Source organism: Streptomyces sp. NPDC050703 (assembly GCF_040654435.1).
Lineage (GTDB): Bacteria > Actinomycetota > Actinomycetes > Streptomycetales > Streptomycetaceae > Streptomyces.
Window position 1 is genome coordinate 56676 of sequence record NZ_JBFAHX010000006.1, and the last position, 57281, is coordinate 113956.

Below are 57281 nucleotides of genomic sequence, written 5' to 3' on the forward strand. Positions count from 1 at the left end.
GACGTCGTACGGGGCGAACTGGCGGACGGCGGGCTGCCGTTCGCGGGCGGCGCCGCCGACGCCGTCCTGTTCAGCGAGGTCATCGAGCACCTGGTGGACCCGGACAGCGCGCTCGACGAACTGCGCAGGGTCCTCAGGCCGGGCGGCCATCTGATGCTGTCCACCCCCAACCTCGCCGCCTGGTACAACCGCGGCCTGCTCCTCGCGGGCGTACAGCCGGTCTTCTCCGAGGTGAGCCTGCGCGGCATCCACGGCCGCCCGGGCACCGAGGTCGTGGGCCACCTGCGGCTCTACACCGCCCGCGCGCTGCGGGAGTTCGTCTCCGCGAGCGGCTTCGAGGTGGTCCGCCTCACCGGCGCGCCCTTCCACGGGGTGCCGCGCCCGCTGCGCGCCCTGGACCGGCTCGCCTGCGCGGTGCCGAGCGCCTCGTCCATCCTGCTGCTGCACGCCCGAAGGACCTGAGTCCCATGTGGTGGGGTGTGGCCGCGGCGCTGCTCGCGAACGTGCTCTACAGCACCGGATTCGTGCTGGAGAAGCGGGCGTTGACGGCCATGCCGTCCGTCAGCGTCCGCAACCCCCTCCGGCTGCTCGGCCAGGTGCTCGGCAGCCCGCTGTGGATCGGCGGCTCGCTGGCGCTCGCGGCCGGGTTCGGCGCCCAGCTCGCCGTCTACCGGACGCTGCCGATCGCCGCCGCCCAGGGCATCTTCGTCTCCGGGCTCGTCCTGCTGCTGCTCCTGTCCTCCGTGCTGCTCGGCGAGGAGACCTCCGGCCGCGAGCGGTACGCGGTCGGCGCGATCCTCCTCGCGCTGCTCATGGTCGTCCTGTCGCTGAGCGAGAACAGCGACACGGTCGGCCGCGGGGCGCCCGCGCCCCTGGTCCTGACCGTCTGCCTGCCCTCGCTCGCCGCGGGCCTGTGGCTCTACAGCTCGGCGGAGCGCCGTGCGAGGCACCGGCACCGCATGCCGACGACGGGCGTGGAGTACGGCGTCGCGGTCGGGCTGCTCTACGGCGTGAGCTCGCTGGCCATCAAGGGCGTCTCCAGCCATCTGACCACGCAGGGGATCGGCGGCGCCCTCGTCGACCTGCTGCGCTCGCCGTACCCGTACCTGCTCCTGTTCACCGGGGCGTTCGGCCTGATCATGTCGCAGGCCGCGCTCCAGCGCTGCCGGGCCTCGCTGATCGTCCCCGTGTGCACGACGGTGACGGCGCTGTTCACGGCGGTGCTCGGGACGCTGGCGTTCGGCGAGGCGCTGCCGCACGAGCCGGTGCGGCTCGCCCTGCGGATCGCGGGCACGGTGCTCGCGGTGACCGTCCTGCTCGCCATGCCGAAGCACGACGGCACCCCTTCCCACCCCTCACCCCCCAAGGAGCTGACGAGCGGATGAACCCCGACGACCCGCTGCTGAGAATCCTCGCCTGCCCGCTGGACAAGGGCCCGCTGCACCTGCTGGCTCCGGAGGAGCCGCTCGTGCCGCAGGAGGCGCTGTACAACCCGCGCCTGCGCCGCAGGTACCCGGTCATCGACGGCATCCCGCAGCTCCTGCCCTCCTCCGGCGAACAGGTCACCGAGGACGAGCACGAGCGGCTCGTCGAGCGGATGTCCCGCTCATGACCCTGGCCGCCCGGCTGGCGCCCTTCGTGCCCGACCGGGTCATCGCCGCCCTGGCCCGGCTCGTCTACCCCCGCTTCGAGCCCGAGCTGGCCCGGCTCGGCGACCTCTGCCCGCCGGACTGCGCCACGGCCGTGGACGTCGGCGGCTGGTACGGGCCCTGGTCGCGCCGTCTCGCCACGCGGGCGCGGCAGGTGGTGACCGTGGAGCCGGTGCCGCGCCTCGCCCGGCTGCTCGCCGCCAGCACCCCGCCCAACGTCCGCGTCGTCCGGGGCGCCGCCACGGACCGGCCGGGCACCGCCAGGCTCTGGCTGCCGGCCGGCGACCGGGGCGAGCGGGGCGTGTCGTCGCTGATCCGGCGGGACATCCACGCCCGCGCCCTCGACGTGCCGTGCGTGACGCTCGACGGGCTCGGCCTCCGGGACGTGCACTTCGTCAAGATCGACGTGGACGGCAACGAGCTGCCGGTGCTCCGGGGCGCGCGCGAGCTGATCGCCAGGGACCGCCCCGCGCTCTTCATCGAGCTGGAGGCCCGCATCCAGCCGATCGGGCCGATCGTGGAGCTGCTCACCCGCGAGCACGGCTACCGGGGCTGGGTCCTGCCGCACGACACGTGGCTGCCGCTGGCCGCCTTCGACCTGGAGGCCCACCAGTCCGACACGTCGTACGTGGTGACGCAGGGACTGCTGCGCCGGGTGCTCACGCCGCGCCGCCCCCGGTACGTCAACTCGGTCCTGTTCCTCCCCGAGGGCCGCCGCCCGGGAGCCTTCGCGGTGCGCGACGATGGGGCACATGCCCGCTAGGTCCACGCCGCCGCCCGCCCCGTTCACGCCGCTGGACTTCCAGCTCGTCCTGCTGCGCCGCATGGCCGACCACAACCCCGGCCTCGTGGAGCGCGCCCGGCACGGCCTCGGCGTCTCCGCCGCGGAGATGCGGGAGGCCAACCGCCGCTGGCAGGCGATGGCCCGGGGCCGCGGCGGCGCGCGCGGCGCCCGCTCCCGCTACCGCTCAATCCTCGGCGCCCCCGAGTCGACGGCGCGCCGCGCGATCGGCGACCTGGAGTGCGAGGCCCTGCTCTGGCCGGTGCCGCTCTGGCCCGACCTGCGCTTCGAGGTGCTGCTCGCGCCCGGCGGAGGCGTGTGGAACGAGTGGTTGGTGCGCGCGCCGGGGGTGCCGGGCCCCGCACTCCGTACGCTCGCCGACCTCACGCCGTGGTCCTGCACGGTCGACGAGGCCGCCCGCGCCTTCGCCCCCGCCCGGCCCATGGAGGGGACGGCGCCGACGCGGTGGCGGCTCGCCTTCACCGCGCCGGAGGCGGAGGGCCCGGACGGCGCGCGGCGGCGCTGCGTGGCGGAGTTCACCTGGGGCCTGCTCCAGCGGGTGGAGTTCCCCGACGGGGGCCCGCCGCTCACACCGCGGCCTTGAGAATCCCCTCCACGACGCGGTCGAGCGAGCCGGGGTGGACGCCGAGGAAGAGGTTGGGCTCGACGAGTTCCAGCTCCATCACGCGCGGCCCGTCACCGGGTCCTTCGCCGTCGACGACGTCCACGCGCGCGTAGAGCAGCTCGGGCGAGCCGGGGACGGCCGCGAGCGCCCGCGCGGCGACGTCGAGCTCGGCGGCCGACGGCTCCCAGGGGCGCAGGTCCGGGTGGGGCGTCTTGTCGGCGTCGTAGGCCGTGCCGGGCGCGAGGACCGCGCCCTTCCGTATCGCGTGCAGGAACTGCCCGCCGATGAAGACGAGGGCGCGCTCCCCGGTGACGTCGATCCGCCGCACGTAGGGCTGCACCATGGCGGTGAAGCCCTCGGCGTGCATGCGGGCGATGTGGGCGAGGGCGGCCTCGTGCTCGTCGGCGCGGTAGCGGCCGGCGTAGCGCGCCCCGGCCCCGGAGGCCGGCTTGACCACGAACTCCGTGTCCGCGGCGGGCAGTTCGATACTTTCGCCGGGTGCGGAGTAGGACGTCGGCACGGTGGGGACGCCCGCCGCCGCCAGCTCGCCCAGGTAGCGCTTGTCGGTGTTCCAGCGCACGACCTCCGCGGGGTTGGCGAGCCGCGTGAGCCTCGCGCAGCGCTCGGCCCACGCCACGTACTCCCCGGTGCGCCAGCTGTAGTCCCAGGTCGACCTGATCACCGCGAGGTCGAAGCCGGCCCAGTCGACGTCCGGGTCGTCCCAGCCCACGACGTGGGTCTCGGCGTCCGCGTCGGCGAGGGCCCGGGCGAGGACCGGCAGGTCGTGGTCGTGATCCGGCTGCGGGCTTCGGGTCACGAGCGCGATGCGGGGGCTTGCCACGGGGACTCCTCTAGCTCGGCCAGGCGCTCCCGTACGTCTGTTCACTCGTACGGGGCTTCGACCCCGCAGGCTAACAAGCGTCCCTCGCGCCGCTGCCCCTCGCGCCGCCCCGCCTCACGTCAGCAGGACGCCCGCGTACGAGATCCCCGCGATGACGCCCCACGAGACGAGGCCGAGCGCCGCGACACGGCCGCCCGTCCGGGTCAGGGACGGCAGGTCGACCGCGCTGCCCAGACCGAAGAGCGCGGCGGCGAGGAGGAGTTCCTGCGCGGTGTGGGCCGCGTCGAGCGCGCCGCCCGGCAGCAGCCCCGTGGTGCGCAGCAGCACCATGGCGAGGAAGCCGGCGACGAACAGCGGCACGACGGGCGGGCGCCTGGTGCTCCCGCCGCCGCCGTCGGGCCGCGCCCCCGACCGCGCACGCGCCCGCACCGACAGGGCGACCGCGGCGACGAGCGGCGCGAGCAGCGCCACCCGCATCAGCTTGACCAGGACGGCGTCACCGAGCGCCCCGGAGCCCGCGGTCTGCGCGGTCGCCACGACCTGCCCCACGTCGTGCACGCTCGCCCCGACCCAGCGCCCGAACTCCGCGTCGCTGAGGCCGAGGGGGTGCTGGAGCAGCGGCAGTACGGCGATGGCGAGCGTTCCGCAGAGCGTCACCAGGGCCACCGAGGTGGCGGTGTCCCGCTCGTCGCTCTCGGAGACCTCGCTGACGGCTCCGATCGCCGACGCGCCGCAGATCGAGTAGCCGGTGGCGATCAGCAGCGGCTGGTCGCCGCGCAGGCCCATGCGGCGCCCCAGCCACCAGGTGCCGCCGAAGGTGACGGCGACCACGCACAGCACCATCGCGACGGAGGCCCAGCCGAGGCCGAGCACGTCGTCGAGGCTCAGCTTCAGGCCGAGCAGCACGATGCCGACCCGCATCAGCCGCTTCCCGGCGAACGTGAGTCCCGCCTTGCCGGGGCCGCGCACCCAGGAGCGCGCGACGCCGGGCAGATGGGCGGCCACGATGCCGAGGACCACGGCGGCGGTGAGCATCGGGACGCCGGGCACGAGCCGGTGCACGCCCCAGGCGAGGGCCACCCCGAGGGCGGCGAGACCGAGTCCCGGCAGCTTGCCGTGCGGACGGCCGCCGGAGGCGGGAGCCGCGGGGCGGGACGTGGCGCGTTCTCCGAGCAGCGCCATTACCGGTCGGCCGGCAGCTCGTACACGCGGCGGACGCTGCTGCCGAGGCGGGCGATGTCGGCGCCGTAGATGTGGATCGATATCGCGCGGGTGCCGCAGGCGTTCCACACGCGGTGGATGTCGCCGGGCGGCGCGAAGCCGCAGACGGAGCCCCGCGGGTTGACGACGTCCTCCGTGGCGACGAGCCGGGCCGCGCCGCCGTCCTCGGCGGCGGGCACGAGGCGGTAGCGCCGCTCCCGCTCCTCGCCCTCGTGCACGCCCGTGACGCACCACGACACGTGGTCGTGGACGGAGGTCCGCTGCCCCGGCAGCCAGACCAGGGCCACGACGGAGAAGCTGCCGTCGTGCTCGGCGTGCAGGACGTGCTGGCGGTAGCGCTCGGGGTCGCCCTCGCACTGCTCGTCGGTGAGCAGGTCGGCCGCCCCGAGGTGCGGGGCGAGGCGCTCGCCGACCAGGTACGCGGTGAGGTCGGGGGGCAGTCCGCGCCCGACCGCCTCGCGCACATCGGCGACGAGGGTGTCGAGGCGCTCTGTGGTCCGGGCGGCCCGGTACGCGGTCGGAGTGGTCATACGGGCAGCGTGGTGCCGCCCGATCCATCACGTCCAACGACAGTTGTTTCGCATCCCCGCAACGTCCGCTTATGGCTGACGCGCCGACGGGCGGACCGGACGCGCCGACCGGACGCACCGGCGGACGGACGCGGGGGTCAGCAGCCGACGCGGTTGGCGGCCACCGTCTTGAGCTCTTCGAGCACCTGGCCCGTGGCGGGGATGCGGAGGTGGTCCTTGAGGACGTACGCCGACACCTGGCGCCGCGACGCGGGGTCGAGGGCGCGGCCCGTCACCTTGCGGTGGCAGAGGAAGTTCAGGACGAGCCCCGGCATCATCGCGACGCCGAGCCCCTCGGCGACCAGGCTCTGCACCACGAGGTTGTCGTCGGTGGTGAAGGCGATCTCGGGCGCGAAGCCCAGCTCGGCGCACTCGTGCAGGAAGTTGGCCCGGCAGCGCGGACACCCGGCTATCCACCGCTCGTCCGCCAGCTCGGCGAGCTTGACCGAGCGCCGGCGCGCCATGGGGTGCCCCGTGGGCAGCAGCACGGTGAGCTGGTCCTCCATGAGCGGGATCTCCACCAGCTCGTCCGGCACCTCTTCGTGCAGGCCCGGGTAGGTGAAGGCGAGGGTGATGTCGCACTCGCCACGCACCACGCGCCGCAGCGACTCCGGCGGCTCGTCCTCCAGGAGTTCGACGCGGATTCCCGGGTGGCCGGAGGCGAGGCGGGCCAGGGCCTCGGGGATGAGGGTCGCGTTGGCGCTGGGAAAGGCGCAGACGCGCACCCGTCCCGAGCGCAGCCGCGTGATCGCGTTCATCTGCTGCTGGGCCGCGGAGATGTCGTCCAGGATGATCCCGGCGTGCCGTGACAGGGCCTCGCCCGCCTCCGTCAGGCGCATGCGGCGGCCGACGCGGGTGAACAGCGGCGTGCCGACGGACCGTTCGAGGGCCTTCATCTGCTGCGTGATCGCGGGCTGGGTGTAGCCGAGGGAGCGAGCGGCCGCCGAGTACGACCCGGCCTTGACCACTTCGTGGAACGTCTTGATGTGCCGTGAATCGAACACCGCCGAATCATAAGCAGATGTTGGGATGGTCGGACAGACGCGGGGGCGGGGCTCGGGGACGGACGCCGTGGCTCTCCCCGTCCCCCGGAGGAGGCGGTGCCGCCGTGTTCACGGGGGCCGCCACGCGGGGCAGAGATGAAGTGGTGGACTGGAGCGACACGAGTACAACCACAAGGAGTACGAGACGTGGATCCGCTTTTCCCGGCCCTGACGGCCCCGCACACGGCGCCCCCCGGCGCTGCCCTGCGGTTCGGCGACCGTTCGCTGAGCTACTCCGAACTGGCTCTGGCGTCCGCCGCCCTGGCCGGACGGCTGCGGGGCGCGGGCCGGGTCGCCGTCTGGGCCACCCCGTCCCTGGAGACGGCCGTCGGCGTGGTCGCCGCCCTGCGGGCCGGGGTGCCCGCCGTACCGCTCAACCCGAAGTCGGGCGACGGCGAGCTGACGCACATCGTGGCGGACAGCGCCCCGGCCCTCGTCCTCGCGGAGCCCGGCGCCACGCTGCCGCCCGCGCTCGCCGGGCTGCCCCGCATAGCCGTGGACGTGGGCGACCACCGCCCGCCCGCCACCGCCGTCACCGAGCCGGACGACCCCGAGGCCCCCGCCCTGGTCGTCTACACGTCCGGCACCACGGGCCCGCCCAAGGGCGCCGTCCTGCCGCGCCGCGCGATCGCCGCCACGCTCGACGCCCTGGCGGACGCCTGGCAGTGGAGCGGCGACGACGTCCTGGTGCACGGGCTCCCGCTGTTCCACGTGCACGGTCTGATCCTCGGCACCCTCGGCCCGCTGCGGCGGGGCGGCGCGGTGCGCCACCTCGGCCGGTTCAGCACCGAGGGCGTGGCGCGCGAGCTGGGCTCGGGGGCGACGATGCTGTTCGGGGTGCCGACGATGTACCACCGGATCGCCGAAGCGCTGCCCGACGAGCCGCGCCTGGTCAAGGCGCTCGGCGGGGCCCGTCTCCTGGTCTCGGGCTCGGCGGCGCTGCCGGTCCACGACCACCAGCGCATCACGTCCGCGACGGGGCGCCGCGTCGTCGAGCGGTACGGCATGACGGAGACGCTCATGATCACCAGCGTGCGCGTCGACGGCGAGCCGCGCGCGGGCGCGGTCGGGGTGCCGCTGCCCGGCGTCGAGCTGCGCCTGGTCGACGAGGAGGGCGGGGAGATCACGGGGGCGGGGCCCGAGGCGGTGGGCGAGATCCAGGTGCGCGGCCCGAACCTCTTCACCGCCTACCTCAACCGCCCCGACGCCACCGCCGAGGCGTTCGCGCCGGGCGGCTGGTTCCGCACGGGCGACATGGCGGTGCGGGACGCCGACGGCTACGTGCGCATCGTCGGCCGCAAGGCCACCGACCTCATCAAGAGCGGCGGCTACAAGATCGGCGCCGGCGAGATCGAGAACGCCCTCCTGGAACACGCGGGGGTGCGGGAGGCCGCCGTCACGGGAGAGCCCGACGCGGACCTCGGTGAGCGGGTCGTGGCCTGGGTGGTCCCGTCCGACGCGGGCGCCCCGCCCGCCCCGGACGAGCTGGCGGACCACGTGGCCGCCCGGCTCGCCCCGCACAAGCGGCCGCGGAGGGTGCGGTACCTGGACGCCCTGCCGCGCAACGACATGGGCAAGATCATGAAGCGGGCGCTGCCGGGCCGCTGAGAGCCCGTCACGCCGCGCCGGACGGGCCGGTGTCCCCCGGTCCGTCCGGCGCTCCGCCGAGCCGGGCCCCTACCGCACGCCCACCGCCCCGACGATCTCCTGGCTCACGCTCCCGCCCCGGTCGTCCCCGGCGGACGCCCTCAGCGAGACGGACCCGGCAGCCGCGGGGACCTTCAGCCTCCCCCGCCAGGACGCCTTCTCGCCGTCGCGGCGAAGCGTCACGTCCCGCCACGTCGTGCCCCCGTCGTACGAGACGGCGAGCGCGGCCCCGCCGACGCGACCGCCCTCGGCCCCCTTCACGTACTCGGCGAAGATCCCGACGGGGACGGTCCGCCCGCCCCGCACCTCGCCCGCGAGGCTCGTGTCCACGTCGAACCCGAGGTTCAGCAGCGGCAGGTACGTCTTCCTGTCCCCCGGGGTCTCCTTCGACCGGAAGGTCCACTCGGAGTGGCCCCTGGTCGCGAGCTTCCACCGCGCGGGGTCGAGCGTCGTGTCGGTGACCACCTTGTACGTGTGCTCGCCGGGGTCCGCGTCCCGCACGTACGCCGCCGAACCCGTCCGCCGGTCCACGCTGTCGCCGTCGACGAGGACCTCGGTGGTCTGCGTCATGGAGGGCTCGTTCCACACATCGCCGAATCCGGTGTGGTCGGGCCCCGAGTCGCCCCAGCCGGGCACGTTGAACTCCAGGTCGTTGCCCCTGCGGGTCTGCCCCCAGCCGAGACCGGTGCCGAGCCACGGGTGCAGCACGGGCTTGAACCAGTCGAGCCCGACGCGCTCACCGCCCCGGTAGGCGACGAGGCCGCTGCGCTGCTCCAGCGCCCCGGGTCCCGTGGACCCGGACTCGTGCCAGAGCTGGCCCTTGCCCGTGGAGACGTACTCCGTGCGCTCGGCCGGGTGGGCGATGCGCTCCTGGAAGCCGATGCCGACCGGGAAGGTGTCGGTGATGGAGTACCGGAAGCCGCCGCCCTCGGCGGGCTTCACCGCGTGGTACCTGGTGTCGAGGACCCCGATGTCCCGCTTCTTCGGCGCGTGGACGAGATCCTTGGGCACGGCCCCCTCGTGCCCCTCGGAGAGGTCGTAGACGTAGGGGGTGTGCTCGGTGCCCGTGCTCGTGACGCTCCGGCCCGCCTCGGCCGCCGCGCGGAGCCGCGCGCCGTCGGCGGCGTCGACCGAGGCGATCTGGAGCGGCCGGTCCGCGTTGCCGTCCGTGCCGAACCAGGCGCTGAGCCGCCCCGGCCGCTCGTCCGTCACGAACAGCGCCTTCGCGCCCGCGTCCTGCGCGGCCTGCCCGAGCCGCTCCGTGGACACCGCATCCGTGCGCCGGACCACGACGGCCCCGCCGCGCACGTCCTTGCCCTCGTACGCGGCCGGGGTCCCGTCGCCCGCGTCCACGAGGCGCCAGGTGTGCCGCCCCCCGGCGATGGTCCCGCCGGGCTGCGCGACGGCCTCGCGCAGGCCCTTCACGTCCACGGCGGGCTTGCCGAGCCGCCAGACGGTGCGGTACTCGAAGCTGCCCTCGGTGACCTCTTCGGTGGGCGCGGCGAAGACGCTGTCGTACGTCACGGGCACCTGCACGGCGCCCATCAGGTCGGCGCCGCCCGCCTTCCTGTCGTACTCCATGAGCAGCTGCCTGGTCTCGGTGCGCCGCCCGACGTCGGCCCTGATCTCGCGCAGCTCCCGCCCGTCCAGGGTGATCTCGCGGTCCCGGTCGAGGGTGATCTGCGGGTCGGCGAGGAAGCCGAGGCCGAGGGAGTCCTCGCCTCTGCTCCCGCGCACGTCGAGGAAGGACGTCACGGCGTACGTGCCGGGCTCCAGGCGCAGCTTCAGGGTGCCGGAGTCGCCGACGGCGGCCGGCACGGGGTCGGTGCCCTCGGTGAGCCGCTGCACCACCAGGTCGGCGGCGGTGGCCGCGCCGTCGCGGTCCTTCACACGGACGGTGAGCGTGTACCGCTCCTCCTCCTTGACCAGGCCGAACGCGGTACGCGCGAGCTGCTTGCCGCCCGCGCTCGCGACGACCGCGCCGCTGGTGTTCCCGACCGGCGCCTTCGCCGCGTCACCCGTGACGGTGGTCGACGCGGTGCCGTGCGCGGGGACGGTGAGGGCGGGGTCGGCGAGCGTGACGACACCGTCGGCGGTGCCGCGCGCCACCAGCTCCAGCCGCACGTCCTCGTCCGTGGAGTTGGTGTACGTGATGGTCCGCTCGACCGGCTCGTCGGCACCGTGGGGCCAGCCGTGGAACCCGAGGTCGACGCTGCCGCTCGCGGTGACCTCCGCCCCGACGGCGCCGGGCACGCTCAGCCGTCCGGCGCCCAGCGCGTACGCGGAGGCGTCGAGCCGCTGGGAGCCGGACATCAGGGCGTCCTTGAGCCGGCCGCCCGTCCAGTCGGGGTGCCGCTCGGCCAGCAGGGCGGCGGCGCCCGCGACGTGCGGGGCCGCCATCGACGTACCGCTCATCTCGGTGTAGGAGCCCTCACCCTCGGCGAGGCGGGAGCGGGCCGCGAGGATGCCGACGCCGGGCGCGGACAGGTCGGGCTTGAGGGCGTGGTCACCGGCCCGCGGGCCCTGGCTCGTGAAGTACGCGGCCTCGTCGGCGGAGTCGACGGCGCCGACGGTCAGCGCGGCGTCGGCGGCGCCCGGCGAGCCGATGGAGGAGGGCGCCCCGGTGTTGCCCGCCGCGACGACGAAGAGGGCGCCGGTCTCCGCGGAGAGGGCGTTCACGGCGGCGGCCATGGGGTCGGTGCCGTCGCTCGGCTCGTCGGAGCCGAGGCTCATCGACACGATCTCGGCGCCGGCGTCCTTCGCGGCCCACTCCATCCCGGCGATGATCTGCGACTCGCTGCCGAAGCCGTCGTCGCCGAGCACCTTGCCGACGGCGAGGTCCGCGCCGGGCGCGACCCCCTTCTCCCGCCGCCCCTCCGACGCGGCGCCGCTGCCGCCGACGGTGGACGCCACGTGGGTGCCGTGCCCGTTGCGGTCGGCGACGCCCTCGCCCGCGACGAAGCTCCTGCTCTCGCCGACCCGCCCGTCGAGGTCGGGGTGGCCGGCGTCGTACCCGGTGTCGAGGACGGCGACCTTCACGCCCTTCCCCGTGAGACCCGCCTCCCAGGCCGCGGGGGTGCCGATCTGCGCGTTGCTCCGCGCCATGTCGGCCTCGACGCGGCCGTCGAGCCAGACCTTCTCGACGCCGGACGCCGCGTCGGTCACGGACCGCCAGAGGGTGCCGGGCCGCTCGGCGGTGACGGCGACCCCGGAGACGCTGGGCAGGGCCCGTACCTTCTCGGCGCCGCGCGGCACTCCGGCGGCGCCGCGCGCCTCCTTCCCGTAGGTCACGATGAGCGGCAGCGGCACCCTCTTCGCCCCGGCCTTCCCGGCGTACCCCTGCCGGATCAGCCCGGAGACGTCGAACAGCCGCTCGTCCAGGGCCCCGGAGCGCAGATACGGCCGCGCCTCGTCCGGTACGACGGTGACGTTCCCGTCCGATATCCGGCTCCGCACGGCTCCGCTCGCGCCGGGGGGCCGCTCGACGGTGACGGTCTGCCTGCCGCCGGGCAGCGGGGTGACGGTGACCCGGTCGCCGGTGACGAGGGTGACGGTGTGGGCGGCGCGCGCCGTGCGCTGCGGCGGGGCGTCGGCCGCGGGGCCTTCGGCGACGCTCTGCCCGGCGGGAAGCAGGGCGAACACGAGACCGAGGACGGCCGCGCGCCCGGCTCTTCGCCGTGCGGGGGCTCTGGTCATGGGGCTGCCTCTCTTCGTCTGCCCCGGGCGGGGGTGGTGGTGCCCGAGTGCTGCGAAGAGTGTCAGGGAGCCTGTGCGCCACGGGAGTTGGCGATACGTGGCGGAAAGCCGCCGGGGCGGCTACCCGCCAGTCGGCGGGGGAACGGCGGACCGCTGCCCCCGGCACCCGCCCCCGCGGCTCCGGGGCGCCACCACGGACGCACTTCACCCGTCCGGCGGCACCCCGCCCGGCTCAGCTTGACGCGCGCCCCGTCCGCGCGCACCGCACGATGCGAGACAGGACCGCCGTTCGGTGGCCCGAACGGTCCGTGCTCTCGGGAGGATCATCCGCCATGACCGTCAGTCTGGAGCAGTTGCGCCGCTGCCACGTCGCCGTCGACATGGGGGCCGCGAGGACCCGGGTGTTCGTGAAGGGCGCCGGTCTCGTCGTCGACGAGCCGAGTGCCGCCGCGGTCAACACCCGGACGGGCGGCCTCATCGCGGTCGGCCGCTTCGCCGAGGAGATGACGGGCCGCACACCGGACTACATCCGCGTGGTCCGCCCCGTGTCCGGCGGCACCATCGTCGACATCGACATGGCCCAGCGGATGCTGCGCCAGCTGATCGGCGAGAAGCTCCGCCGCGCCCTGCGCCGCAAACCCCGGCTGCGCGCCGCCGTCTGCACCCCGCACGACGCGGACCCGCTGTCCCGGCGCGCGGCGGTCGAGACGATGGTCGGACTCGGCGCGCGCCGCGTCGAACTGGTGGACACCCTCATCGCGGCGGCGGTCGGCTGCGGGATGCCCGTGGAGCAGCCCGAGGCGACGATGATCCTTGTCTGCGGCGCCGCGTCGACGCAGGTGGCGGTCCTCTCCCTGGGCGCGATCGTGACCGCCGAGCGCATTCCCGTCGGCGGGGAGGCCATCGACAACGCGATCGTGCAGCACCTGCGCCAGCGGCACGAGCTGATGCTGCCCCTCCAGTCGGTGCGCCCCCTCCACATCGCCCTGCACGGCAACGGCATCAACCAGGACGGCCCCGAGTCCACCGAGATCCACGGCAGGGACGTCGTGACCGGCCTGGCCCGCTCGGTCCACGTCGACACCGCCGCCGTCCGCGAGGCCCTGCACACCCCGCTCACCGCCGTGCTCGACGGCATCGGCCAGGTCCTGCGCGACTGCCCGCCCGAGCTGGTCGCCGACCTGGTGGACAGCGGAATGACGATGGTCGGCGGCAGCGCGCTGCTCCCCGGCCTCGACACCATGCTGCGGGACGCCACGGGCATGCCCGTACGCATCGCGGAGCGGCCGGACACCGCCGCCGTACTCGGCCTGGGTGCCATGCTGGAGGGCAAGATCCGGCCACTGGTCCTCGACCCCCTCTCCGGCTGACCCCGCGCGGGCGGAGACCTTCGACGGAGTACGTGACGACGGAGTACGTGACACCGATGCCCGAAGGAGCCGACACCCCGCTGTCCTCGATGCCGCTGCTCGACGCGGTCCTCGGCGTCGGCACGGACCTCGACCTGCGCGCCACGCTCCAGCACGTCGTGGACAGCGCGGCCCGGCTGACCGGCGCCGCGCACGGCACGCTCGCCGCCGCCGGGCCCGCGCACGGGAGCCCGGCGGAGCTGTTCGTCGCGGGCGGGCCCGGCCGGGCCGCCGGGGGTGTGCCGCCGCTGCGGGACGAGGCCGGGGACGACGTCGTCCGCGTACCGATCCAGGTACACGACGAGCCGTTCGGCGACCTGGTGCTGGCCGGGAAGGCGGACGGGCCGTTCACCGAGGAGGACCGCCAGCTCCTCAGGATTCTGGCGAGCCAGGCCGGCATCGCGATCGGCAACGCCCGCCTGTTCGAGGCGGCCCGCCGGCGCGAGCGCTGGATCGAGGGCGCCGCGGCGGTCACCACGGCCCTGCTCACAGGTGGTGCGCCGGCCGACGCGCTGGAGACGGTCGCCGACCGGGCGCGGATTCTCGCCGACGCGGCGGCGGGTGTGGTCCTCCAGCCCACGGAGGCCGGCGGCATGCGGATCGTGGCGGCCTCGACGGACGGCGCGCCGCACGGCTGGGGCGCGTCGGCCCGCGAACGCCCGGCGGGCACGGCCTCCCCCGCCCCCGCGCGCGGCCGCCCCGCGCACCACGACGACGACGGCCACAACGACCTCATCGGCACCACCATCGAGCCCGGCAGCGCGGTCCTGACGCAACTCCTCGGCGGTGAGGCGGTGTTCATCGACGACTCGGCGACCGACCCCCGGATGACGACCCACGTCCGCGTACGCTTCGGCCCCAGCATGATGCTGCCGCTCCAGGCGGACGGGCGGCTCATCGGCACGCTCGCGCTGCCCCGCAGACGCGGCGCGCCCGCCTACACCGCCGCCGAACGGCTGCTCGCCACCCAGTTCGCCTCGCAGGCCGCCCTCGCCCTCGTCCTCGCCGACGCGCAGCAGAGCCGGCAGCGCCTCGCCGTCTTCGAGGACCGCGACCGCATCGCGCGCGACCTGCACGACCTCGTCGTCCAGCGGCTCTTCGCCACCGGCATGATGCTGGAGTCGACCCGCCGCCGGGCCAGGTCGACCCCGGTGGAGGCCACGCTCGACCACGCGGTGGACGAGCTGGAGTCCACCATCCAGGAGGTCCGCACCGCCATCTTCGCCCTCCAGCAGCCGCCCGCCGACGCGCCCTCCACCTTCCGCGGCAAGGTCCTGCGCGAGACGGCGGGCGCCGCCGCGGTCCTCGGCGTCCAGCCGTCGGTGCACTTCGACGGCGCCGTCGACGCCCGGGTGGGCCGGCCCGCCGCGGGCCACCTCCTGGCCGCGCTGCGCCGCGCCCTGGCCGCCACGTCCCGCAGGACCGGCGTCACCCGGGTCGACGTGGCGGTCGACGCGCGGGCGACGCTGCCGGACGGGCGGGAGGGCGTGCGCCTGACGGTGTACGACGACGGACGCACCGACGACGGGGGTGACGGGGTCGGCGGGGACGCCGGCGTCGGCGGAGGTGACGGGAACGGCGGGGAGGCGGGCACCACGGTGACCTGGCAGGCGCCGCTCTGATCGGTGCGGATGCCGCTCTGATCGGTGCGGACGCCGCCGCGCGGCGCCCCGGAGCGCCGTGGCAGGATGCCGGATCATGATCAACGAACCGTCGGACCGCCCCGTCGCCCTGGTCACGGGCTCCACCTCCGGCATCGGCGAGGCCGTCGCGCGCCGGCTGGCGGCCGACGGCACCCGGGTCGTGGTGCACTCACGGCGCAGCACGGAGGCGGGCGAGGCGCTCGCGGCGGAGCTCGGCGGGGCGTACGTGCGGGCCGACCTCGCGGTGGAGGACGAGGCCCGCGGCCTGGTCGAGGCGGCGCTCGAACGGTACGGGCGCCTGGACGTCCTGGTGAACAACGCGGGCATCAGCCGGCCCATCCCCCACGACGACCTGGCCGCGGCGACGCCCGCCGAGTGGCGGCAGCTGCTCGAAGTCAACCTGATCGCCCCCTGGGTGCTGTGCACGGCGGCCCTGCCCGCGCTGCGCCGCTCCCCCGCGGGCGGCGCCATCGTGAACGTCACCAGCCACGCGGGGGTGCGCCCCAAGGGCTCGTCGGTGCCGTACGCGGCGAGCAAGGCCGCGCTGAACCACGTGACCCGGCTGCTCGCCGCCGCCCTCGGTCCCGAGGTGCGGGTCAACGCGGTGGCGCCCGGCCTCGTGGACACCCCGATGACGAAGGACTGGGCGGCGGCGCACGATCTGTGGCGGGAGCGGGCCCCCATGCACCGCCCCGCCCGCCCGTCCGACGTGGCGGACCTGGTGGCCTCGGTACTCGCCAGCGACTACCTCACGGGCGAGGTCATCGTGCTCGACGGCGGCCTCAACCTGACCTGAACCCACGACAACAACCAGCCCGCCCCGCCCCAATCGCTCCCGCCACCCCCGGACCCGCCCGACCCACCGACCCGGCCGATGGGCCCGACCACCCCCGGCAGCCCGTCACCCCTCGGCCCCACGGCCCCTCGGCCCCACGGCCCCGCGGCCCCGCGGCCCCGCGGCCCCGGCCGTCAGAGTGTCACCACCGAGACCTCCGTCGCCTTCACGCTCGTCCATACCTCGGCCCCGTCCGCGAGCCCGAGTTCCGCCGCCGCGTGCGGGGTGATCTCGGCGACCAGGTCGGGGGACTCGTCCGAGGTGATCAGGACGCGCAGGCGGCTCCCCGCTGTGGTGATCTCGCGTACGGTGCCGCGCCAGACGTTGCGCGGGCTGCCCTCGGGCCGCTCGCGGTGGACGGAGACCGCCTCGGGGGCGATGACGGCGAGCGCCCGCGTCCCCGGGGCCGGTGGATCGGCGACGACCAGGCGGCCATCCCCGGCGAGGGCGAGCGTGCCGTCCGCCCCCGCCGTGCCGGGCCAGGCGTTGCGGCCGAGCATCCGCGCCACCCAGGGCGAGCGGGGGTGCCGGGTGACCTCGGCCGGCGGCGCGTCCTGCAGCGTGCGCCCCCCGTCGAGCACGAGCACCCGGTCGGCCAGCGACACGGCCTCCACGGGGTCGTGCGTGACGAGGAGGCAGACCCCGCCGAATCCGTCGAGGTGGCGCCGCAGGGTGTGGCGCACGTGGGCGCGGGTGGTCTGGTCGAGGGCGGCGAGCGGCTCGTCGAGGAGGAGGAGCCGGGGCCTGGCGGCCAGCGCGCGGGCGAGCGCGACGCGTTGGGCCTGGCCGCCGGAGAGCTGGGCGGGCCTGCGGTGGGCGAGGTCGCCGACGCCGAGCCGGTCCAGCCACCGCCGTGCCTCGCGGCGGGCCTCGGCGCGCCGGACGCCCTGGGCGCGCAGCCCGTAGGCAGTGTTGCCGAGGGCGGTCAGGTGCGGGAAGAGCGCCCCCTCCTGGGGCACCCAGGCGACGCGGCGGCGGTGCGACGGCAGGGCGGTGACGTCGCGTTCGCCGAGCCGCAGCCGTGCGTGGGCGCGCGGCGTGAGGCCGAGCAGGGCGCGCAGGAGGGTCGTCTTGCCCGCGCCGTTGGGCCCGACGACGGCGACGGTGGTGCCGGGTTCCGCGTCGAGGGTCAGCTCGTCGGCCCCGGTGACGTCGGCGTGCAGGGCCCACTTCCCGGCGGGCGCGGGCGGTGGCGCGGTCTCGTCGGCCGGGGCGGGGGGCTCGTCGGCGCTCGGTGGCCGCACCCGTACCGCCGCCCCCGCCGACCAGCGTCCGCGCAGCCCGATCAGTACGGCCATCGCGATGGCGAGGAGCAGCAGCGAGAGGGAGGTCGCGGCCTCCGGGGAGTCCTGGAGCAGCAGGTACACCTGGAGCGGCAGGGTCTGGGTGGTGCCGGGCAGATTGCCCGCGAAGGTGATCGTCGCGCCGAACTCGCCGAGGGCCCGCGCCCAGGTCAGCGCGGCTCCCGCGACCAGCCCGGGGGCGACCATCGGCAGCGTGACGGTGAGGAACACCCGTACCGGCGCGGCCCCGAGCGAGGCCGCCGTCTCCTCGTGGTCGGGCCTGAGGCCGCCGAGCGCCCCCTCCAGGCTGATGACCAGGAACGGCATCGCCACGAACGTCGCCGCGATCACCGCTCCGGAGGTGTGGAAGGGCAGCACGATCCCGAAGGTGTCCTCAAGCCAGGGGCCGAGCAGTCCGCGCCGCCCGAAGCCGAGGAGGAGCGCGACGCCCCCGACGGTCGGCGGCAGCACCATCGGCAGGAGCACCAGGGAGCGCACGACCGCCTTGCCGGGGAAGTCGACGCGGGCGAGCAGCCAGGCAAGCGGCACCCCGAGCAGCAGCGAGAGGCCGAGCGCCCAGAAGGAGACGAGCAGGGACAGCTTCAGGGCCCGGGTGACGCCGGGTGCGGACAGGTGGGTGCCGAGGTCGCCCCACTCGGTACGGGCGAGGATGCCGATGAGCGGCATCAGCAGGAACGCGATCGCGAGCAGCGCGGGCAGCGCGAGGGCGAGCGGGGTGCGGGTGCGGCCGGGGGCGCGGGCGGGGCCCGTGCCGCGGCGGATGCTCAGGCGGCTCATCGGTGGTCCTGGGGTCGACGGCTGGCGCGGCTACGGCTTCTGGAATCCGCCGTCCCGCAGGATCTTCTGCGCCTCGGGGCCGCCGAGCCACTTCACGAACGCGGCGGCAGCGTCCGCGTTCCGCGAGCCCTTGAGGGTGGCGGCGGGGTAGGAGGCCACGGCGTTCTGGGCGTCGGGGATCTCGACGGCGTCGACCTTGCCGGGCGCGGTGGCGGCGTCGGTCCTGTAGACGATGCCGGCGTCTGCCTCGCCGAGTTCGACCTTGCTGAGCACGGAGCGGACGTTGGCCTCCTTGGAGACGGGCCGCACGGCGATCTTCTGCCGGTCGAGGACCTGCTTGGCGTACCGCCCGACGGGCACGGTGTCGTCGGCGAGGACGACCCTCAGCTCCGGGTCGGCGAGGTCCTTGAGCGTCCCGACCTCGTCCGGGTTGCCCTCGCGGGTGGCGATGACGAGCCGGTTCCGCGCGATGACCCGCGGGTCGCCGGTCTCCGCCGCCAAGCCGTCCATGGTCGTGGTGTCGGCGGTGACCAGGACGTCGGCGGGCGAGCCCTGCTCGACCTGCGCGGCCAGCTCCTGCGAGCCGGCCGCGGAGACGGTGATGTCGGTGCCGGGGTGCTCCTTCTCGTACGCCTTCTCGGCCGTCGCGAACACGTCGGTGAGGGAGGAGGCGGCGAGGACGGTGAGCTGCACGTCCCCGCCCTCCTTCCCGCTCCCGCCGCCGTCGTCGCCGCAGGCGGCGAGCGGCACGAGCAGCGCAGCGGCGACGGTTACGGCCGCGGCGCGGCGGGGGGTGGAAGCGGGGCGCTTCGAGGGCATGGCGGGGCTCCTGGTTCGGGGAGTGCTCAGGCGCGGTCGACGTGGACGCTGGTGGACTTGACCCGGGCGGTGGCCTGGACGCCGACTTCGAGGCCGAGCTCCTCCACCGCCTCGCGGGTCAGCAGCGAGACCAGGCGGTGCGGGCCCGCCTGGATCTCCACCTGGGCGGCCACGTCACCGAGCTTCACGGCGGTGACGATGCCGGGGAAGGCGTTGCGGGCGGAGGTGTACGAGACGTCGTCCTCGGCCGTGCCGCCGCTCTGCGCGACCTCGACGGAGAAGGCGGCCAGGTCGCGCCCGTCGATGAGCCGCCGCCCCGCCTCGTCGCGGTGCGTGGCGACCCGTCCCGCGTCCGCCCAGCGGCGGGCGGTGTCGGGACTGACGCCGAGCAGACGCGCGGCCTGCCCAATCGTGTAGGACTGCATGTGCGACAAGATAGGCCCGTTTGGCTCGCATCTGAAATATTTCATGTGAATCTCCATGGCAGATGCGGGACCCCTGGAGCTTCCGCCGAGCGGTGCGGCCCCGGCCCGGCCGACGGCATGCGCCGCACGGCGGAAGGTGGCCGCGCCGGACAGGATTAGCCCGCCCCGATCGGCCAACTCGCCTCCGCATGGCACTCTTCGACAAGCACGACCGTGATCAGGGCCCCGCCGAGGGCCACGACCCCGAGCGCGGGGCGGAGGCCGGCCGGCACGGCGCCCCGGAGCCCCACCCCGACCCCGTGGGCGACGGCAGGGAGCGGGAGCCGGCCATCGGCACCGGCCCCGGCCCCGAGGTCGAGAGGGACGCCCCCGACGAGCCCACCGACCTGCCCGCCCACTCCTGGTGGGCGGTCCTGCGGCGCACCGGCAGGGAGTTCATGGACGACGAACTGCCCGACCGGGCCGCCGCCCTCACCTACTACGGCGTGCTGTCCCTCTTCCCCGCGCTGCTCGTCCTGGTCTCCGTGCTCGGCGTGATCGGCAAGAGGGCCACCGACTCGGTCCTCGACAACCTGGCGACCCTGGCGCCGGGCGCCGTACGCGACCTGCTGAGCGACGCGGTGCGGCAGCTGGAGGGCAGCGGCGGCGCCAGCGGCGTGGTGGCGATCGTGGGCCTGCTGCTCGCGATCTGGTCGGCCTCCGGTTACGTGGCCGCCTTCATCCGCGCCTCGAACGCCGTCTACGACCTCCCCGAGGGCCGCCCCGTGTGGAAGCTCACACCGTTGCGCATCGGCCTGACGCTGGCCCTGATGGTGCTGCTCGCCGCCAGCGCGCTCATCGTGGTCTTCACGGGTCCGCTGGCCGAGCGGGCGGGCGACGCCATCGGCGTCGGCGACGAGGCGGTCGCCGTCTGGTCGGTCGCGAAGTGGCCCGTCCTGCTCGTCCTCGTGATCCTGATGATCGCGCTGCTGTTCTGGCGCGCCCCCAACGTCCACGGTCCGGGCTTCCGCTGGCTGAGCCCCGGCAGCGTCCTGGCGGTCGTGCTGTGGCTGATCGCCTCCGGCGGCTTCGCGCTGTACGTCGCGGGCTTCGCCTCGTACAACAAGACGTACGGGGCGCTCGCGGGCGTGGTGATCTTCCTGGTCTGGCTCTGGCTGTCGAACCTGGCGATCCTGCTGGGCCTGGAGTTCGACGCGGAACTGGCCCGCCAGCGCGCGATCAGCGGCGGCATGCCGGCCGACGAGGAGCCCTATGTGGAGCCGAGGGACACCCGCAAGTGGCCCCGCCGCCGCACCGCCCGGCCGGGCCCCGCGTCCTGACGAGACGGCCACGTCACCCGAACGGGCAGCGCCCGGGGGTTTGCGCCGTTGACACAGGTGGAATCGTTCCTGCGCCCTGACGCTGTGGTGGGGCGGGTGGGACTCGAACCCACGGCCGACGGATTATGAGTCCGCTGCTCTAACCGGCTGAGCTACCGCCCCTAACGGCGCGTCGCGCACATTTGTGCGCGCCGTCTGCCGCAGCATAGCCGCTCATACGATCTCCTGCTTCGGATGGTCGGCATAGCTCGACCATGAGGACCGCCGGGCCGCCCGCATGGTTCCACCAGGCACGAAAAAGACCCCTGAGAGACATCTCAGGGGTCCTTCCGTACAGCTCTCCCGACTGGACTCGAACCAGTAACCTGCCGGTTAACAGCCGGCTGCTCTGCCAATTGAGCTACAGGAGACCGAGCTCCCCCGACTGGACTCGAACCAGTAACCTGCCGGTTAACAGCCGGCTGCTCTGCCAATTGAGCTACAGGGGATCGTCTCGCTGCATCGAACGCACTTGCCTGGGAACTCTCCGGGCGGCGGGCGCTCGCTGCGACACATACATTAGCGCAAGCAGGGGGGTGCTCCGCCAATCGGTATCTCCCGGCCGGTCAGCGGACGGGAGACGGACGGGCTACGAACGAGCGACAGACGCGCGACAGACGTGCGACGCCGACGCAAGGAAAGGGTGGCTGCCATGCGATACCGGCTCACATTCGTGGTGGGACTGGCCCTCGGGTACGTGCTCGGGACCCGGGCCGGACGCGAGCGCTACGAGCAACTGAAGAAGTCGGCCCGCGAGATCTCGCAGAACCCGGCGGTGCGCAACACGGTCGAGTCGGCGACCCAGCAGGGGCGCGAGGTGGCGGGCAAGGCCTTCCACACCGTCTCCGACCGGGTCGGGGACCGGATGCCCGACTCGGTGGCCGAGCGCGTGCGGTCGCTGCGCGAGAAGGGCCAGGGCACGGAGGACGACTGGGGCACGAGCAACACCTGAGCCCCGCCCGGGACCGCCGTGACGCCGGACGGGACCGCTGAAGTGCCGGGCGGGGCCGCTGAAGTGCCGGGCGGGGCCCGCGGGGTGCGGGTCACGTCCGGCGGTGCGGCAGAATTCCCGGCATGGGGATAGTCGCAGGGTTGGACAGTTCGCCCGATTCCACACGCATCGTGGTCTGTGACACGGACACGGGCGCCGTACTCAAGCAGGGCTACGCCCCGCACCCGCTGGAGAGCGCCGAGGGCGGTGGGCGGCCGGCCGACGTCGATCCGCAGGCCTGGCTGCTCTCCCTCGGCGAGGCCGCGGGCGGCGGGCTGCTCGAAGGCGTGCAGGCGATCGGTGTCTCCGCGCAGCAGAACGCCCTCGTGCCGCTCGACGGCCACGGCAACACCGTGCGCCCCGCGCTCGTCGGCAACGACCGGCGGACGCAGGTGGCCGCCGTCGACCTGATCGACGGGCTCGGCGGGCGCGAGGCCTGGGCGCGGGCCGTCGGGTGCGTGCCGCAGGCCGGGCAGCCGGTGACGAAGCTGCGCTGGCTGGCGCGGACGGAGCCGGAGGCCGCGCGCCATGTGGCCGCCCTCATGCAGGCCCCCGACTGGCTGGTGTGGCAGCTCCTCGGCAGGCCGGCCCGGCGCACGACCGACCGCGGCGGGGCCTCCGGCACCGGCTACTGGTCGGCGGCGACCGGCGCGTACCGCCCCGACCTCGTCGAACTGGCCCTCGGCCACCAGGCGATGCTGCCCGAGGTGATCGGCCCCGCCGAGCCCGCGGGGACGACGCCCGAGGGGCTGCTGATCTCCGCGGGGACCGGTGAGACCATGGCCGCCGCCTTCGGGCTCGGGGTGCGCCAGGGCGACGCCGTGGTGTCGCTCGGGGCCTCGGGGTCGGTGATGGCGGTGCACCACGAGGCGCTGACCGACACCCGGGGGATGATCACCGCCCTCGCGGACGCCACGGGGCTGCACCTGCCGGTCGTCCACACGATGAACGCCGTACGCGTGCTGCGCGGCACCGCCGAGATGCTCGGCGTGGCGGATCTGGAGGAGCTGTCCGCGCTCGCCCTGAAGTCGACGCCGGGCGCCCACGGGCTCGTGCTCCTGCCGTACCTGGAGGGTGAGCGCACGCCTCGGCTGCCGCACGCCGCGGGGACGCTGACCGGGCTGCGGCGCGAGTCGATGAAGCCGGAGCACCTGGCGCGGGCCGCCTTCGAGGGCATGCTCTGCGGGCTCGGGGACGCGCTCGACGTGCTGCGCGGGCGCGGCGTGGAGGTCCGGCGGGTCTTCCTGCTCGGCGCCGCGGCCGGGCTGCCCGCCGTGCAGGCGGCGGCCCCGATGCTGTTCGGCACCCAGGTCGTCGTGCCGCAGCCCGCGGACTACGCGGCGATCGGGGCCGCGCGCCAGGCCGCGTGGTCGCTCACCGGCCGGCTGCCGCTCTGGCAGGGCGCGGCGGCACAGGTCTTCGAGCCGGGCGAGGAGCTGGCCGTGGGGCAGGCCGTACGGCAGCAGTACGCGACGGTGCGGGAGCAGAGCCATCCCGGGGCCTTCGCCGCGGGCGCCCAGGGCGTCTGAGCACCGCCGGCATGACCCTTCAGTCGGCCCACTTCTTTACCCGGGCTGATTTTTGACCCGGTCATGGGTTAATCGGTTGCACGCCGACGGGTCGGGTGGCGCAGGATAGGGGCGACCTCGCCAACTTGCCCTCACCCGACCCGTCGAGAGACCGCGCGTGCTCATAAGACTCCTGCGGACATCCCTGCGTCCGTACAAGAAACCCATCGCCTTACTGGTGCTCCTGCAGTTCCTGCAGACGTGCGCCTCGCTCTACCTCCCCACCCTCAACGCCGACATCATCGACCACGGTGTCGTCGAGGGGGACACGGGTTACATCCTCCGCTTCGGCGGCATCATGATCGCCGTCACCGTCGTGCAGATGATCTGCAACATCGGCGCCGTCTTCTACGGCGCGCGCACCGCCGCCGCCCTCGGGCGCGACCTGCGGGCCGCCGTCTTCGACCGCGTGCAGTCGTTCTCCGCGCGCGAGGTGGGCACCTTCGGCGCCCCGTCACTGATCACGCGGACCACCAACGACGTCCAGCAGGTGCAGACGCTCGCCCTGATGGCGTTCACGCTGATGGTCTCCGCGCCCATCATGTGCGTCGGCGGCATCGTGATGGCGCTCGGCCAGGACGTGCCGCTCTCCGGCGTCCTCATCGCCGTGGTGCCCGTGCTCGGCATCAGCGTCAGCCTGATCGTGCGGCGCCTGCACCCGCTGTTCCGCACCATGCAGGAGCGGCTGGACACCGTGAACCGCGTGCTCCGCGAGCAGATCACCGGCAACCGCGTCATCCGCGCCTTCGTCCGCGACGCCTACGAGAAGGACCGCTTCCGCGGCGCCAACGCCGACCTGACCGACGTCTCGCTCGGCACCGGCAAGCTGCTCGCGCTGATGTTCCCGATCGTCATGACCGTCGTGAACATCTCCTCGATCGCGGTGGTGTGGTTCGGCGCCCACCGCATCGACGACGGCGGCATGCAGATCGGCGCGCTCACCGCGTTCCTCGCCTACCTCATGCAGATCGTGATGTCCGTGATGATGGCCACCTTCATGTTCATGATGGTGCCGCGCGCCGAGGTCTGCGCCGAGCGCATCAAGGAGGTCCTGGACACCGGGAGCAGCGTGGTGCCCCCGGCCGCCCCCGTGCGCGCGCTGCGCAGCCACGGCCATCTGGAGCTCCGGTCGGTCGGCTTCCGCTACCCCGGCGCCGAGGAGCCCGTACTGAAGGCCATCGACCTCGTGGCGCGGCCCGGCGAGACCACCGCCGTGATCGGCTCCACCGGCAGCGGCAAGTCGACGCTGCTCGGCCTCGTGCCCCGGCTCATCGACGCCACCGAGGGACAGGTCCTGGTCGGCGGCGTGGACGTGGGCTCCGTCGAGCCCGCGCTGCTCGCCAGGACGGTCGGGCTCGTCCCGCAGAAGCCGTACCTCTTCGCGGGCACCGTCGCCACCAACCTCCGCTACGGCAACCCGGACGCCACGGACGACGAACTCTGGCACGCCCTGGAGGTCGCGCAGGCCAAGGAGTTCGTGCAGGGCCTCGACGAGGGGCTTGACGCACCGATCTCACAGGGCGGCACCAACGTCTCCGGCGGCCAGCGCCAGCGCCTTTCCATCGCGCGCACGCTGGTGCAGCGCCCGGAGATCTACCTCTTCGACGACTCGTTCTCCGCGCTCGACTACGCCACCGACGCGGCACTGCGCCGGGCCCTGTCCGAGGAGACGGCCGAGGCGACCGTCGTCATCGTCGCCCAGCGCGTCTCCACCATCAGGGACGCCGACCGCATCGTGGTCCTCGACGAGGGCCGCGTCGTGGGCACGGGCCGCCACCACGAGCTGATGGAGAGCAACGAGACCTACCGGGAGATCGTCCTCTCCCAGCTGACGGAAGCGGAGGCCGCGTAATGCCCCCTGGCATGGGTGGACCGGCGATGGGTCCCGACTCCCGCTCCATGGACTTCAAGAACTCCGGCAAGCGGCTGCTCGCGCAGTTCAGGCCGGAGCGCGCCACGATGTACGGGATGCTCCTCGCGGTGCTCCTGAGCGTCGCGCTCTCCGTCGTCGGCCCGAAGATCCTCGGCAGGGCGACCGACCTGCTCTTCGCGGGCGTCGTCGGCAAGGACATGCCCGCGGACCTGACCAAGGACCAGGTCATCGAGGACATGCGCGACAAGGGCGACGGCGGCATGGCCGACATGCTCACCGGCGTCGGCTTCACGCCGGGCGAGGGCATCGACTTCGGCGCCGTCGGCGAGGTCCTGCTGCTCGCGCTCGGCACGTTCCTGGCCGCGGGCCTGCTGATGGCCGTGGGGACGCAGCTGTCCAACATCGCCATCAACAGGACCGTCTTCCGGCTGCGCGGCGACGTCCAGGCGAAGCTGTCGCGGCTCCCGCTGTCGTACTTCGACAAGCGGCAGCGCGGCGAGGTCCTGAGCCGCGCCACGAACGACCTCGACAACATCAACCAGACGCTCCAGCAGACGATGGGCCAGCTCATCAACTCGCTGCTGACCATCATCGGCGTCCTCGTGATGATGTTCTGGGTGTCGCCGCTGCTCGCGCTGGTGGCGCTGGTCACCGTGCCGCTGTCGTTCGTCGTGGCGACGAGGGTCGGCAAGCGGTCGCAGCCGCAGTTCGTGCAGCAGTGGAAGACCACGGGCAAGCTGAACGCGCACATCGAGGAGATGTACACCGGCCACACGCTCGTGAAGGTGTTCGGCCGGCAGGAGGAGTCCGCGAAGACCTTCGCCGAGCACAACGACGAGCTGTACGAGGCGGGGTTCAAGGCACAGTTCAACAGCGGTGTCATGCAGCCGCTGATGTTCTTCATCTCCAACCTCAACTACGTCCTCGTGGCCGTCGTCGGCGGTCTCAGGGTCGCGTCGGGCTCGCTCTCCATCGGTGACGTGCAGGCGTTCATCCAGTACTCCCGGCAGTTCTCGATGCCGCTCACGCAGGTCGCCTCGATGGCGAACCTCGTGCAGTCCGGTGTCGCGTCGGCCGAGCGGGTCTTCGAGATCCTCGACGCCGAGGAGCAGGAGGCGGACCCGGTGCCGGGCGAGCGCCCCGACCACCTGCGCGGCCGGGTCGGGATGGAGCACGTGTCCTTCCGCTACGACGAGGACAAGCCGCTCATCGAGGACCTGTCGCTGACCGTGGAGCCCGGCCACACGGTGGCCATCGTCGGCCCCACGGGCGCGGGCAAGACCACGCTGGTCAACCTGCTCATGCGGTTCTACGAGGTCACCGGCGGGCGCATCACCCTCGACGGGATCGACATCGCGACGATGACGCGCGACGAGCTGCGCTCGGGGATCGGCATGGTGCTCCAGGACACCTGGCTGTTCGGCGGCACCATCGCGGAGAACATCGCGTACGGCGCCTCGAAGGACGTCACGCGCGAGGAGATCGAGGAGGCGGCGCGCGCCGCCCACGCCGACCGCTTCGTGCGGACGCTGCCCGAGGGGTACGACACCGTCATCGACGACGACGGCACGGGGGTGAGCGCGGGCGAGAAGCAGCTCATCACCATCGCGCGGGCGTTCCTGTCCGATCCGGTGATCCTGGTGCTCGACGAGGCGACCAGCTCCGTCGACACCCGGACGGAGGTGCTGATCCAGAAGGCCATGGCCCGGCTCGCGCACGGGCGCACGTCCTTCGTCATCGCGCACCGCCTCTCCACGATCCGCGACGCGGACACGATCCTCGTCATGGAGGACGGGGCCATCGTGGAGCAGGGCACGCACGACGCGCTCCTGGCCGCCGACGGCGCGTACGCCCGGCTGTACGCCGCGCAGTTCGCCCAGGCGGTGGCCGAGGTGGACTGAGTCAGTCCAGGTAGCCCCGCAGCTGGTCCGCGAAGGCGTGGTCCCGCAGCTTGTTGAGGGTCTTCGACTCGATCTGGCGGATGCGTTCGCGCGTCACGCCGAAGATGCGGCCGATCTCCTCCAGGGTGCGGGGCCTGCCGTCGACCAGGCCGTAGCGGAGCTGCACGACCTTGCGCTCGCGTTCGCCGAGGGTGGAGAGGACCGCCTCCAGGTGCTCGCGGAGCAGCAGGAACGCCGCCGACTCCACGGGCGACGTCGCGTCGCCGTCCTCGATCAGGTCACCGAGCGCGACGTCGTCCTCCTCCCCCACCGGGGCGTGCAGCGACACCGGCTCCTGTGCGAGGCGGAGCACCTCGCTGACGCGCTCGGGCAGCAGGTCGAGCTGGGCGGCGACCTCCTCGGGCGTGGGTTCGTACCCGCGCTCCTGGAGCATCCGCCGCTGGACGCGCACGACGCGGTTGATGAGCTCCACCACGTGCACGGGCACCCGGATCGTGCGGGCCTGGTCCGCGAGCGCGCGGGACATGGCCTGGCGGATCCACCAGGTGGCGTACGTGGAGAACTTGTACCCCCGGGCGTAGTCGAACTTCTCGACGGCCCTGATCAGTCCGAGGTTGCCCTCCTGGACGAGGTCCAGCATGGTCAGGCCGCGGCCCACGTACCGCTTGGCGACGGAGACGACCAGGCGCAGGTTCGCCTCGATGAGGCGGCGCTTGGCCATGCGGCCCATGACGACCAGCTTGTCGAGGTCGAGGGCGAGCTGGGAGTCCAGGTCGGGGGTGTTGAGCAGCTTCTCCTCGGCGAAGAGGCCGGCCTCCACACCGCGGGCGAGCTCGACCTCCTCGGCCGCGGTGAGCAGCGGGATGCGTCCGATCTCGCGCAGGTACTGGCGGAACAGGTCGGACGACGGGCCGCTCGTGTCGGTACGGGTGCGGGGGGCCGGCAGCTCGATGATCTCGGGTTCGAGGACGCCGGGTGCGTCCCCCGGGTCCGGTGCCCCGGCGGCCTCCGCCGCCTCGGGTGTCTCCGTCGTGTCCCTCGGCGGAGCGGACTCGGGGTGCCGGGCGGCGCGGCTCTGCGGCGGTACCGCCTCCAGGACGTCCGCACCGGCGTCAGCACGCGCGGCGGTGTCGGTCTGGGTGAGGGTCTGGGTCTGCACGGGGGCGACCTCCAGGGTGATCGCAGCTGAGGCGTGCGGCAACGGGAGAGGGACGACGGCCTCGCCGCTGTCCGTCCCGGACACGATGTGTGGAACCGCGGGGGTGTCGGGCCCGCTGTCTGCGGGCCGGCCGCGCTCCGAGGACTCAGGCACCGGAACCCAGTGTGGGGTACGACACACGGCCGCCACGAGGGGCGTGCGGTGACTTTTTGAGTCCGGTCCGTGACCGCGTGGTTACCCGTCGGGTAACCCGCGCCCCGCGGTTCACGCCTCCTAGAGCGCGTCGGCCCCGCGGTCGCGCAGCGCCTGGCCGTACTGCTGGAGGACCCACAACTCGTTCTGCACGGCGACCAGTTGCTGCGGGTCGCCGCCCGCGCCGAGCCGGGCGAGGCTGCCCTGGACGTCCCTGATGCGGCGGTCCACGGCGCGCAGCCGCACCTGGACGAGCTGCACGCCCGCGTAGACCTCGTCGACGGTCTTGCGCAGGATCGCCTCGACGGCCAGCTCGGTGACCATGCGGCGCACCGTGTCGTCGGGCGCCGCGTCCAGCACCCGCCCGAGGTAGGCCTGCGGCTCGGCGATGCCCGCCTCGGCGCCGCCCGCCTCCTCGATGCACTGGCGCACCGCGGCGTAGGGCGGGGCGGTGAACTCGTCCGCCCCGTAGGCGTCGAAGGCCGGGGAGACCAGCTCGGGGCGCTGGAGGGCCAGCTTGAGCAGCTCGCGCTCGGTGCGGTGGGCGGGGCTGCGCAGGGTCAGGGCGGGGCCGCGGAAGCCTTGCGGCGCGGAATCATAAGTGGCTGAGGGCTGCTGCGGGGTCGGGGCTGGTCCCTTGTTCCCCCGCTCACGAGCCCAGCGTGCCAACTGTGCGACTCGGTGCACCACGAATTGGGTGTCGGTTACGTACCCGAGCAGCCCGGAGAGCATGACGGCGTACCGGTGGCGAATGGCCTGATCCTTGATCTTGGCCACGATCGGCGCCGACTCTTCGAGAGCTGCCGCTTGGCCCTCGGGTGACTCCGCATCGTGCTGCTGCACGATCGAACGGATCGCAAACTCAAAGAGTGGCGTGCTGGCCTCCACCAGGTTTCTTACAGCTTCGTCCCCTTGAGCGAGACGCAGTTCACAGGGGTCCATCCCTGCCGGGCTAACCGCAATGTTCGTACGTGCCGCAAACTTCTGGTCATCCTCGAAGGCACGGAGCGCAGCCTTCTGTCCGGCTGCGTCACCGTCGAAAGTGAAGATCACCTTCGACCGTGAGTTATCCATTAGCAGTCGACGCAGAATTTTGACGTGCTCCCCACCGAACGCGGTGCCACACGTGGCGATGGCGTTCTGCACCCCGGCTGCGTGACAGGCCATTACGTCCGTATAGCCCTCGACCACTACAGCTCGGCTCGACCTAGCGATCTCCTTCTTAGCGAGGTCGATGCCATACAGAACCTGTGACTTCTTGTAGATCGGCGTCTCGGGCGTGTTGAGGTACTTCGGGCCGTTGTCGTCGTCGCGCAGCTTGCGGGCGCCGAAGCCGACGACCTCGCCGCCGATGTCGCGGATCGGCCACATCAGGCGGCCGCGGAAGCGGTCGATGGGGCCGCGGCGGCCCTCCTGGGAGAGCCCCGAGAGGGTCAGCTCCTTGTCGGTGAAGCCCTTGCCGCGCAGGAAGCGGGTGAGGTGGTCCCAGCCCGCGGGGCTGTAGCCCACGCCGAAGTGCGCCGCCGCGGCCTGGTCGAAGCCGCGCTCGGCGAGGAACTTCCGGCCGATCTCGGCCTCGGGGCCCTCCAGCTGCTCCACGTAGAACTGGGCGGCCGCCTTGTGGGCCTCCACCAGGCGGATGCGCTCGCCGCGCTGGTGGCTGGGGTTGTACCCGCCCTCCTCGTACCGCAGGGTGATGCCCGCCTTGGCGGCGAGGCGCTCGACCGTCTCCGAGAAGGTGAGGTGGTCGATCTTCATCACGAAGGCGATCGTGTCGCCGCCTTCCTGGCAGCCGAAGCAGTGGAAGAGACCCTTGCTCGGGCTGACCTGGAAGGACGGGGACTTCTCGTCGTGGAAGGGGCACAAGCCCTTGAGGTTGCCGCCGCCGGCGTTGCGCAGCTGGAGGTAGTCGGAGACCACGGCGTCGATCGGGACCGCGTCCCGAACCGCCTTCACGTCCTCGTCATTGATCCTGCCTGCCACGTAGGAATACTACGGCCCGCCTGTGACACTCCGGCCCGGCCCTTCACGCGATCAGCGACGCCAGGGGGGTGCCGGGGTCCGCGAGGGCGTTCAGGTCGGGGCGGGCGCCGGAGTGGATCAGCTTCTGGACGGTCTCCGTGACGTCCCACACATTCACGTTCATCCCGGCGAGGACACGGCCCTCGCGCAGCCAGAACGCGATGAACTCCCGCTTGCCGGCGTCACCGCGCACCACCACCTGGTCGTACGAGCCCGGGGGCGCCCATCCCGAGTACTCCAGGCCCACGTCGTACTGGTCGGAGAAGAAGTAGGGCACCCGGTCGTGGGTGACGTCCTGGCCGAGCATCGCGCGGGCCGCGGCGGGGCCGCCGTTCAGGGCGTTCGCCCAGTGCTCCACGCGCAGCCGCGTGCCGAAGAGGGGGTGCGCGACGGCCGCCACGTCGCCGGTGGCGAAGATGTCGGGGTCGGAGGTGCGGAGCGAGGCGTCGACCGCGATGCCGCCGCCCTCCTCGCGGCCGGCCAGGGCGAGGCCCGCGGCCTCGGCGAGGGCCGTGCGCGGGGCCGCGCCGATCGCGGCGAGGACGTCGTGGGCGGGGTGCTCCTCGCCGTCGTCGGTACGCGCCGCGAGGACCATGCCGTCCTGGCCGACGATCTCGGTGAGGCTCGCGCCGAAGTGGAAGCGGACGCCGTGCTCGGCGTGCAGGTCGGCGAACATCTGGCCGACCTCGGGGCCGAGGACGGCGTGCAGCGGGGTGGCCTCGCGCTCGACGACGGTCACCTCGGCGCCGTACTCCCTGGCGGCAGCCGCGATCTCCAGGCCGATCCAGCCGGCCCCCGCGATCACCAGGTGGCCGTTGTCCCTGCCGAGGGCGGTCAGGACCTGCCGGAGGCGGTCGGCGTGGGCGAGGCGGCGCAGGTGGTGCACGCCGGCGAGGCCCGTGCCGGGGACGTCGAGGCGGCGCGGTTCGGCCCCGGTGGCGAGCAGCAGCTTGTCGTAGTGGATGACCGTGCCGTCGCCCAGGCGCACGCTCCGCGCCTCGCGGTCGACGGCGACGACGGGCTGCCCCAGGTGCAGTTCGACGTCGGCCTGCGCGTACCACCCCGGTTCGTGGACGAAGACGCTGTCGCGCTCCTCCTTGCCCAGCAGGTAGCCCTTGGACAGGGGCGGGCGCTCGTAGGGGCGGTCACGCTCGTCGCCGACGAGGATCACCCGGCCGGTGAAACCCTCGGAACGGAGGGTCTCTGCCGCCTTGGCGCCGGCCAGACCTCCTCCCACAATGACGAACGTCTGATGCGCGTCGACCACTTGATGCCTCCTCGCCGGGGGACCGGGCCGCGGCCCGGTGAACACTGTCTGAACGCGGGAACGCTGTCCGAATGCCACAGGAGCGTCCCGCACGGAGCGTGAGGGGGGAAGGGGGCGTGGCCCCTGTCGGCCACATTCCGTCACGCCCCGTGGTCACTCGATAGTCACTGTCCGTGGCCGCCCAGGTGGCTCGACGTCATCCTGGCGTGCAGCGCGCGGGCCGCCGCGTCGGTCAGGGACGCGATCTGGTCGACCACCACGCGCTGCGCGGCGCGGTCGTCAGGGGCCGCCTCGTACAGCGCGCGGAACTGCGGGTCGAGACCGTCGGGCGCGCGCGTCATGAGCGCGTCCGCCAGCTCGGCGACCACGACGCGCTGGTCCGCGCGGAGCCGCTCCTGCGCGGGGCGCTGCATCACGTAGCGGTCGGCGACGGCCTTGAGCACCGCGCACTCCAGCCGCGCCTCGCGGGGGACGACGAGCTCGGCGGCGTACCGCGTGAGGGGTCCCGTGCCGTACGCCGCGCGCGTGGCGGTCTCCGCGGCCAGGCAGAAGCGGCCGATGAGCTGGCTCGTGGCGTCCTTCAGGCGGGCCTGGGCGACGGCCGTCCCGTCGTACCCGTGCGGCCACCACTCGTGCTCAAGGAGGCGGTCGAGGGCGTGGGCCAGCTCTTCGGGGTCGGTGTCGGCGGGGACGTAGCGCCCGACCGCCACGGCGAAGACGTCCCGGCGCTCGGGCTCGGCGTGCAGCGCGTTCGGGTCGATGTGTCCGGCGTGCAGGCCGTCCTCGACGTCGTGGACGGAGTACGCGACGTCGTCCGACCAGTCCATGACCTGCGCCTCGAAGCAGACGCGCTGCCCGGGGGCCTCCTTGCGGGCCCAGTCGAAGACGGGCCTGTCGTCCTCGTAGACCCCGAACTTGACGGAGTCCGGGTCGCTGGGGTGGCCGCCGCGCGGCCAGGGGTACTTGGTGGCGGCGTCGAGGGCGGCCCGTGTCAGGTTCAGGCCGACGCTGACCGGATCGCCGGTGGTCTCGGAGCGGACGAAGCGCTTCGGCTCGATGCGGGTGAGGAGCCGCAGCGACTGGGCGTTGCCCTCGAAGCCGCCGCAGTCGGCCGCCACCTCGTTCAGCGCCTGCTCGCCGTTGTGCCCGAAGGGCGGGTGGCCGAGGTCGTGCGAGAGGCAGGCGGTCTCCACCAGGTCGGGGTCGCAGCCGAGGGCGGCGCCCAGCTCGCGGCCGACCTGCGCGCACTCCAGGGAGTGCGTCAGACGCGTACGGGCGCTGGCGTCCCAGGCCTGGCTGCGGGTGCCCGGCGTGACGACCTGGGTCTTGCCCGCGAGGCGGCGCAGCGCGGCGGAGTGCAGCACGCGCGCGCGGTCGCGCTGGAAGGCCGTGCGCCCCGGACGCTTGTCGGGCTCGGCGGCCCACCGCTCGACGGCGGCCCCGTCATACGCCTCGTGGGTGTCGTGTCGCGCGTTCGGTGCTGTGCCTGCCATGCACCGACAGTAGACGCAAGCGGTGGCGAAGAGGGCCCTGGCCCCTCGTCAGACGGCGGTCGGGCGGCGCTGTTCGGCCAGGGAGGGCGTGCCGCACGCCTGGTCGTAGCGGTGCAGGACGAGGCGGGCGAGGGACGGGTGGGCGCCGAGCGGGGCCGCCGCGATCCAGGGTGCCGCGTCCGCGCTCTGGGTGGCGAAGCGGCCGGGCGCGGTGAAGTACGCGGCCACGGCCGTGCGGGTCCTGCCCCGCCCGGCCAGGGCCCCGATCGCCTCCGGCACGGTACGGGCGCAGGCCGCGGTGGGCGCCGCGTAAGCGGCGACCACGGGGACGCCGAGCCGTTCGGCGAGCAGGGCGGCGGCGGCTTCGGTGTCCGCGGCGGACTCCGGGTCGCGGGAGCCCGCCGCCGCGAGGACGACGGCGTGACGGCGGCGCGCGGCCGTGCCGAGCGGCCGCGGCGGCCAGCCCGCTTCGACGAGCCGGGTGTGCAGGGCCTCGGCGAGCAGGGGGTGCGGGCCGAGCGGGGCGGCGGCGCCGACGTCCAGGTGGGGCGCGCCCGCGGCGGCCGCGGGGAGGTCGCGCTTGACGTGCCGGCCCCGGCCGAGGAGCAGCGGCACCAGCACGGCACGGCCGCTCGGCTGCGCGGCGAGGGTGTCGGTGAGCAGCGGTTCGTTCAGCTCGATGTGGCCGAGGCGCACCGCGAGGCCGGGGCGCTGTTCGCGGACCCGCTCGGCGAGGGCCGTGACGGTGGCGAGGGCGCGGGGGTCGCGGCTGCCGTGGGCGACGAGGACGAGCGTGGGGGCGGGGCGGCGCCCGCCGTCGGGGGCGACGAGGCGGAGGCGGCTGCCGGGCCGGCCGGTGATGCGGGGCGTCATGGTCCGAGGATGGCCGGGGCTCGTTGCGGCCGCGTTGCGCCGCGGTGACGGCAGTTTTCGTGGGGCTCACGGGGTACGTGTCCCGGTTGTCCGCCTGGCTCACCCGGCTCTCGCCCGGCTGGTGGCGTCCGGGGCGCGAGGCGCTGAGGGCGGCCCGGGCCTCACAGCGCGGGGCGGGGGCGGCTGAGGTCGCCTTACCGCGTGCGTAACGCGACCGCGCGAAGCCGCGTAACAACGCCGGCGCAGGCTGAGGGCATGCACTCCACGGCGACACCCCCGGCAGCCGCGACACCGGCGGACCCTGCGGCCTCGGCGGACCCTGCGGCCCCGGCCGCCGGGGAGGCCGTGGTGGAGGTGACGGCGACGCACTGCCCGTACTGCGCGTTGCAGTGCGGGATGGACCTGGCGGCCGGCCCCGGCGGGGGCGTGGAGGTCAGGGAGCGCGCGGGCTTCCCGGTGAACAGGGGCGCCCTGTGCGGCAAGGGGCGTACGGCGCCTGCCGTGCTGTCCTCCCGCGTCCGGCTGACCGAGCCCCTCGTGCGGGACCGCGCCACGGGCAGGCTCGCGGCGGCCACCTGGGAGGCGGCCCTCGACCGGATCGCCGGTGAACTGTCCCGCACGCGGGCGGCCCACGGCGCGGACGCGTGCGGGGTGTTCGGCGGCGGCGGCCTGACGAACGAGAAGGCGTACGCGCTGGGCAAGTTCGCGCGGGTGGTGCTCGGGACGTCGCAGATCGACTACAACGGCCGGTTCTGCATGTCGTCGGCCGCGGCGGCCGGCCAGCGGGCGTTCGGGCTCGACCGGGGGCTGCCGTTCCCGCTGGAGGACATCCCCCGCACCGGGTGCGTGATCCTCGTCGGGTCGAACCTCGCGGAGACGATGCCGCCCGCGCTGCGGTACCTGACCGAGCTGCGGGAGAACGGCGGCACGCTGATCGTCGTGGACCCCCGGCGGACCAGGACCGCGGAGCAGGCCGATCTGCACCTGGCACCGCGCCCCGGCACGGACCTCGCGCTCGCGCTCGGCCTGCTGCACCTGGTCGTGGCGGAGGGGCGTACGGACGAGGAGTTCATCGCCGGGCGCACCAGCGGATGGGAGGAGGCGCGGGCGGCGGCGATGGCGCACTGGCCCGAGCACGTGGAGCGGATCACCGGTGTGCCGGTGCCGCACCTGCGGGACGCCGCGCGGCTCTTCTGCGACGCCGGGGCCTCGATGGTGCTCACGGCGCGCGGCCCCGAGCAGCAGTCCAAGGGGACGGACACCGTCGGGGCGTGGATCAACCTGTGCCTGGCCACGGGGCGCGCGGGACGGCCCCTGTCCGGGTACGGCTGCCTGACCGGCCAGGGCAACGGCCAGGGCGGGCGGGAGCACGGGCAGAAGGCGGACCAGCTGCCCGGTTACCGCAAGCTGACCGATCCGGCGGCGCGGGCCCATGTGGCGGAGGTCTGGGGCGTGGACCCGGAGTCGCTGCCGGGGCCCGGCAGGTCGGCGTACGAACTGCTCGACGCGCTCGGCGGGGACGTCAAGTCACTGCTCCTGATGGGCTCCAACCCGGTCGTGTCGGCGCCGCGGGCGGCACATGTGGAGGAGCGGCTGCGTTCGCTCGACTTCCTCGCGGTGGCCGACGTGGTGCTGTCGGAGACGGCTGAACTGGCGGACGTGGTGCTGCCGGTGACGCAGTGGGCCGAGGAGACCGGGACGGTGACGAACCTGGAGGGCCGGGTCCTGCTGCGGCGCCGCGCGGTGTCCGCGCCCGCCGGGGTCCGCAGCGACCTGGAGGTCCTGCACGGCCTCGCGGCCCGGCTCGGGCACACGGAGGGCTTCCCCGCGGCACCGGAGGAGGTCTTCGAGGAGCTGCGCCGGGCGAGCGCGGGCGGCCCCGCGGACTACTCGGGGATCTCCTACGCGCGGCTGGCGGAGAACGAGGGGGAGGGCCTGTTCTGGCCGTGCGGGAGCGGGGGCGCGGAGGGAGCGGAGAGCGGGGCCCCGCACCCCGGGACCCGGCGGCTGTTCCTCGACCGGTTCGCCACCGAGGACGGGCGGGCGCGGTTCGTGCCGGTGGTGCACCGGGCCGCCGCCGAGGAGCCGGACGCGGAGTATCCCGTGCTGCTCACCACGGGGCGGGTGCTCGCGCAGTATCAGTCGGGGGCGCAGACCCGCCGGGTCGACGAGCTGAACTCCGCCGCGCCCGGGCCCTTCGTGGAGCTGCACCCGCGGCTCGCGGCTCGGCTCCGGATCGAGGACGGCGAGCCGGTCGCCGTGGTGTCGCGCCGCGGCCGTGCGGTCGCTCCGGCGCGGGTCACGTCGTCGATCCGGTCCGACACGGTGTTCATGCCGTTCCACTGGCCGGGCGAGGGACGGGCCAACTCCCTGACGCATCCGGCCCTCGACCCCGTGTCGCGGATGCCGGAGTTCAAGGTGTGCGCGGTACGGCTCGAACGCCTGCGGTCCGGCTGAGCGGGCCCGGGCCGTCGTGCCCCCGGGCCCGCTCCGCGGACGTCAGCAGGTGCGGCCGACGTACCAGGCGCCGTCGATGTCCCCGGCCTCGCCGATCCAGGTGACGCCGGGGCCCACGCACCGGGTGCTGTTGGGGCCCCAGTCGTCGATCTCGATCACGATGCGGGAGCCGTCGCTCGTGCAGTGGTTGTAGTAGGCGTCCCGCGACGTCTCGTAGAACCCGCAGGGGTTCCTGACGGCGGTCGGCGATGCCGGGGCGGCGGAGGCCGTCGCCGCCAGGGACATGCCGAGGGTGAGGGTCACGGCTCCGATGAGAGCCGGCAGGGTACGGCGAACTCGCATGACGCGACTCCTTGTTGAACACCGAGGACGCGCACCGGGCGGTGCACACGGAGAGCTTCGCCGCGACCACTCTGGGTAGTCATGCGAAGTCGCCCGGACGAGTGGTCGAGATCATCAGATCGGGTGCGCCGGCGTTTGAGCTGCGGAATCGACCTCGTGAGCAGCCGGTTTGCGCGACTGGCGGGAGTTGCGTGAGCGGCAGGAGTCGTGTGACCGGCGGGAGTTGCGCGTGGGTCACGCGGGCGCCGGGAGTCGGCCGTTCACGGGGCGGGCGGAGGAGCGGGCGCCGCGGACCAGTCGCCTCCCCGGATCAGCGTCCCCGAGGCCCGGAGCCGCTCGGCCACGCGCGGGGCCGCCACGTAGACCCAGGCGGGGGCCGTGGTGCCGTCGGCGGTGCGGGTCACCTCGCGGACGACACGTTCGTACAGACTGCGGGGGTCGCCCGGCGCGTACTCCTCAAGGAGGTCAAGGGCGGCGAGCAGCGGGTCGTGCGCGGAGTGCGCGGCGGTGACCAGCTCGCCGTGGACGGGGCCGGCTCCGCTGTCCTCGACGGCGTACGGGTAGCCGGGGCCCGCGTACAGGGCCGCGCCCGGCAGCACGGCCGGTTCCTCGGCGGCCACGTGGCCGAGGAGGTACGCGGCGTGGTTGTGCTGTCCCGGGCGCAGGGTGCCGTAGACGAAGAACGGCAGCCGGGGGGTCACCCGGCGGTCTCCCGCGCCACCCACTCCAGGTAGGCCGCGCTCCCCCGCGCCATGGGGGTGGCGATGATCTCCGGGGTGTCGTAGTCGTGGGCCTCGGTGAGCCATGCCTCCAGGGCGTCGTAGCGCGCGGCGGTCGTCTTGAGCAGGACCTGCCACTCCTGGGCGGTCTCGACGGCGCCTTCCCAGCGGTACACGGACGTGACGGGTCCGGTGATCTGCGCGCAGGCCGCGACCCGGGCACGTACCGCGCCGCCCGCCAGGTCCCGGGCCTTGCCCTCCGCGTCCGTGGTGGTCAGCACGGTCAGGACGGCGGGCGCGGGCGGCTCGGTCGGCGTGGTCGTGGCCGCGGTCGTGGTCGCGGCCGTGGCCGCAGCCGTCGGAGCCGGTTCGGTCGGGTCGTGAGCGTCCATACCGAGATTGTGCACAGGGGGCTCGCGGGCCGGAACCGGTGGCCCGGCGGGGACTGGTGACCGGGGGCGGGGACCGGTGTCCGGGGGCTGGGAGGGGCGGTCCGCGGCTGGGGCCTGCCGCCCGGGGCAGGGGCCGCCCGGTGGGTGTCTCGTAGCGTGGCCGCATGACAACCTCCGCACTGGTGCAGCGCATCGAGATCGACGGGCGGCCCGCCACCGCCGCCGGACTGCTCTGGCCGGCCGTCGCCAACCCCGGGCACTTCACCGCGTTGCAGGTCAGGGCCGGCAGGGTGCGCGCCATGGACCGCCACCTGGCGCGGCTGGACGCGGCGACGCGTGAAGTGTTCGGGCAGGCCCTTGACGGTGAGTGGGTGCGCGGGCTCGTCCGGCACATCCTGCGGGACGACATCGAGGACGCCTCCGTACGCGTCCACGTGCACGCCCCTGACGGGAAGCCGTCCGTGATGATCACCGTGCGCCCGCCGACCGTGCTGGCGGAGACCATGGAGGGCCGGGCGCAGTCCCTGATGTCGGTGCCGTACCAGCGGCCCTTCGCCCACATCAAGCACTTGGGCGGCTTCGGCCAGGCCCACTACGGCGAGCTGGCCCGGCGGGCGGGGTTCGACGGCGCCCTGCTCACCGCCCCCGACGGGGAGATCAGCGAGGGCGCCGTCACGAACATCGCCTTCTTCGACGGGGCGGGCGTCGTCTGGCCGGAGGCCCCGCACCTGTCCGGCATCACGATGCAGCTCGTCGAGGCGGGCCTGCCGGCCGCCGGTCTCCCCACCCGGCACGCCCGCGTCACCCTCGCGGACCTGCCGTCGTACTCGGCGGCCTTCGTCACCAACGCGTGGGGGGTCAGTCCGGTGCGGCGGATCGACGGCATGACGTACGCCGTCGACGAGAAGCTGATGGCGACGGTGTCCGGGGTCTACGAGGAGGTGCCCTGGGAGAGGGTCTGAACACCCGCGGAAGACGGCGGCGCGCCGAAGGACCCACGCGCCGGCGGACGGTGCGGGGCCGGGCCCCGGCCCGTCCGGCGTCCGAGGACGGGCGTGGCGCGGCCCGCGCGGGGCCGGGCCGGGGCCCCCGCACGGCCCGGCCGGCCACCGCACCGCGCGGGCCCACCGGGTCACCCATTCACAGCCGCCGCCCACGGTCTTCGGAGCGGGACCACCGTCACGCCCGTGACCTGCTGTAACGCTGCCGCTCGGGCAGAAGGAACCGCCCCCGCCCCCGCTTTCCCGCGACCCACCGGGAGGCGCGCGCCGCCGAGTGCCACTTACCTCGGAAGAGCGGGACTCGACCGACGCAGCGGCACTTGGGGGTGTCGCGGGGCGTGCCCCGTGGAGGCCTCGGAGGAACGAGCATCATGCGCATCGCCCGTCTGCTGACCGGTACCGCCCTCGCCGCAGCGACGGCCGGCGCCCTGGCCGACCCCGCCTCCGCTGCGGCCGGCGGAGACCTCGTGATCACCCCGGCGACCGTGACCCCCGGCAAGCCCGTCACCGTCCGCACCGCCGCCTGCGGCTCCGGCGGCACCGCCGCGGGCGACGCCAGCGCCGTGGGCGCGGGCCGGTTCACGATGGCGCCCGGCGGCGGCCCCGGAGAGGTGACCGGCCGCTTCGAGGTGCCTCCCTCCGCACAGCCCGGCACCTATGAGATCGCCGCGAAGTGCTCCGGCGCGGGCGGCTCGGGGGTGAAGAACAAGCGGCTCGCGGCGGACCTGGTGGTGACGGTCACCTCCACCGCGGCCGCCGCCGAACGGCCCACGACGCAGCCGAAGGGGCACGTGAAGACGGGGGTCGGCGGCGCGCTCGGCCCCGACCCGGTGCAGACCGCGGCGGGCGTCGCGGCACTGGCCGTCGCCGCCGCGGGCGGCACCTGGCTCCTGCATCGCCGGGCGAGGGGCGACAGGATCTGACGACCGCCCTCCGCCGCCCCCGTCCAGCCCCACGGCACGCGACGCCCAGCCCCACCACACCCACGCACCCACAAGCAGCACCCACAAGCACCGCCGCACACCCGCCCCTCCCCCCTCCCCACACTCCACGCCCCTCACTCCACACCCCACGCCCGACATCCCGAACCCAGGGGGACGCCGTATGCGCCGTACACGTCGCTCGGCAGGAACGCGCGGCAGGACCGGCAACGCGCTCATAGCGACCGTCAGCGCCGTGGCGCTGTGTTCCGGCGCGTGGCTGCTGGGCAGCGGCACCGGCCCGCACTCCCCGCCGCAGCCGTCCGCCGCACAGGCGTCCGCCAGGCCCGGACAGCACGAGGCCGGCGCCCGGCAGGAGTCCGGCTCCGCGTCCCTCCCGCCGTCCCCGCCCGACCGCCTGCGCATCCCCGCGATCGGCGTCGACACGCCGCTGATGGGGCTCGGCCTGACGCGCCAGGGCAGCCTCGACGTGCCGCCGCCCGAGCGGAAGAACCTCGCGGGCTGGTACGAGGCGGGCACCACGCCCGGCGAGCGCGGCACCGCCGTCGTGGCGGGCCACGTGGACAACAAGGAGGGCCCGGCCGTCTTCTACGAGCTGGGCGCGCTGCGCCGCGGCACCACCATCGAGGTGGAGCGCAGGGACGGCAGCGTCGCCGTCTTCACGGTCGACGCGAACGAGGTGTACGACGCCGACGCCTTTCCCGACGACAAGGTGTACGGCGCCGCGTCACGGCCCGAGCTGCGGGTGATCACCTGTGGCGGCAGGTACTCCGAGGAGACCGGCTACCAGGGCAACGTGGTGGTCTTCGCCCATCTGACCGAGGTCCGCTGAGACCGGACGGTCCGAGATCCGGCTCAGGCGACCCACTGCTCGTACGCCATCTTCACCACCAGCCCGAGAACCGTCGTCAGCAGCACGATCCGGACGAAGCCGCTGCCCTTCTTGAGCGCCGTGCGGGCGCCGAACATGCCGCCCGCGAGGTTGAAGGCGGCCATCAGCGCGGCGAGCTGCCACAGGACCGCGCCCTGCCAGGCGAACATCGCGAGGGCACCGGCGTTGGTGCAGCAGTTGACGATCTTGGCGGTGGCCGACGCGGCGACCAGGTCGAGGTGGAGCACGGCGGTCAGGGCGAGGACGAGGAACGTGCCGGTGCCGGGGCCGATGAGGCCGTCGTAGAAGCCGATGCCGAGCCCCGCGAGGCCGATCGCGGCGAGAGTCCGCTTCGGCGAAGCGGGCTCCGCCGCGGGCGCGGTGCCGAAGGCGGGCCGCAGGATGACGAAGGCGGCCACGGCGACGAGCACCACCATGATGACGGGCTTCAGCACCTCGGTGCTCATCCCGGCCGCGAAGAAGGCGCCGCCCATCGATCCGGCGAGCGCGGCGAGGCCGATCCGTACGGCGGTCGGCACGTCGACGCGGGTCTTCCTGATGTACGTCGCGGCGGCGCCCGCGGTGCCGACGATGGCGACGGCCTTGTTGGTGCCGAGGGCGTGCGCGGCCGGGGTGCCGGCGGGCAGCCCGAGCAGCAGGGCGGGGAGCAGCAGCAGTCCCCCGCCGCCGACCACGGCATCGATCCAGCCCGCCGCGAGGGCGGCGGCGCAGAGGACGACGACGGTGGTCAGCGATATGTCAGGCATGATCGCGACCCTATGGACGAGATGGCTGCAGAGTCCACGGATGCAGGGGTTAGTTGAGCTACTTCTGAGCTGCCCCACCCGCAGCGAAGCAGCGGCCCACGAAACACCCCAGGGCAAACGGACAGGCGACCGGGAAACACCCCGGGGCAAACGGGCGGGCGGGTGGGAAACACCCGCCGCGAAGCGGCGGCCCAGGAAACACCCCGGGGCAAACGGGCGGGCGGGTGGGAAACACCCGCCGCGAAGCGGCGACCAGGAAAGCCCCACCGGGCAACGGACAACGGACAACCAACAACCGGCACCCGACAAGCGCCGCCCCCGGCCCCCGGGAAAACTCACACCCCCGGCGAGCCAAGGCTGAGGACAGCGATCCCCGGGGGAAACACCCGGGCCCCGCCCGGGAAACACCACCCCCGCACGCTGAATGTCATGACACCCAAGGCAGTGGTGATCGGCACCGGCCTAGCCGGCACCCACGTGGCGAACCGCCTCGGCACCGGCACGGTACTGATCGGCGACGAGCCCCACGCCCCGTACAACCGCGTCCTCCTCGCGGACGTCCTCGCGGGCCGCTACGGCGCGGAAGTGACCACGCTGCCGAGCCCCGCGGGCACCCTGCTCCGCACCCGCGCGACCCGCGTCGACCGCGCCGCGCGCCGGGTGCACTGCGAGGACGGCACCGTCGTCCCCTACGGCACCCTGATCCTGGCGACGGGCTCGAACCCCGTGCTGCCGCCCCTGCGCGGCCTGTTCGCGCCGGGCGCCACCGAACTGCCCGGCGGCGTCCACGCCTTCCGCACGATGGACGACTGCCTGGCGCTCTCCGCCGCCGTGCGGCCCGGCGTCCGCGCCGTCGTCATCGGCGGCGGCCTCCTCGGCGTTTCGGCGGCGAGGGCGCTGGCCCACCGGGGCGCGCAGGTCGTCCTGACCCAGCAGGCCGAGCGGCTCATGGAGCGCCAGCTCGACCCGGCCTCGTCGGAGCTGGTGCGGGCGCATCTCACCGGCCTCGGTGTCGAGGTGCACACCGAGTGCCGGGTGCGCGGGGTCACCGTCACCGGCGGGTCGGTCCGCCGGGTCGAGCTCGCGGACGGCTTCGCGCTGGAGACCGACCTGACCGTCCTGGCCTGCGGCGTACGCCCCCGTACCGGTCTGGCGCTGGACGCCGGACTCGACGTACGGAAGGGGATCGTCGTGGACGACCTGCTGCGGACGTCCGATCCGCACATCAGGGCGGTCGGCGACTGCGCGGAGCACGCGGGCCGCGTCTACGGCCTCGCGGCCCCGGCGCTCGAACAGGCCGACGCGCTCGCCGACGCCCTCACCGGCCGGAACGCGCCCCCGTACACGGGCAGCCGCATGCTGACCCGGCTCACCCTCGCGGGTCCGGGGCCCCTCGATCTCGCCGCGTTCGGCGACCCCGAGCCGCGCCCCGACGACGACGTCGTCCAGCTCGCCGACGCCACCCGCGGCACCTACCGCAAGGTCGTCGTCCGCGGCGACCGCCTGGTCGGCGGCGTCCTGCTCGGCGACCTCGCGTCGGTGGGCGCGCTCGCCCGCGCCTGGGAGGCCGACGACGTCCTGCCCGAGGACGGAAGCCCCCTGCTCCACCTGCTCACCCATCCCCAGCTGCTCGACCCCGTTCGAGCGGGGGAGACCCCGATCGGAGGCCGCTGACATGCCCGAGCCCCAGCCGAACCCCGCCCCGTCCCCGCAAGGCCGCCCCGCCCTCGTGCTCGTCGGCCACGGCATGGTCGGCCAGCGCTTCCTCGAGGCCGCCGTCGAGCGCGGACTCGCGGCGAGCCACCGGATCGTGGTGCTGTGCGAGGAGCCGCGCCCCGCCTACGACCGGGTGCAGCTCACCTCGTACTTCTCGGGCCGCACGCCCGACGAGCTCTCGCTCACCGACCGCGCCTTCCTCACCGAGCACGGCATCGAGCTGTACGTCGACGAGCCCGCGGAGAGCTTCGACCGCGTGGCGAAGACGGTCACGGCCCGCTCCGGCCGTGTCTTCGCCTACGACACGCTCGTGCTCGCCACCGGCTCCTACCCCTTCGTGCCGCCCGTGCCGGGCAAGGACGCGACGGGCTGCTTCGTGTACCGCACCATCGAGGACCTGCTCGCCATCGAGGAGTACGCGAAGCAGCGCGCCACGACCGGCGCGGTGGTCGGCGGCGGGCTGCTCGGCCTGGAGGCGGCGGGCGCGCTGCGCGGCCTCGGACTGGCGACGCACGTGGTGGAGTTCGCGCCGCGCCTCATGCCCGTACAGGTCGACGAGGGCGGCGGCGAGGCGCTGCTCCGCACCGTCACCGGCATGGGCCTGACCGTCCACACGGGCACCGGAACGCAGGAGATCGTGACGGACGGCGACGGTGCCGTGCGCGGCATGAAGCTGTCGGACGGCCGGGAACTCGCCACCGACCTCGTGGTGTTCTCCGCGGGGGTCCGGCCGCGCGACGGGCTCGCCCGCGCGCACGGCCTCGCCGTCGGCGAGCGCGGCGGCATCACCGTGGACGAGCGGTGCCGCACCAGCGATCCCGACGTGTACGCGATCGGCGAGTGCGCGCAGGCGGCGGACGGCCGGGTGTACGGCCTGGTCGCGCCCGGCTACGAGATGGCGCAGACGGCCGCCGCCGCCATCGCCGCCGAGGACGGTCCCGGCTTCACGGGCGCCGACCTGTCCACCAAGCTCAAGCTCCTCGGCGTCGACGTCGCCTCCTTCGGCGACGCGCACGGCACGGCGGAGGGCTGCCTCGACGTCGTCTACGCGGACTCGCGCTCGGGGACGTACAAGAAGCTGGTGATGGGCGCGGGCGGCGAACTGCTCGGCGGGGTGCTCGTCGGTGACGCGGAGGCGTACGGGCTGCTGCGCCCGCTCACCGGCAGCGTGCCGCCGGTCCCCGCCGAGCAGCTGGTGCTGCCCGCGGGCGCGGGCGCCCCCGCGGCGCTCGGCCCCGAGGCGCTGCCGGGCTCCGCGGTGGTCTGCAACTGCCACAACGTCACGAAGGACGAGATCCGGGCCTGCGCGACGCTGCCCGAGGTGAAGAAGTGCACCAAGGCGGGCACGGGCTGCGGCAGTTGCGTGAAGCTCATCGGTCAGCTCCTGCCGCAGACCGGCGACAAGGGGCTGTGCGGCTGCTTCGGCCAGACCCGCCAGGAGCTGTACGAGATCGTGCGCGCCCTGCGGGTGACGACGTTCCGCGCGCTGCTCGACGGGCACGGCCGCGCGGCGGCGCGGGGCGGTGAGGGCTGCGAGGTCTGCAAGCCGACGGTCGGGTCGATCATCGCCTCGCTGGCCCCGACCATCGGCGCGGAGGGCCACGTCCTGGACGGCGAGCAGGCCGCGCTCCAGGACACCAACGACCACTTCCTCGCCAACCTCCAGAAGAACGGCTCCTACTCGGTGGTGCCCCGCATCCCCGGCGGTGAGATCACCCCCGAGAAGCTGATCGTCATCGGCGAGGTGGCGCGCGACTTCGGCCTCTACACGAAGATCACCGGGGGGCAGCGCATCGACCTCTTCGGGGCCCGCGTCGAGCAGCTCCCGATGATCTGGACGCGCCTGGTGGACGCGGGCTTCGAGTCGGGCCACGCGTACGGCAAGGCGCTGCGGACGGTGAAGTCCTGCGTCGGGCGGACCTGGTGCCGCTACGGCGTGCAGGACTCCGTGCGCATGGCCATCGACCTGGAGCTGCGCTACCGCGGTCTGCGCGCCCCGCACAAGCTGAAGTCGGCGGTCTCCGGCTGCGCCCGCGAGTGCGCGGAGGCCCAGTCCAAGGACTTCGGCGTGATCGCGACGGCGAGCGGCTGGAACCTGTACGTGGGCGGCAACGGCGGCGCGACCCCGCGCCACGCCGACCTGCTCGCGCAGGACCTGGACGACGCGGAACTGGTGCGTCTCATCGACCGGTTCCTGATGTTCTACATCCGTACCGCCGACCGCCTGGAGCGCACCGCGGCCTGGCTGGAGCGGATCGACGGCGGCCTCGACCACGTGCGGGACGTCGTCGTCCACGACTCCCTCGGCATCTGCGCCGACCTTGAGGCGCTGATGGCCGACCACGTCACGCACTACCGCGACGAGTGGGCCGACACCCTCGACGACCCGGAGCGGCTCGCCCGTTTCGTGTCCTTCGTGAACGCGCCGGGCGTGCCCGACCCGACGGTCGGCTTCGTCCCCGAGCGCGAACAGATCAAGCCGGATCTGCCGCTGCTGGCCATCGGCCGGCGCCCCCTGGAAGGAGCCTCCCGATGAACGTCCAACTCCGTGTCGCCGATGACTGGGTCGAGGTCTGCGAGCGCGCCCGGCTCACCCCGGGGCGCGGTCTGGCGGCCCTGCTGCCCGACGGCCGCCAGGCCGCGCTGTTCCTGGACCGCGGGGGCCGCGCGTACGCGATCGACAACCTCGACCCGTTCACGGGCGCGGCGGTGCTCTCGCGGGGGCTGCTCGGTACCGCCGACGGCCGGCCGTTCGTGGCGTCGCCGCTCCTGAAGCAGCGGTTCGACCTGGAGACGGGGCGGTGCCTGGACGACGACGAGGTGGCGGTGGAGACGCATCCCGTGCGTATCGCCTGATCCCTTCGCCGGACCCATAGTTGCTTGACCGATCGTTCCAGTAAGACGTAGCGTCCCTCTCGTGGCCAGGACCAAGGAATTCGATCCGGACGCCGCGCTCCAGTCGGCCCTAGAGCTGTTCTGGCGGCGCGGCTACGAGGCGACGTCGATGGCGGACCTCGTCGAGGCGCTCGGCATCGGCCGCGCCAGCATCTACGCGACGTTCGGCAACAAGCACGCGCTGTACCTCAAGGCCCTTGAGCGGTACGCGGGGAACCAGGACCCGCTCCTGCTCGCCGACCTGTCCCGGCCCGGCCCCGCCCTGCCCGCGGTGCGCGAGGTCGTCCGCCGCTTCGCCGGGGAGGCGGGCTCCGGCGAGGCCGGCCGCCGAGGCTGCTTCATCACCAACACGGCCGCCGAGCTGGGCCCGCACGACGCCGCCGCGGCGCGCCACGTCGAGCGGAGCTGGGAGCGCCTGGAGACCCTTCTGCACTCCGCCCTGGTGCGCGCGCGGGCCCAGGGCGAGCTGCCGGCGGACCGCGATCCGCTGACGCTCGCCCGCATGCTGCTCGTCCTGATGCAGGGCGTGCGCGTGGTCGGCAAGGCGTCGTCGGACCCGGCCCGCGTACGGGACGCGGTGGAGCAGGCACTGGCCCTCCTGGACTGACCTCCGCGCACCCCCATACCCTCCCTCCTTCACGCCCAGATAATTGACCGAACGGTTAAGAAAAGAGAGACGACATGCCCGCAGCACCCGCTCCCCGCAGCCGCTTCGCCGGCCGCACGGCCCTCGTCACCGGCGGCGGCTCCGGCCTCGGCCGCGCCATCGCGCTCGCGTTCGCCGCGGAGGGCGCGAACGTGGTCGTGGCCGGACGCAGGGAGGCGCCCCTGAAGGAGACCGCGGGCCTCGTCGAGGCGGCCGGCGGCAGCGCCCTCGCCGTCACCGCCGACGTGTCCCGCTCCGCCGACGTCGCCGCCCTGGTCACCGCCGCCGTGGAGCGCTTCGGCTCCCTGGACGTGGCCGTCAACAACGCGGGTGTGCTGCGTGCCGGGCAGCCGGTCGCCGAGCTGCCCGAGGAGGACTGGCGCACCATGCTCGACATCAACGTCACCGGCGTCCTCCTCGCCCTGCAGGCCGAGGTCGGGCAGATGCGCACGCAGGCGACGGGCGGCGCCGTCGTCAACATCGGCTCCAACCTCGGCGCCCACACCAGCGCGCCCGGCACCGCCGCCTACGGGGCGACCAAGGCGGCGGTCTCCGCGCTGAGCCGCGCGGCGGCGGCCGAGCACATCGGGGACGGGGTCCGCGTCAACACCGTGAGCCCCGGCGCCTCCGCCACCAGCATGTCGCTCGGGCCCGGCGAGACCGAGGAGGACCGCGCCGCCCGGATGAAGGAGCAGTCGCCGCTCGGCCGCGTGTCCACCACCGCGGAGATCGCCGCCGCCGTGCTGTACCTGGCGTCCGACGACGCCGCCTCCGTGGTCGGCGCGGACCTGGTGGTCGACGGGGGAGCCGCCGCCTGACCGCTGCCCGGCCGGGGGCGGCCGGATGCCGCCACTCGGCCGCAACACCCCTGTCGTAATCCCCGTGCATGGTTGATCGTTGGGCCGACGTGAGGTGAGGCACCGACCGCACTCAGGGAGACGAACCAGCATGACGATCAGCCGAAGGACACTGCTCGGTACCGGCGCGGCTCTCGGACTGCTCACGGCCTGCGGCTCGAACACCGGGCGCGGCGGCGGGGGTTCGGGCGGCAGCGGGCCCCGGCTCGCGCAGTGGTACCACCAGTACGGCGAGGCGGGCACCGAGCAGGCCGTGAAGCGGTACGCCGCCGCGTACGACAAGGCGGACGTACAGGTCCAGTGGCGGCCGGGGAACTACGACGAGCAGACGGCGGCGGCCCTGCTCACCGACTCCGGACCCGACGTCTTCGAGGTCAACGGCCCGTCCCTGGACCAGATCCGCCAGGGCCAGGTCGTCGACCTCACGGACCTCTTCGAGGGCGTGCGGGACGACTTCAACCCGGCGGTGCTCGCCCCGAAGACGTACGACGGGAAGATCTGGGCGATCCCCCAGGTCGTCGACATGCACCTGCTGTACTACCGCAAGAGCCTCCTCGACGACGCGGGCGTACGGCCGCCGAAGAGCCTGGACGAGCTGGTCGACGCGGCGAAGGCGCTGACGACCGAGGACGTGAAGGGCCTCTTCCTCGGCAACGACGGCGGCGCGGGCGCCCTCGGCGTCACTCCCCTGCACGCGGCGGGCCTCTCCTCCGTCACGGAGGACGGCGGGATCGGCTTCGACGACCCGGCCGCCGCCCGGACCCTCGGCAAGCTCCACGCGCTGTACGCCGACAAGTCGCTGCTGCTCGGCGCGCCCGCCGACTGGTCGGACCCCTCGGCGTTCACCCAGGAGCTGACCGCGATGCAGTGGTGCGGCCTCTGGGCGCTGCCCGCCGTCGAGAAGGAGCTGGGCGACGACTTCGGCGTCCTGCCGTTCCCCGCCGACGGCTCCGGCGGGAGACCGGCGCTGCCCGTCGGCGCGTACGGCGCGGCGGTGAGCGCCCGCAGCAGGCACCGTAAGGAGGGCAGGGCCTTCCTGAAGTGGCTGTGGATCGACAGGACCGAGTACCAGGAGGACTTCGCGCTCTCCTACGGCTTCCACCTCCCCGCCAGGCTCTCCCTCGCCGAGAAGGCGGACAAGCTGAAGGACGGCCCCGCGGCGGACGCCGTGCGCCACTCCACCGAGTACGGCTACGCGGAGCCCCTGCTGTGGACGCCCGCGTCCCGTACCGCCTACCAGGACGCGCTGAGCCGGATCATCAAGTCCGGCGCGGACCCGGCGGACGAGCTGAGATCCGTGGTCCGCGAGGTGCGGGCGGAGCTGGCTCGGGCCCAGAAGAAGCCGTGAGGGCCGCCGCCTCCCGGCGAGGCGGCGTCCTCGGCGCCCAGAACCGCACGCTGTGGTTCTGGGTGTTCGTGGGCCCCTTCGCGCTCGGCCTGGTCCTCTTCACGTACGTACCGCTCGCCTGGAGCGTCTACCTCAGCTTCTTCGACGCCCACAACACGGTCGCGCCCGACGACTTCATCGGCTTCGGCAACTACACGTCGCTGCTGCGGAACGACGCGTTCACCGACAGCCTCGTCACCTTCGCCGTCTTCTCCGCGTTCATCGTGCCGACGACCTTCGTGCTCTCGCTGGCGCTCGCGCTGATGGTCAACCGGCTCCGCAGGGCGCAGGCGTTCTTCCGGTCCGTCTTCTTCCTGCCCGCCGCGTGCAGCTACGTCGTCGCGGCCCTGATCTGGAAGCTGTCGATCTTCAACGGGGTGCGGTTCGGCCTCGCCAACACCGTCACCGGCTGGTTCGGCGCCGATCAGACCGCCTGGCTCTCGACCACGGACCCGCCCTGGTACTGGCTGGTCATCGTCACCGTGCGGCTCTGGCTCCAGGCGGGCTTCTACATGATCCTCTTCCTCGCCGGGCTCCAGCGGATCTCCCCCGTCCTCTACGAGGCGGCGGCGGTGGACGGGGCGCGGCCCGGCTGGCAGGTGCTGCGCCACATCACCCTGCCGCAGCTGCGCGCGACCTCGGCCGCCGTGGCGCTGCTGCTCGTCATCAACGCCTTCCAGGCCTTCGACGAGTTCTACAACCTGCTCTCGGACTCGGGCGGCTATCCGCCCTACGCCCGCCCGCCGCTCGTCTACCTCTACTACACGGCGCTCGGCCAGGAGCAGAACCTCGGCCTCGGCAGCGCGGGCGCGGTGATCCTCGCCCTGATCATCGCGGTCGTGACGATCGGCCAGGCCACGTGGTTCGGCCTCGGCAGGAAGGAGGACTGACCGCCATGACCCGGCCCAGGGCCACGGCTCCCCGCCGCCCGGACACCCCCGCGCCCCGACGCCCCCGCGCCGCCACGCCCCGGCGGCCCCTCGACGACGCGATGGTCCGCGCGGGCCGCGCCCTGCGCGCCGTCCTGCTCACCGCCCTCGCCCTGCTCTTCCTGATCCCCTTCTACCTCCTGCTGCGCAACGGTCTCGCGTCGGAGGACGAGATCACCTCGCCCGACTGGACGTTCTTCCCCTCGACGCTGCGCTTCTCCAACCTGCCGGAGCTCTTCGAGGACCCGACGGTGCCGATGGCGCACGCCCTGCTCAACTCGACGCTGATCGCGGTGGCGACGACCCTCGGCACCCTCCTCCTCGCCTCGCTCGCCGGGTACGGCCTGGCGCGCGTCCCCTACCGCCACGCCGACAAGGTCTTCTACGCGATCCTCGGCACGATGATGGTCCCGGCGGCCGTCACGTTCGTGCCGAGCTTCGTCCTCGTCTCCTCGCTCGGCTGGGTCTCGACCCTGCGCGGCCTGATCGTGCCGACCCTCTTCTCGGCCTTCGCGTGCTTCGTCTTCCGCCAGTACTTCCTGGGCTTCCCCCGGGAGCTGGAGGACGCGGCCCGGGTGGACGGGCTCGGTTACTGGCGCACGTACTGGCGGGTGGTCGTCCCCAACTCCCGCCCGGTCTTCGCGGCCGTCGGCACGATCGTCTTCATCGGCGCGTGGAACTCCTTCCTCTGGCCCCTGGTCATCGGGCAGGACCGCGACGCCTGGACGGTCCAGGTCGCCCTGGCCACCTTCACCACCTCGCAGGTGATCCGGCTGCACGAACTGTTCGTCGCCGCGGCGGTCTCGATCCTCCCGCTGCTCGTGGTCTTCCTCTTCTTCCAGCGGTGGATCGTGGCGGGGGTGGAGAGGTCGGGGATCGACGACTGACCCCTCCTCACTCGGGCACGGCGACGTCCTCCACCCGCTCGGGGAGCTTGCGCAGCCTGGACAGCGTCTGGTTCAGCAGCCGTACGGCCGCGTCGGCGCGTTCCCGGGCGAGGGGCCGGGGCGCGGCGTCGGAACGGTCCGCGAGGTCCGCGAGGTCCGCGAGAACGTCACCCAGCTCCCCGGAAGCATCGTGCAGCTCCCGGAGCAGTCGCTCCATCCGCTCCACGAGGCCGTCCGGGGTGAGCGGCCCGGTCCCCGGCGCGGTGAGGCCGGGCCGCGTGGTGCCGGGCGATGCCGTGCCGCCGGCGGAGGCGTAGAGCGTGGGAGCCGCCTGGGCGGGGACCGTTGGGTCGGGCGCTGCCGGGGAAGCCGGTGAGGGCAGCGGGGCAGCGGCCGCCGGAACCGGCGGCGCTGGGGTGGACACGGACGGCAGGGCCGTGGCGGCGGGCAGCGGATCGGGTCCGGGCACCGCCGCTCCCGGTCCTCCCGCCGTCCCCGGTGTCACCACCGCCCGCCGTCCCGTGGCCGCTGCCGCCCTGCGCGGCCGGTTCCCGGTCTCCTTCGGGAACTCCTGGTCGAACCAGAGCGGCGTCATCTCGCGGCTGGCCAGCTCCTTCCCTGAGGAGCCGCTGACCCGCCAGGGACGCCGGTCGCCGTCGTCCATGGCCCTGGCCAGCGACCTCAGCAGTCCGACCGCCGCCTGGCGGTTCTTCTCGTGGCGCAGGGCCTGGAGGCAGTTCATGACGGTCCTGCGCGACCGCCGGACCCGCTCCCCCGTGTCGCCGATCGCCTCCTGGCCGTCGAGCGAGCCCCGGTCGGGCTCGATGATGCCGAAGGAGGCGAGCCAGTGGGCCGCCCGGTAGGACACCAGCTCGTCGAAGGCCTGGTCATCGGTGTCCGCCGCGGCCAGCAGTTCGGGCAGCCTGCGCCCGGAGAGGCAGATGCCTTCGCGGGCGCGTGTGGAGAAGACCTCGCCCAGCCGGGGGTTCCAAGGCGCCGGGTAGCTCTCCGAGGTCAGCGCGGACCAGGTGCGTGCCCGCTGTTTGATCTCCTCCGCGCTGAGCTGGGACGGCGGGTTCTCGCTGAGGGCGCGCCGCAGCAGATGCCGCTTCCGCGGCTCGACGGGGAAGAACTCCTGGAGCAGCCGCATGGAACGCAGGTCGCGCAGCTCGGAGACCGTCATGTCGGCCGACGCCTCGGGGAGTTCCCTGATGGGGGCGAGCCCGGCGAGGACCTCCGCGGTCCGCTCGTCGATGACCCGCTGTGCCACGTACATCCCGAGCACGCTTCGCCCCAGCGCCCGCGATCGGTCGACGGCGTCGAACTCCAGCGGCGGGTGGACGTGGTCGCGCCGGTTGTTCATCTGCACGATGCGGTAGAGGCGCTGCGGGGTCGGGGTGCCGATCACCAGATGGGCGTCGACCACCGCGACGGCGGCGGCACGGCGTGCCCGGGAACCGCTGGTGGGGTCGAGATCGTCGTCGGCCGTCTCGGCGTACTCCTTGTTGAGCAGGGCGGAGAACTCGGTGAGCCAGACGCGCGGGTCGCAGACGACCTCGTCCCCTTCGCGCCCCAGCTTCCGCGCCGGCACTCCCGCCAGCACCTCACCGGAAGTCAAACGGAAAATCGACTGCCTTTTCTGTGTTCGATTATTTCCCCGCACTGCCATCCAACCCCAATAGGCATCGGGGTAAAGCGGCTTGCCTTCCGGCCCTTCCTCCTCATTCTGTTCGAGAACCACCTGCTGGGGTACGTACATGCCCGGTTCTTGCTGCCCGTTGAGTACGAGGTCCTCCTCCAGGTCGTACGGGCGTACGCGATCCCTCCGCTTCAACGCGTCCGCGGCGTCCTCGGCGTTCATCATCAGCGCCTGCCGGTCCGCGACCGTGCTCCGCAGCGCGGCGAAACACGTCTCGTGACCGTCCTCGCCGGTCTCGGTCCACGGTCGCACCGGAGCCAGCGTCTTCTCGGCCCCCCTGCGCACCGTCGGGTCCGCGACGGAGCGCCAGATCGAACTGATCCGTTCGTTGTGCCCCCACTGGACGCCGCCGACGCCGTGCATCCGGACGACGGCGACCATCATGTCTCCGGCGTCCGTCCGGATGCGGCGCACCACACCGCTCCTGAGGCGCCTCAGGCCCTGGTCGTCGGGTTCGGTGAGGGAATCCTCCGGGTCGACGATGAAGGGGGCGATGTTCTCCAGGGCACCCCGAGGCAGGTTCGCCCCCTCGGTGGCGAGCACGGCGTCGATCCATGCCTCTTGCCGGTCCGGAGGGACCGGGAGTGGGAACGGACTGCCGGTCGTGGCCTTGCTCATGCTGTGCCTCGCATCATTCGGGGTCGTGAAGCCGGTCGACGGCCCACTGGACGGCGATGCCCGCCGACCGGTAGGCCGGGTTGCCCGTCAGGGCCTCGGCCGCGGCGAGGGCGACCCGCACGGCCAGCAGGCGGTTGGCCACCCGGAGGCGGCGTCCCGCCTTCGCCTCCGCTTCGGCCAGCTCCCGCTCCTTGCGCCGGAGCTCCTCGGCGGATTCATCGGAAGGGCGGTCGGAATCGGAGAAAGAAGGCATGCTGAATGAGCCCTTCGGAAAGGCGGCCGCAGGTCGACCTGACGGCCAACACCCGTTCCGCAGAGAGGTCTGACGAGCAGGACGATGCTGGCATCGGTGCGGGCCGGATTTTCAGATCGGGCGATTGATCACACCATGTGAGGATGGAGCGAACTCGCGCCCGAATGGGGGTGCGGTTAGCAATAACAACCGCCGCCCTCGCACTCTTGCGGATCACCGCCGCCTGGACCCGGCGTCGGCCCCGCCCGGAACCGGACGCGCGCGCGATCACCCGGTCACAAGTTCGCGTGAACGCCCGGCCACGAGGCGTTCGCGTGAACGCCGGAGATCTGGCCGGAACTCCTTCCTCGTCCGCGCACCCGGCCGGTGCGGGCCGCGGCTCACGGCCCGACAGCCACCGCCAGCGGCCCGCCCATGCGGCTCACGGCGGTCCGGATGGTGACATCCGGCCCTGCCGGACAGCGTGATTCTCGCCACCCCTGATAAGGCTTGCGCTCAGATGAGCGAGAAAACGGCGGCTGCACTTCTCCAAGGGGTGGCACTCAGTGCCACTGCTCGATCATTCACGACGTGAACTCACATCTGAGATACTGGCGCTCATGTGAGCGTTTCGCAGGGTCTACGGGGGTTGCTCGTTCAAGAGTTGAATGCAAGTCGCCGGTATCCGCTACCGCCTGGTCACTTTCGATCTAGCGGCGGACGGGTGGTTACGGCCGTATGACGCGCAAGTGGACGTACCCAGGTGCCTTCGATCTGGGTATGTTCCTCGCCGTCAGGGCAGCCACCGAGTCCTCCAGGAGCCGAGACCCGTGTCGGAAAACAAAGATCCCCACGTAGCTCACACGAGTGAGGGCGTCAAGTTCGTCTACGACTTCACCGAAGGCAACAAGGACCTCAAGGACCTCCTCGGCGGCAAGGGCGCGAACCTCGCCGAGATGACCAACCTCGGGCTGCCCGTCCCTCCGGGCTTCACCATCACCACCGAGGCGTGCAAGACCTACCTCGACAGCGGCGAGGAGCCCGCCCCGCTGCGGGACGAGGTGAGCGCGCACCTCGACGCCCTTGAGCGGAAGATGGGCAAGAAGCTGGGTCAGGCCGACGACCCGCTGCTCGTCTCCGTCCGCTCGGGCGCCAAGTTCTCGATGCCCGGCATGATGGACACCGTCCTGAACATCGGGCTCTCCGACAAGTCCGTCTCCGGGCTCGCCAAGCAGTCCGGCGACGACCGCTTCGCGTGGGACTCCTACCGCCGGCTCATCCAGATGTTCGGCAAGACCGTCCTCGGCGTCGACGGCGACCTCTTCGAGGACGCGCTGGAGGCCGCCAAGAAGGCGAAGAAGGTCGCGGTCGACACCGACCTGGAGGCCGCCGACCTCAAGAAGCTCGTCACCAGGTTCAAGAAGATCGTCAAGGCGGAGGCCGGGCGGGACTTCCCGCAGGACCCGCGCGAGCAGATGGACCTCGCGATCCGCTCGGTCTTCGAGTCGTGGAACACCGACCGCGCCAAGCTCTACCGCCGCCAGGAGCGCATCCCGCACGACCTGGGCACGGCCGTCAACGTCTGCTCGATGGTCTTCGGCAACCTCGGCCCCGACTCCGGCACGGGCGTCGCGTTCACCCGCGACCCGGCCAGCGGCCACCAGGGCGTGTACGGCGACTACCTGCAGAACGCGCAGGGCGAGGACGTCGTGGCGGGCATCCGCAACACCGTCCCGCTCGCCGATCTGGAGCAGCTCGACAAGAAGTCGTACGACCAGCTCATGCAGATCATGGAGACCCTCGAAACGCACTACAAGGACCTGTGCGACATCGAGTTCACCATCGAGCGCGGCCAGCTGTGGATGCTCCAGACCCGCGTCGGCAAGCGCACCGCCGGTGCCGCCTTCCGCATCGCGACGCAGCTCGTGGACCAGGGGCTCATCGACGAGGCCGAGGCACTGCAGCGCGTCAACGGCGCCCAGCTCGCGCAGCTGATGTTCCCCCGCTTCGACGAGGGCGCGAAGGTCACGCAGCTCGGCCGCGGCATCGCCGCGTCCCCCGGTGCCGCCGTCGGCAAGGCGGTCTTCGACTCCTACACCGCGATCAAGTGGTCGCGTTCGGGCGAGAAGGTCATCCTGATCCGCCGCGAGACCAACCCCGACGACCTGGACGGCATGATCGCCGCCGAGGGCATCCTGACCTCGCGCGGCGGCAAGACCTCGCACGCGGCGGTCGTGGCACGCGGCATGGGCAAGACCTGTGTGTGCGGCGCCGAGGAGCTGGAGGTCGACACCAAGCGGCGCTGCCTCACCGCGCCGGGCGGCGTGGTCGTCGAGGAGGGCGACACCGTCTCCATCGACGGCTCGACCGGCAAGGTGTACCTCGGTGAGGTGCCCGTCGTGCCCTCGCCCGTCGTGGAGTACTTCGAGGGCCGCATGCACGCGGGCGCCGACGACGCCGACGAGCTGGTCGCCGCCGTGCACCGGATCATGGCGTACGCGGACCGGGTGCGGCGGCTGCGGGTGCGCGCCAACGCGGACAACGCCGAGGACGCGCTGCGGGCGCGCCGCTTCGGGGCGCAGGGCATCGGCCTGTGCCGCACCGAGCACATGTTCCTCGGTGAGCGCCGCGAGATGGTCGAGCGCCTCATCCTCGCCGACGCGGACGACGAGCGCGAGGACGCGCTCAAGGAGCTGCTGCCGCTCCAGAAGCGGGACTTCGTGGAGCTGTTCGAGGCGATGGACGGCCTGCCCGTCACCGTGCGGCTGCTCGACCCGCCGCTGCACGAGTTCCTGCCCGACATCACCGAGCTGTCGGTGCGCGTGGCGCTCGCCGAGTCCCGCAAGGACCCCAACGAGAACGACCTGCGCCTGCTCCAGGCCGTGCACCGGCTGCACGAGCAGAACCCGATGCTGGGTCTGCGCGGCGTCCGCCTCGGGCTCGTCATCCCCGGCCTCTTCACCATGCAGGTGCGGGCCATCGCCGAGGCCGCGGCCGAGCGCAAGAACGCCAAGGGCGACCCGCGCGCGGAGATCATGATTCCGCTCGTCGGCACGGTCCAGGAGCTGGAGATCGTCCGCGAGGAGGCCGAGCAGGTCATCGCGGAGGTCCAGGAGACGACCGGCGTCGAGCTGAAGCTGGCGCTCGGCACGATGATCGAGCTGCCGCGCGCCGCGCTGACGGCCGACCAGATCGCGGAGGCCGCGGAGTTCTTCTCCTTCGGCACGAACGACCTGACGCAGACCGTCTGGGGCTTCTCCCGCGACGACGTGGAGGCGAGCTTCTTCACGGCGTACCTGGAGAAGGGCATCTTCGGGGTGTCGCCGTTCGAGACCATCGACAAGGACGGCGTCGGCCGGCTCGTGCGGGACGCGGCCAAGGCGGGCCGCGCGACCCGTCCCGACCTGAAGCTCGGCGTCTGCGGCGAGCACGGCGGTGACCCGGAGTCGGTGCACTTCTTCCACGAGGTGGGCCTGGACTACGTCTCCTGCTCGCCGTTCCGCATCCCGGTGGCGCGGCTCGAAGCGGGCCGCGCGGCCTCGCACTCCACGGGCAGCGACCACCGGTAGGCGCCTGCCCCAAGACCCCGGGACCGTCGCCGTGTCCCCGACCCTCAACACCGATGCGGCGGCGGTCCCGGTCCAGAGCCTGTGGCTCGCCTCATGGAGGGGCGGCACCCGTGCGGGGGTGCCGCCCCTCCGCTCGTCACCGGTGGCGCGCGGCCCGGTGCTTCGCGATGTTCCGTGTCTTCCTGGTGGCGGCCGACCCGGCGAGCACGGCGAGCACCGCCGGTGACGTCGCCCGTTCGGCGAGGAAGCGCTGCATCCACTCCGTGACCTCCGCAAGCTCGGCCCGCGTCGGCACGTGACCGTCCCCGACGGACAGGTAGAGGAGCCAGTCGCGGACGCGGCGGCGGATGAAGTCGCGGAAGCCGGCCACCCTGA

General features: G+C 73.5%; 47 protein-coding genes and 3 tRNA genes (2 of these 50 cut by a window edge). 27 read left to right on the forward strand and 23 right to left on the reverse strand.

All coding sequences use genetic code 11. From position 1 onward, the window contains the following. The 5 genes in view from AB0I16_RS07755 to AB0I16_RS07775 are tightly spaced (at most 17 nt apart) and all read left to right on the forward strand, a layout consistent with a single transcriptional unit that may run on beyond the window. A protein-coding gene (locus tag AB0I16_RS07755; protein WP_363248412.1) for a class I SAM-dependent methyltransferase crosses the window boundary here: on the forward strand, positions 1–462 show its 3' portion. The gene continues 276 nt to the left of window position 1, outside the view; the window shows 462 of its 738 coding nt (coding positions 277–738); its start codon lies beyond the left edge, outside the window; it ends in the stop codon at positions 460–462. Positions 463–479: 17 nt separating this feature from the next. After that, positions 480–1385 carry a hypothetical protein gene (locus AB0I16_RS07760; RefSeq protein WP_363248595.1) on the forward strand — a complete coding sequence of 302 codons (906 nt, stop codon included), beginning with the start codon at positions 480–482 and terminating at the stop codon, positions 1383–1385. After that, positions 1382–1612, forward strand: a complete 231-nt coding sequence (locus tag AB0I16_RS07765; RefSeq protein ID WP_363248413.1) for a Trm112 family protein — start codon at positions 1382–1384, stop codon at positions 1610–1612. Before AB0I16_RS07760 ends, AB0I16_RS07765 begins: the two co-directional genes overlap by 4 nt. Further along, the gene (locus AB0I16_RS07770) at positions 1609–2412 is read left to right on the forward strand and encodes an FkbM family methyltransferase (protein ID WP_363248414.1); all 804 of its coding nucleotides are present in this window, start codon (positions 1609–1611) and stop codon (positions 2410–2412) included. The genes AB0I16_RS07765 and AB0I16_RS07770 overlap by 4 nt, the downstream gene beginning before the upstream one ends. Then, positions 2393–3034, forward strand: a complete 642-nt coding sequence (locus tag AB0I16_RS07775) for a hypothetical protein (RefSeq protein ID WP_363248415.1) — start codon at positions 2393–2395, stop codon at positions 3032–3034. The genes AB0I16_RS07770 and AB0I16_RS07775 overlap by 20 nt, the downstream gene beginning before the upstream one ends. Here the strand turns inward: AB0I16_RS07775 and AB0I16_RS07780 are convergent. From AB0I16_RS07780 to AB0I16_RS07795, 4 genes are all read right to left on the reverse strand, one after another. After that, a complete protein-coding gene (locus AB0I16_RS07780) occupies positions 3018–3896 on the reverse strand; it encodes a hypothetical protein (protein WP_363248416.1) in 879 nt (292 codons plus the stop codon). The two genes, AB0I16_RS07775 and AB0I16_RS07780, sit on opposite strands and share 17 nt — an antisense overlap. A 114-nt stretch (positions 3897–4010) precedes the next feature. Further along, complete coding sequence (locus AB0I16_RS07785) at positions 4011–5078, reverse strand: putative sulfate exporter family transporter (RefSeq protein ID WP_363248417.1); 1068 nt, start codon at positions 5076–5078, stop codon at positions 4011–4013. Beyond that, positions 5078–5647 (reverse strand): cysteine dioxygenase family protein, encoded by a 570-nt coding sequence (locus tag AB0I16_RS07790; RefSeq protein ID WP_363248418.1) that lies wholly within the window; start codon positions 5645–5647, stop codon positions 5078–5080. Before AB0I16_RS07790 ends, AB0I16_RS07785 begins: the two co-directional genes overlap by 1 nt. A gap of 137 nt (positions 5648–5784) precedes the next feature. After that, positions 5785–6690: a LysR family transcriptional regulator gene (locus AB0I16_RS07795; RefSeq protein WP_363248420.1), complete on the reverse strand. Its 906-nt coding sequence runs from the start codon at positions 6688–6690 to the stop codon at positions 5785–5787. A 186-nt stretch (positions 6691–6876) separates the two neighbouring features. Here AB0I16_RS07795 and AB0I16_RS07800 point away from each other — a divergent pair, with 186 nt between their 5' ends. Next, positions 6877–8337: an acyl-CoA synthetase gene (locus AB0I16_RS07800; RefSeq protein ID WP_363248421.1), complete on the forward strand. Its 1461-nt coding sequence runs from the start codon at positions 6877–6879 to the stop codon at positions 8335–8337. 69 nt (positions 8338–8406) lie between these two features. Here the strand turns inward: AB0I16_RS07800 and AB0I16_RS07805 are convergent, their stop codons facing one another. Further along, complete coding sequence (locus AB0I16_RS07805) at positions 8407–12072, reverse strand: S8 family serine peptidase (protein WP_363248423.1); 3666 nt, start codon at positions 12070–12072, stop codon at positions 8407–8409. Between the two features lie 332 nt (positions 12073–12404). Here AB0I16_RS07805 and AB0I16_RS07810 point away from each other — a divergent pair, with 332 nt between their 5' ends. From AB0I16_RS07810 to AB0I16_RS07820, 3 genes are all read left to right on the forward strand, one after another. Beyond that, positions 12405–13442, forward strand: coding sequence for a rod shape-determining protein (locus AB0I16_RS07810; protein ID WP_363248424.1), 1038 nt, complete (start codon positions 12405–12407; stop codon positions 13440–13442). A gap of 56 nt (positions 13443–13498) precedes the next feature. After that, positions 13499–15103, forward strand: coding sequence for a GAF domain-containing protein (locus tag AB0I16_RS07815; protein WP_363248425.1), 1605 nt, complete (start codon positions 13499–13501; stop codon positions 15101–15103). Positions 15104–15179: 76 nt separating this feature from the next. Then, positions 15180–15920, forward strand: a complete 741-nt coding sequence (locus AB0I16_RS07820) for an SDR family oxidoreductase (protein ID WP_363248426.1) — start codon at positions 15180–15182, stop codon at positions 15918–15920. Positions 15921–16093: 173 nt separating this feature from the next. On the opposite strand, the gene AB0I16_RS07825 is transcribed toward AB0I16_RS07820, so the two are convergent. The 3 genes from AB0I16_RS07825 to AB0I16_RS07835 are packed head-to-tail and all read right to left on the reverse strand — an operon-like array spanning position 16094 to position 19284. Continuing rightward, complete coding sequence (locus tag AB0I16_RS07825; protein ID WP_363248427.1) at positions 16094–18040, reverse strand: ABC transporter permease; 1947 nt, start codon at positions 18038–18040, stop codon at positions 16094–16096. A 30-nt stretch (positions 18041–18070) separates the two neighbouring features. Beyond that, complete coding sequence (gene modA / locus AB0I16_RS07830) at positions 18071–18859, reverse strand: molybdate ABC transporter substrate-binding protein (RefSeq protein ID WP_363248428.1); 789 nt, start codon at positions 18857–18859, stop codon at positions 18071–18073. Positions 18860–18885: 26 nt separating this feature from the next. Next, positions 18886–19284 (reverse strand): helix-turn-helix transcriptional regulator, encoded by a 399-nt coding sequence (locus tag AB0I16_RS07835; protein WP_363248429.1) that lies wholly within the window; start codon positions 19282–19284, stop codon positions 18886–18888. 188 nt (positions 19285–19472) lie between these two features. Between AB0I16_RS07835 and AB0I16_RS07840 the strand changes: the two genes are divergently transcribed. Continuing rightward, entirely contained in the window at positions 19473–20603 is a 1131-nt protein-coding gene (locus AB0I16_RS07840) for a YihY/virulence factor BrkB family protein (protein ID WP_363248430.1), read from the forward strand. Positions 20604–20688: 85 nt separating this feature from the next. Here the strand turns inward: AB0I16_RS07840 and AB0I16_RS07845 are convergent. The 3 genes from AB0I16_RS07845 to AB0I16_RS07855 all read right to left on the reverse strand — a co-directional run bounded on the left by AB0I16_RS07845 (position 20689) and on the right by AB0I16_RS07855 (position 21091). After that, positions 20689–20765 (reverse strand) — tRNA-Ile (locus AB0I16_RS07845). A 175-nt stretch (positions 20766–20940) separates the two neighbouring features. Continuing rightward, positions 20941–21013 (reverse strand) — tRNA-Asn (locus tag AB0I16_RS07850). 5 nt (positions 21014–21018) lie between these two features. Beyond that, a tRNA-Asn gene (locus AB0I16_RS07855) sits at positions 21019–21091 on the reverse strand. Positions 21092–21294: 203 nt separating this feature from the next. Here AB0I16_RS07855 and AB0I16_RS07860 point away from each other — a divergent pair. The 4 genes from AB0I16_RS07860 (at position 21295) to AB0I16_RS07875 (ending at position 26975) form a co-directional block, all read left to right on the forward strand. Beyond that, positions 21295–21594 carry a YtxH domain-containing protein gene (locus tag AB0I16_RS07860; RefSeq protein WP_363248431.1) on the forward strand — a complete coding sequence of 100 codons (300 nt, stop codon included), beginning with the start codon at positions 21295–21297 and terminating at the stop codon, positions 21592–21594. Positions 21595–21716: 122 nt separating this feature from the next. Next, on the forward strand, positions 21717–23162 hold the full coding sequence (locus AB0I16_RS07865) for an FGGY family carbohydrate kinase (RefSeq protein ID WP_363248432.1): 1446 nt from the start codon (positions 21717–21719) through the stop codon (positions 23160–23162). Positions 23163–23319: 157 nt separating this feature from the next. After that, positions 23320–25053, forward strand: coding sequence for an ABC transporter ATP-binding protein (locus AB0I16_RS07870; protein WP_363248433.1), 1734 nt, complete (start codon positions 23320–23322; stop codon positions 25051–25053). After that, positions 25053–26975: an ABC transporter ATP-binding protein gene (locus AB0I16_RS07875; RefSeq protein WP_363248434.1), complete on the forward strand. Its 1923-nt coding sequence runs from the start codon at positions 25053–25055 to the stop codon at positions 26973–26975. The genes AB0I16_RS07870 and AB0I16_RS07875 overlap by 1 nt, the downstream gene beginning before the upstream one ends. Before the next feature lies 1 nt (position 26976). Here AB0I16_RS07875 and AB0I16_RS07880 read toward each other — a convergent pair whose 3' ends face one another. The 5 genes from AB0I16_RS07880 to AB0I16_RS07900 form a co-directional block, all read right to left on the reverse strand. Next, the gene (locus AB0I16_RS07880) at positions 26977–28287 is read right to left on the reverse strand and encodes an RNA polymerase sigma factor (protein WP_363248435.1); all 1311 of its coding nucleotides are present in this window, start codon (positions 28285–28287) and stop codon (positions 26977–26979) included. Between the two features lie 120 nt (positions 28288–28407). Beyond that, positions 28408–30309 carry a DNA primase gene (dnaG, locus tag AB0I16_RS07885; protein ID WP_363248436.1) on the reverse strand — a complete coding sequence of 634 codons (1902 nt, stop codon included), beginning with the start codon at positions 30307–30309 and terminating at the stop codon, positions 28408–28410. Between the two features lie 43 nt (positions 30310–30352). Beyond that, positions 30353–31615 carry an FAD-dependent oxidoreductase gene (locus AB0I16_RS07890; RefSeq protein WP_363248437.1) on the reverse strand — a complete coding sequence of 421 codons (1263 nt, stop codon included), beginning with the start codon at positions 31613–31615 and terminating at the stop codon, positions 30353–30355. A gap of 164 nt (positions 31616–31779) precedes the next feature. Further along, complete coding sequence (locus tag AB0I16_RS07895; RefSeq protein ID WP_363248438.1) at positions 31780–33108, reverse strand: deoxyguanosinetriphosphate triphosphohydrolase; 1329 nt, start codon at positions 33106–33108, stop codon at positions 31780–31782. 48 nt (positions 33109–33156) lie between these two features. Further along, positions 33157–33981 (reverse strand): CbiX/SirB N-terminal domain-containing protein, encoded by an 825-nt coding sequence (locus tag AB0I16_RS07900; protein ID WP_363248439.1) that lies wholly within the window; start codon positions 33979–33981, stop codon positions 33157–33159. Between the two features lie 255 nt (positions 33982–34236). Between AB0I16_RS07900 and AB0I16_RS07905 the strand changes: the two genes are divergently transcribed. Beyond that, complete coding sequence (locus tag AB0I16_RS07905; protein WP_363248440.1) at positions 34237–36438, forward strand: molybdopterin oxidoreductase family protein; 2202 nt, start codon at positions 34237–34239, stop codon at positions 36436–36438. A 42-nt stretch (positions 36439–36480) separates the two neighbouring features. Here the strand turns inward: AB0I16_RS07905 and AB0I16_RS07910 are convergent, their stop codons facing one another. From AB0I16_RS07910 to cutA, 3 genes are all read right to left on the reverse strand, one after another. Then, on the reverse strand, positions 36481–36780 hold the full coding sequence (locus AB0I16_RS07910; protein ID WP_363248441.1) for a DUF6355 family natural product biosynthesis protein: 300 nt from the start codon (positions 36778–36780) through the stop codon (positions 36481–36483). Between the two features lie 260 nt (positions 36781–37040). Further along, a complete protein-coding gene (locus AB0I16_RS07915; protein ID WP_363248442.1) occupies positions 37041–37481 on the reverse strand; it encodes a gamma-glutamylcyclotransferase family protein in 441 nt (146 codons plus the stop codon). After that, a complete protein-coding gene (cutA, locus tag AB0I16_RS07920) occupies positions 37478–37786 on the reverse strand; it encodes a divalent-cation tolerance protein CutA (RefSeq protein WP_363248596.1) in 309 nt (102 codons plus the stop codon). The genes AB0I16_RS07915 and cutA overlap by 4 nt, the downstream gene beginning before the upstream one ends. A 269-nt stretch (positions 37787–38055) precedes the next feature. Between cutA and AB0I16_RS07925 the strand changes: the two genes are divergently transcribed. The 3 genes from AB0I16_RS07925 to AB0I16_RS07935 all read left to right on the forward strand — a co-directional run bounded on the left by AB0I16_RS07925 (position 38056) and on the right by AB0I16_RS07935 (position 40665). Continuing rightward, positions 38056–38853 carry an aminotransferase class IV gene (locus AB0I16_RS07925; protein WP_363248443.1) on the forward strand — a complete coding sequence of 266 codons (798 nt, stop codon included), beginning with the start codon at positions 38056–38058 and terminating at the stop codon, positions 38851–38853. A gap of 407 nt (positions 38854–39260) precedes the next feature. Beyond that, positions 39261–39815 (forward strand): hypothetical protein, encoded by a 555-nt coding sequence (locus AB0I16_RS07930; protein ID WP_363248597.1) that lies wholly within the window; start codon positions 39261–39263, stop codon positions 39813–39815. A gap of 181 nt (positions 39816–39996) precedes the next feature. Next, positions 39997–40665: a class F sortase gene (locus AB0I16_RS07935; RefSeq protein WP_363248444.1), complete on the forward strand. Its 669-nt coding sequence runs from the start codon at positions 39997–39999 to the stop codon at positions 40663–40665. A gap of 23 nt (positions 40666–40688) precedes the next feature. On the opposite strand, the gene AB0I16_RS07940 is transcribed toward AB0I16_RS07935, so the two are convergent. Continuing rightward, positions 40689–41471 (reverse strand): sulfite exporter TauE/SafE family protein, encoded by a 783-nt coding sequence (locus AB0I16_RS07940; protein WP_363248445.1) that lies wholly within the window; start codon positions 41469–41471, stop codon positions 40689–40691. Between the two features lie 429 nt (positions 41472–41900). Between AB0I16_RS07940 and AB0I16_RS07945 the strand changes: the two genes are divergently transcribed. The 8 genes from AB0I16_RS07945 (at position 41901) to AB0I16_RS07980 (ending at position 50788) form a co-directional block, all read left to right on the forward strand. Beyond that, on the forward strand, positions 41901–43145 hold the full coding sequence (locus AB0I16_RS07945; RefSeq protein WP_363248446.1) for an FAD-dependent oxidoreductase: 1245 nt from the start codon (positions 41901–41903) through the stop codon (positions 43143–43145). A gap of 1 nt (position 43146) precedes the next feature. Further along, entirely contained in the window at positions 43147–45723 is a 2577-nt protein-coding gene (nirB, locus tag AB0I16_RS07950; RefSeq protein ID WP_363248447.1) for a nitrite reductase large subunit NirB, read from the forward strand. Next, entirely contained in the window at positions 45720–46043 is a 324-nt protein-coding gene (gene nirD, locus AB0I16_RS07955) for a nitrite reductase small subunit NirD (protein ID WP_363248448.1), read from the forward strand. Before nirB ends, nirD begins: the two co-directional genes overlap by 4 nt. Positions 46044–46104: 61 nt before the next feature. Further along, entirely contained in the window at positions 46105–46689 is a 585-nt protein-coding gene (locus AB0I16_RS07960) for a TetR/AcrR family transcriptional regulator (protein WP_363248449.1), read from the forward strand. Between the two features lie 74 nt (positions 46690–46763). After that, on the forward strand, positions 46764–47546 hold the full coding sequence (locus AB0I16_RS07965; protein ID WP_363248450.1) for a glucose 1-dehydrogenase: 783 nt from the start codon (positions 46764–46766) through the stop codon (positions 47544–47546). A gap of 130 nt (positions 47547–47676) precedes the next feature. Further along, positions 47677–48933, forward strand: coding sequence for a sugar ABC transporter substrate-binding protein (locus tag AB0I16_RS07970; protein WP_363248451.1), 1257 nt, complete (start codon positions 47677–47679; stop codon positions 48931–48933). After that, positions 48930–49862, forward strand: a complete 933-nt coding sequence (locus AB0I16_RS07975) for a sugar ABC transporter permease (protein ID WP_363248452.1) — start codon at positions 48930–48932, stop codon at positions 49860–49862. Before AB0I16_RS07970 ends, AB0I16_RS07975 begins: the two co-directional genes overlap by 4 nt. Positions 49863–49963: 101 nt before the next feature. Then, on the forward strand, positions 49964–50788 hold the full coding sequence (locus AB0I16_RS07980; protein ID WP_363248598.1) for a carbohydrate ABC transporter permease: 825 nt from the start codon (positions 49964–49966) through the stop codon (positions 50786–50788). Between the two features lie 7 nt (positions 50789–50795). On the opposite strand, the gene AB0I16_RS07985 is transcribed toward AB0I16_RS07980, so the two are convergent. Next, a complete protein-coding gene (locus tag AB0I16_RS07985) occupies positions 50796–53030 on the reverse strand; it encodes a hypothetical protein (protein ID WP_363248453.1) in 2235 nt (744 codons plus the stop codon). Positions 53031–53118: 88 nt separating this feature from the next. Beyond that, a complete protein-coding gene (locus AB0I16_RS07990) occupies positions 53119–53358 on the reverse strand; it encodes a hypothetical protein (RefSeq protein ID WP_363248454.1) in 240 nt (79 codons plus the stop codon). A gap of 809 nt (positions 53359–54167) precedes the next feature. On the opposite strand from AB0I16_RS07990, the gene ppdK reads away from it, so the two are divergent. Then, a complete protein-coding gene (ppdK, locus tag AB0I16_RS07995) occupies positions 54168–56906 on the forward strand; it encodes a pyruvate, phosphate dikinase (protein WP_363248455.1) in 2739 nt (912 codons plus the stop codon). Between the two features lie 136 nt (positions 56907–57042). Here the strand turns inward: ppdK and AB0I16_RS08000 are convergent, their stop codons facing one another. Next, a protein-coding gene (locus AB0I16_RS08000) for a hypothetical protein (protein WP_363248456.1) crosses the window boundary here: on the reverse strand, positions 57043–57281 show its final stretch. It continues 331 nt past the right edge of the window; only the last 239 of its 570 coding nucleotides appear in the window; its start codon lies beyond the right edge, outside the window — the gene reads right to left on this strand; it ends in the stop codon at positions 57043–57045.

Coding starts and splice junctions, on each gene's coding strand:
- AB0I16_RS07785 (WP_363248417.1), bottom strand. CDS start 5,078: ATGGCGCTGCTCGGAGAACGCGCCACGTCCCGCCCCGCGGCTCCCGCC.
- AB0I16_RS07865 (WP_363248432.1), top strand. CDS start 21,717: ATGGGGATAGTCGCAGGGTTGGACAGTTCGCCCGATTCCACACGCATC.
- AB0I16_RS07840 (WP_363248430.1), top strand. CDS start 19,473: ATGGCACTCTTCGACAAGCACGACCGTGATCAGGGCCCCGCCGAGGGC.
- AB0I16_RS07900 (WP_363248439.1), bottom strand. CDS start 33,981: ATGACGCCCCGCATCACCGGCCGGCCCGGCAGCCGCCTCCGCCTCGTC.
- AB0I16_RS07770 (WP_363248414.1), top strand. CDS start 1,609: ATGACCCTGGCCGCCCGGCTGGCGCCCTTCGTGCCCGACCGGGTCATC.
- AB0I16_RS07925 (WP_363248443.1), top strand. CDS start 38,056: ATGACAACCTCCGCACTGGTGCAGCGCATCGAGATCGACGGGCGGCCC.
- AB0I16_RS07935 (WP_363248444.1), top strand. CDS start 39,997: ATGCGCCGTACACGTCGCTCGGCAGGAACGCGCGGCAGGACCGGCAAC.
- AB0I16_RS07970 (WP_363248451.1), top strand. CDS start 47,677: ATGACGATCAGCCGAAGGACACTGCTCGGTACCGGCGCGGCTCTCGGA.
- AB0I16_RS07945 (WP_363248446.1), top strand. CDS start 41,901: ATGACACCCAAGGCAGTGGTGATCGGCACCGGCCTAGCCGGCACCCAC.
- AB0I16_RS07775 (WP_363248415.1), top strand. CDS start 2,393: ATGGGGCACATGCCCGCTAGGTCCACGCCGCCGCCCGCCCCGTTCACG.
- AB0I16_RS07815 (WP_363248425.1), top strand. CDS start 13,499: ATGCCCGAAGGAGCCGACACCCCGCTGTCCTCGATGCCGCTGCTCGAC.
- AB0I16_RS07835 (WP_363248429.1), bottom strand. CDS start 19,284: ATGCAGTCCTACACGATTGGGCAGGCCGCGCGTCTGCTCGGCGTCAGT.
- AB0I16_RS07820 (WP_363248426.1), top strand. CDS start 15,180: ATGATCAACGAACCGTCGGACCGCCCCGTCGCCCTGGTCACGGGCTCC.
- AB0I16_RS07980 (WP_363248598.1), top strand. CDS start 49,964: ATGGTCCGCGCGGGCCGCGCCCTGCGCGCCGTCCTGCTCACCGCCCTC.
- AB0I16_RS07895 (WP_363248438.1), bottom strand. CDS start 33,108: ATGGCAGGCACAGCACCGAACGCGCGACACGACACCCACGAGGCGTAT.
- AB0I16_RS07860 (WP_363248431.1), top strand. CDS start 21,295: ATGCGATACCGGCTCACATTCGTGGTGGGACTGGCCCTCGGGTACGTG.
- AB0I16_RS07905 (WP_363248440.1), top strand. CDS start 34,237: ATGCACTCCACGGCGACACCCCCGGCAGCCGCGACACCGGCGGACCCT.
- AB0I16_RS07765 (WP_363248413.1), top strand. CDS start 1,382: ATGAACCCCGACGACCCGCTGCTGAGAATCCTCGCCTGCCCGCTGGAC.
- AB0I16_RS07990 (WP_363248454.1), bottom strand. CDS start 53,358: ATGCCTTCTTTCTCCGATTCCGACCGCCCTTCCGATGAATCCGCCGAG.
- AB0I16_RS07875 (WP_363248434.1), top strand. CDS start 25,053: ATGCCCCCTGGCATGGGTGGACCGGCGATGGGTCCCGACTCCCGCTCC.
- AB0I16_RS07825 (WP_363248427.1), bottom strand. CDS start 18,040: ATGAGCCGCCTGAGCATCCGCCGCGGCACGGGCCCCGCCCGCGCCCCC.
- AB0I16_RS07910 (WP_363248441.1), bottom strand. CDS start 36,780: ATGCGAGTTCGCCGTACCCTGCCGGCTCTCATCGGAGCCGTGACCCTC.
- nirB (WP_363248447.1), top strand. CDS start 43,147: ATGCCCGAGCCCCAGCCGAACCCCGCCCCGTCCCCGCAAGGCCGCCCC.
- AB0I16_RS07805 (WP_363248423.1), bottom strand. CDS start 12,072: ATGACCAGAGCCCCCGCACGGCGAAGAGCCGGGCGCGCGGCCGTCCTC.
- AB0I16_RS07965 (WP_363248450.1), top strand. CDS start 46,764: ATGCCCGCAGCACCCGCTCCCCGCAGCCGCTTCGCCGGCCGCACGGCC.
- modA (WP_363248428.1), bottom strand. CDS start 18,859: ATGCCCTCGAAGCGCCCCGCTTCCACCCCCCGCCGCGCCGCGGCCGTA.
- AB0I16_RS07810 (WP_363248424.1), top strand. CDS start 12,405: ATGACCGTCAGTCTGGAGCAGTTGCGCCGCTGCCACGTCGCCGTCGAC.
- nirD (WP_363248448.1), top strand. CDS start 45,720: ATGAACGTCCAACTCCGTGTCGCCGATGACTGGGTCGAGGTCTGCGAG.
- AB0I16_RS07940 (WP_363248445.1), bottom strand. CDS start 41,471: ATGCCTGACATATCGCTGACCACCGTCGTCGTCCTCTGCGCCGCCGCC.
- AB0I16_RS07790 (WP_363248418.1), bottom strand. CDS start 5,647: ATGACCACTCCGACCGCGTACCGGGCCGCCCGGACCACAGAGCGCCTC.